The organism is Mesorhizobium waimense (genome assembly GCF_003601975.1).
Classification (GTDB): Bacteria; Pseudomonadota; Alphaproteobacteria; order Rhizobiales; family Rhizobiaceae; genus Mesorhizobium; species Mesorhizobium waimense.
The window spans coordinates 115,344-173,014 of sequence record NZ_QZWZ01000005.1 but is presented as its reverse complement, the minus strand read 5'-3'; the positions used below and the strand labels follow the sequence as shown (position 1 = coordinate 173,014).

At 62.4% G+C, this 57,671-nt stretch carries 46 protein-coding genes and 2 pseudogenes (2 of these 48 cut by a window edge); 21 read left to right on the top strand and 27 right to left on the bottom strand.

Going from position 1 to position 57,671, the window contains the following annotated elements; genetic code table 11:
• The 5 genes and pseudogenes from D3227_RS08870 to D3227_RS08855 form a co-directional block, all read right to left on the bottom strand.
• Positions 1 to 2,430, bottom strand: the 5' portion of a protein-coding gene (locus D3227_RS08870) for an acyl-[ACP]--phospholipid O-acyltransferase (RefSeq protein ID WP_120013827.1). Its footprint begins 975 nt before the window's first position; the window shows 2,430 of its 3,405 coding nt (coding positions 1-2,430); its start codon is at positions 2,428 to 2,430; its stop codon lies off the left edge, out of view.
• 91 nt (positions 2,431 to 2,521) lie between these two features.
• A complete protein-coding gene (locus D3227_RS41530) occupies positions 2,522 to 2,683 on the bottom strand; it encodes a hypothetical protein (protein WP_167480653.1) in 162 nt (53 codons plus the stop codon).
• Between the two features lie 381 nt (positions 2,684 to 3,064).
• Positions 3,065 to 3,775, bottom strand: coding sequence for a dipeptidase (locus D3227_RS08865; protein ID WP_120013744.1), 711 nt, complete (start codon positions 3,773 to 3,775; stop codon positions 3,065 to 3,067).
• Positions 3,772 to 6,747, bottom strand: a complete 2,976-nt coding sequence (locus D3227_RS08860) for an NAD(P)-dependent oxidoreductase (protein ID WP_120013826.1) — start codon at positions 6,745 to 6,747, stop codon at positions 3,772 to 3,774. The genes D3227_RS08865 and D3227_RS08860 overlap by 4 nt, the downstream gene beginning before the upstream one ends.
• A 274-nt stretch (positions 6,748 to 7,021) precedes the next feature.
• A pseudogene (locus D3227_RS08855) lies at positions 7,022 to 7,158 on the bottom strand (NADH-quinone oxidoreductase subunit D-related protein); the annotation flags it as partial.
• 349 nt (positions 7,159 to 7,507) lie between these two features.
• Here D3227_RS08855 and D3227_RS08850 point away from each other — a divergent pair.
• From D3227_RS08850 to D3227_RS08810, 9 genes are all read left to right on the top strand, one after another.
• On the top strand, positions 7,508 to 8,539 hold the full coding sequence (locus D3227_RS08850) for a substrate-binding domain-containing protein (RefSeq protein ID WP_120013825.1): 1,032 nt from the start codon (positions 7,508 to 7,510) through the stop codon (positions 8,537 to 8,539).
• An 81-nt stretch (positions 8,540 to 8,620) separates the two neighbouring features.
• The gene (locus D3227_RS08845) at positions 8,621 to 10,162 is read left to right on the top strand and encodes a sugar ABC transporter ATP-binding protein (protein WP_120013743.1); all 1,542 of its coding nucleotides are present in this window, start codon (positions 8,621 to 8,623) and stop codon (positions 10,160 to 10,162) included.
• 16 nt (positions 10,163 to 10,178) lie between these two features.
• Positions 10,179 to 11,165 (top strand): ABC transporter permease, encoded by a 987-nt coding sequence (locus D3227_RS08840; RefSeq protein WP_120013742.1) that lies wholly within the window; start codon positions 10,179 to 10,181, stop codon positions 11,163 to 11,165.
• A 21-nt stretch (positions 11,166 to 11,186) separates the two neighbouring features.
• Positions 11,187 to 12,167 (top strand): sugar-binding transcriptional regulator, encoded by a 981-nt coding sequence (locus D3227_RS08835; protein ID WP_120013741.1) that lies wholly within the window; start codon positions 11,187 to 11,189, stop codon positions 12,165 to 12,167.
• Positions 12,164 to 13,159 (top strand): aldo/keto reductase, encoded by a 996-nt coding sequence (locus tag D3227_RS08830; protein WP_120013740.1) that lies wholly within the window; start codon positions 12,164 to 12,166, stop codon positions 13,157 to 13,159. The genes D3227_RS08835 and D3227_RS08830 overlap by 4 nt, the downstream gene beginning before the upstream one ends.
• A gap of 20 nt (positions 13,160 to 13,179) precedes the next feature.
• Positions 13,180 to 14,898: a glycerol-3-phosphate dehydrogenase/oxidase gene (locus D3227_RS08825; RefSeq protein WP_120013739.1), complete on the top strand. Its 1,719-nt coding sequence runs from the start codon at positions 13,180 to 13,182 to the stop codon at positions 14,896 to 14,898.
• Entirely contained in the window at positions 14,889 to 15,731 is an 843-nt protein-coding gene (locus tag D3227_RS08820) for a class I fructose-bisphosphate aldolase (RefSeq protein ID WP_120013738.1), read from the top strand. The genes D3227_RS08825 and D3227_RS08820 overlap by 10 nt, the downstream gene beginning before the upstream one ends.
• Before the next feature lie 24 nt (positions 15,732 to 15,755).
• Complete coding sequence (locus D3227_RS08815; RefSeq protein ID WP_120013737.1) at positions 15,756 to 17,267, top strand: FGGY-family carbohydrate kinase; 1,512 nt, start codon at positions 15,756 to 15,758, stop codon at positions 17,265 to 17,267.
• On the top strand, positions 17,264 to 18,883 hold the full coding sequence (locus D3227_RS08810; protein ID WP_120013736.1) for a GMC family oxidoreductase: 1,620 nt from the start codon (positions 17,264 to 17,266) through the stop codon (positions 18,881 to 18,883). Before D3227_RS08815 ends, D3227_RS08810 begins: the two co-directional genes overlap by 4 nt.
• 22 nt (positions 18,884 to 18,905) lie before the next feature.
• On the opposite strand, the gene D3227_RS08805 is transcribed toward D3227_RS08810, so the two are convergent.
• The 15 genes and pseudogenes from D3227_RS08805 to D3227_RS08735 form a co-directional block, all read right to left on the bottom strand.
• Complete coding sequence (locus D3227_RS08805) at positions 18,906 to 19,895, bottom strand: GlxA family transcriptional regulator (RefSeq protein ID WP_120013735.1); 990 nt, start codon at positions 19,893 to 19,895, stop codon at positions 18,906 to 18,908.
• 243 nt (positions 19,896 to 20,138) lie between these two features.
• Positions 20,139 to 21,138: pseudogene (locus D3227_RS08800) on the bottom strand (4-hydroxyproline epimerase).
• A gap of 18 nt (positions 21,139 to 21,156) precedes the next feature.
• Positions 21,157 to 22,011, bottom strand: coding sequence for an ABC transporter permease (locus D3227_RS08795; protein ID WP_120013824.1), 855 nt, complete (start codon positions 22,009 to 22,011; stop codon positions 21,157 to 21,159).
• The gene (locus tag D3227_RS08790; protein WP_120013734.1) at positions 22,011 to 22,856 is read right to left on the bottom strand and encodes an ABC transporter permease; all 846 of its coding nucleotides are present in this window, start codon (positions 22,854 to 22,856) and stop codon (positions 22,011 to 22,013) included. Before D3227_RS08790 ends, D3227_RS08795 begins: the two co-directional genes overlap by 1 nt.
• A gap of 14 nt (positions 22,857 to 22,870) precedes the next feature.
• Positions 22,871 to 23,935: a quaternary amine ABC transporter ATP-binding protein gene (locus D3227_RS08785; RefSeq protein WP_425374488.1), complete on the bottom strand. Its 1,065-nt coding sequence runs from the start codon at positions 23,933 to 23,935 to the stop codon at positions 22,871 to 22,873.
• A 103-nt stretch (positions 23,936 to 24,038) separates the two neighbouring features.
• Positions 24,039 to 24,890, bottom strand: a complete 852-nt coding sequence (locus tag D3227_RS08780) for a glycine betaine ABC transporter substrate-binding protein (protein WP_120013732.1) — start codon at positions 24,888 to 24,890, stop codon at positions 24,039 to 24,041.
• An 81-nt stretch (positions 24,891 to 24,971) separates the two neighbouring features.
• A complete protein-coding gene (locus D3227_RS08775) occupies positions 24,972 to 26,318 on the bottom strand; it encodes an NAD(P)/FAD-dependent oxidoreductase (RefSeq protein WP_120013731.1) in 1,347 nt (448 codons plus the stop codon).
• On the bottom strand, positions 26,315 to 27,832 hold the full coding sequence (locus D3227_RS08770; protein ID WP_120013730.1) for an aldehyde dehydrogenase: 1,518 nt from the start codon (positions 27,830 to 27,832) through the stop codon (positions 26,315 to 26,317). The genes D3227_RS08775 and D3227_RS08770 overlap by 4 nt, the downstream gene beginning before the upstream one ends.
• Positions 27,825 to 28,736 carry a dihydrodipicolinate synthase family protein gene (locus D3227_RS08765; protein WP_120013729.1) on the bottom strand — a complete coding sequence of 304 codons (912 nt, stop codon included), beginning with the start codon at positions 28,734 to 28,736 and terminating at the stop codon, positions 27,825 to 27,827. Before D3227_RS08765 ends, D3227_RS08770 begins: the two co-directional genes overlap by 8 nt.
• Complete coding sequence (locus D3227_RS08760) at positions 28,733 to 29,389, bottom strand: GntR family transcriptional regulator (protein ID WP_245451711.1); 657 nt, start codon at positions 29,387 to 29,389, stop codon at positions 28,733 to 28,735. The genes D3227_RS08765 and D3227_RS08760 overlap by 4 nt, the downstream gene beginning before the upstream one ends.
• A gap of 402 nt (positions 29,390 to 29,791) precedes the next feature.
• Positions 29,792 to 31,414 (bottom strand): GNAT family N-acetyltransferase, encoded by a 1,623-nt coding sequence (locus tag D3227_RS08755; protein ID WP_120013727.1) that lies wholly within the window; start codon positions 31,412 to 31,414, stop codon positions 29,792 to 29,794.
• 33 nt (positions 31,415 to 31,447) lie between these two features.
• Positions 31,448 to 32,788 carry an HlyD family type I secretion periplasmic adaptor subunit gene (locus D3227_RS08750; RefSeq protein WP_120013726.1) on the bottom strand — a complete coding sequence of 447 codons (1,341 nt, stop codon included), beginning with the start codon at positions 32,786 to 32,788 and terminating at the stop codon, positions 31,448 to 31,450.
• A 14-nt stretch (positions 32,789 to 32,802) separates the two neighbouring features.
• Positions 32,803 to 35,190: a type I secretion system permease/ATPase gene (locus tag D3227_RS08745; protein ID WP_425374493.1), complete on the bottom strand. Its 2,388-nt coding sequence runs from the start codon at positions 35,188 to 35,190 to the stop codon at positions 32,803 to 32,805.
• Between the two features lie 522 nt (positions 35,191 to 35,712).
• Complete coding sequence (locus D3227_RS08740; RefSeq protein WP_147377589.1) at positions 35,713 to 37,758, bottom strand: type I secretion protein; 2,046 nt, start codon at positions 37,756 to 37,758, stop codon at positions 35,713 to 35,715.
• Positions 37,759 to 37,886: 128 nt separating this feature from the next.
• Entirely contained in the window at positions 37,887 to 39,734 is a 1,848-nt protein-coding gene (locus D3227_RS08735; RefSeq protein WP_120013723.1) for a hypothetical protein, read from the bottom strand.
• 604 nt (positions 39,735 to 40,338) lie between these two features.
• On the opposite strand from D3227_RS08735, the gene D3227_RS08730 reads away from it, so the two are divergent.
• A complete protein-coding gene (locus D3227_RS08730) occupies positions 40,339 to 41,121 on the top strand; it encodes a response regulator transcription factor (RefSeq protein ID WP_245451699.1) in 783 nt (260 codons plus the stop codon).
• A gap of 7 nt (positions 41,122 to 41,128) precedes the next feature.
• Entirely contained in the window at positions 41,129 to 41,611 is a 483-nt protein-coding gene (locus tag D3227_RS08725; protein ID WP_120013822.1) for a hypothetical protein, read from the top strand.
• 116 nt (positions 41,612 to 41,727) lie between these two features.
• Here the strand turns inward: D3227_RS08725 and D3227_RS08720 are convergent, their stop codons facing one another.
• Complete coding sequence (locus tag D3227_RS08720) at positions 41,728 to 43,350, bottom strand: GNAT family N-acetyltransferase (protein ID WP_120013722.1); 1,623 nt, start codon at positions 43,348 to 43,350, stop codon at positions 41,728 to 41,730.
• A 303-nt stretch (positions 43,351 to 43,653) separates the two neighbouring features.
• On the bottom strand, positions 43,654 to 44,178 hold the full coding sequence (locus D3227_RS08715; RefSeq protein ID WP_425374492.1) for a transglutaminase-like cysteine peptidase: 525 nt from the start codon (positions 44,176 to 44,178) through the stop codon (positions 43,654 to 43,656).
• 444 nt (positions 44,179 to 44,622) lie between these two features.
• Here D3227_RS08715 and D3227_RS08710 point away from each other — a divergent pair, with 444 nt between their 5' ends.
• Positions 44,623 to 45,132 carry a PE family protein gene (locus D3227_RS08710; protein ID WP_120013720.1) on the top strand — a complete coding sequence of 170 codons (510 nt, stop codon included), beginning with the start codon at positions 44,623 to 44,625 and terminating at the stop codon, positions 45,130 to 45,132.
• Positions 45,133 to 45,430: 298 nt separating this feature from the next.
• Positions 45,431 to 45,694: a hypothetical protein gene (locus D3227_RS08705; protein WP_147377588.1), complete on the top strand. Its 264-nt coding sequence runs from the start codon at positions 45,431 to 45,433 to the stop codon at positions 45,692 to 45,694.
• Here the strand turns inward: D3227_RS08705 and D3227_RS41065 are convergent, their stop codons facing one another.
• The 5 genes from D3227_RS41065 to D3227_RS08680 all read right to left on the bottom strand — a co-directional run bounded on the left by D3227_RS41065 (position 45,695) and on the right by D3227_RS08680 (position 50,964).
• A complete protein-coding gene (locus tag D3227_RS41065) occupies positions 45,695 to 45,976 on the bottom strand; it encodes a hypothetical protein (RefSeq protein ID WP_167480645.1) in 282 nt (93 codons plus the stop codon).
• A 341-nt stretch (positions 45,977 to 46,317) separates the two neighbouring features.
• The gene (locus D3227_RS08695) at positions 46,318 to 47,427 is read right to left on the bottom strand and encodes an alcohol dehydrogenase family protein (RefSeq protein WP_120013717.1); all 1,110 of its coding nucleotides are present in this window, start codon (positions 47,425 to 47,427) and stop codon (positions 46,318 to 46,320) included.
• An 8-nt stretch (positions 47,428 to 47,435) separates the two neighbouring features.
• Positions 47,436 to 48,815, bottom strand: coding sequence for an aspartate aminotransferase family protein (locus D3227_RS08690; RefSeq protein ID WP_120013716.1), 1,380 nt, complete (start codon positions 48,813 to 48,815; stop codon positions 47,436 to 47,438).
• A gap of 32 nt (positions 48,816 to 48,847) precedes the next feature.
• Positions 48,848 to 50,341 (bottom strand): NAD-dependent succinate-semialdehyde dehydrogenase, encoded by a 1,494-nt coding sequence (locus D3227_RS08685; RefSeq protein WP_120013715.1) that lies wholly within the window; start codon positions 50,339 to 50,341, stop codon positions 48,848 to 48,850.
• Positions 50,342 to 50,472: 131 nt separating this feature from the next.
• Entirely contained in the window at positions 50,473 to 50,964 is a 492-nt protein-coding gene (locus D3227_RS08680; protein WP_120013821.1) for an Lrp/AsnC family transcriptional regulator, read from the bottom strand.
• 83 nt (positions 50,965 to 51,047) lie between these two features.
• Here D3227_RS08680 and ehuR point away from each other — a divergent pair, with 83 nt between their 5' ends.
• The 8 genes from ehuR to eutC all read left to right on the top strand — a co-directional run.
• The gene (ehuR, locus tag D3227_RS08675; RefSeq protein WP_120013714.1) at positions 51,048 to 52,433 is read left to right on the top strand and encodes a MocR-like ectoine utilization transcription factor EhuR; all 1,386 of its coding nucleotides are present in this window, start codon (positions 51,048 to 51,050) and stop codon (positions 52,431 to 52,433) included.
• A 157-nt stretch (positions 52,434 to 52,590) separates the two neighbouring features.
• A complete protein-coding gene (gene ehuA, locus D3227_RS08670; protein WP_120013713.1) occupies positions 52,591 to 53,376 on the top strand; it encodes an ectoine/hydroxyectoine ABC transporter ATP-binding protein EhuA in 786 nt (261 codons plus the stop codon).
• A gap of 153 nt (positions 53,377 to 53,529) precedes the next feature.
• Entirely contained in the window at positions 53,530 to 54,381 is an 852-nt protein-coding gene (gene ehuB, locus D3227_RS08665) for an ectoine/hydroxyectoine ABC transporter substrate-binding protein EhuB (RefSeq protein ID WP_120013712.1), read from the top strand.
• Positions 54,382 to 54,548: 167 nt separating this feature from the next.
• A complete protein-coding gene (ehuC, locus tag D3227_RS08660; protein WP_120013711.1) occupies positions 54,549 to 55,208 on the top strand; it encodes an ectoine/hydroxyectoine ABC transporter permease subunit EhuC in 660 nt (219 codons plus the stop codon).
• 16 nt (positions 55,209 to 55,224) lie between these two features.
• Complete coding sequence (gene ehuD, locus D3227_RS08655; protein ID WP_120013710.1) at positions 55,225 to 55,884, top strand: ectoine/hydroxyectoine ABC transporter permease subunit EhuD; 660 nt, start codon at positions 55,225 to 55,227, stop codon at positions 55,882 to 55,884.
• A gap of 7 nt (positions 55,885 to 55,891) precedes the next feature.
• Complete coding sequence (gene eutA / locus D3227_RS08650) at positions 55,892 to 56,665, top strand: ectoine utilization protein EutA (RefSeq protein WP_120013709.1); 774 nt, start codon at positions 55,892 to 55,894, stop codon at positions 56,663 to 56,665.
• Between the two features lie 4 nt (positions 56,666 to 56,669).
• The gene (gene eutB / locus D3227_RS08645) at positions 56,670 to 57,662 is read left to right on the top strand and encodes a hydroxyectoine utilization dehydratase EutB (protein ID WP_120013708.1); all 993 of its coding nucleotides are present in this window, start codon (positions 56,670 to 56,672) and stop codon (positions 57,660 to 57,662) included.
• A protein-coding gene (gene eutC, locus D3227_RS08640; RefSeq protein ID WP_120013707.1) for an ectoine utilization protein EutC crosses the window boundary here: on the top strand, positions 57,659 to 57,671 show its 5' end (the start). It continues 980 nt past the right edge of the window; the window shows 13 of its 993 coding nt (coding positions 1-13); the start codon lies at positions 57,659 to 57,661; its stop codon lies off the right edge, out of view. Before eutB ends, eutC begins: the two co-directional genes overlap by 4 nt.

The following is a 57,671-nucleotide window of genomic DNA, read 5'->3' as shown; positions in this document are numbered from 1 at the left end:
GTTGCGGTGGGTGAGCACCACGCCCTTGGGCGTGCCTTCGGAACCGGAGGTGAACAGGATCACCGCCGCGTCGTCGGGCTTGCGAGCGACCCGCGGCGTGCTCTTGCGCAGCAGGCCTAGCAGCTTGTCCTTGAGGCCGATGGTGGCGCGCAGATCGTCAAGCCAGACGATATCGACCGCGCGGCCGAGTTCCTCGACGACCGCGCCGAGCTTTGCCTGTTCGACAAAGGCGCGCGAGGTGAGCACTGTCCGCACGTCGGCGGCCTTGCAGGCGGACAGGATGTTCGCGGCACCGGCGGTGAAGTTGATCATCGCCGGAACCTTGCCGGCCGACATGACGCCGAGCAGCGTTGCGCATGCGCCGTTGGCGTTGGGCAGCATGACGCCGAGTGTCTGCTGGCCGGCATAGAGGTGTTCGAACTTCTCGCCGAGCACCGCGGCACCCGTCAGCAGCTTGCCGTAGCTCAGTGAACCGGTGACCGGGTCCTCCACGGCAAGCTTTTTCATGCCGCGCTCGTTCGCCGTCTGGATGATCTTTTCCAGCACGGTCTTGTCAATGTCCTGGGTGCGGAAGACGAGGTCCGACATCACCTGATAGAGGGCGGCACCCGCCGCGGCGCGGCGCTTGCGGCCCTTCAGCTCCTGCGCAACTTCGAGCTTCACCGGCTCCAGAATGGTCACCTTGACCTTCGGGAACAGGCGGCGGCGCACATGCAGGGACGTCAGCCGCGAAAAATAGCTCTTCTCCAGCCCTTCGATGCGGACCGGTACCACCATCGAGCCGGTCTTGTCGGCGACCATCGCGGCGCCGTCATAGACCTTCATCAGGCCGCCGGTGACGGTGATGCGGCCTTCGGGGAAGATGACCAGCGGATCGCCGCCTTGCACGATCTTGATCAGTGTGCGGGTCGACATCGGCTTGGCCGGATTGAGCGGCAGAGCGCGGGCGAGCTTCAGGAATGGTTTCATCCACCAAGCCTGGGCGATGGTGTGGTCGATGGCGAAGACCGGCTCCTCATCGGTCAGCGTCAAGGCCAGCGGACCGTCGAGGAAGCTGACATGGTTGAGCGCCAGGATGGGTGCCGGACCAGCAGCCTTGAGGTTATCTAGCCCCTCCACCTCCAAATGATGGAAGGCGCGGAACAGGATGGAGACAAAATCGCGGAAAGGATTCGTCGGCAAATATTTCAGCATCAGCCATGCGGCGACGGCATTGATCACGGCGAGGCCGAACAGCACGCCTGCAATGGAGACACCGGCTGCCTGGATGGCGGCGACAAGACCGCCGCCTATGGTCATGAAGCCGGCGCTGACGACGTTGACCGCGGCGACGACACGGGCACGGCGATCCTCCGGCGCCCAAGCCTGCACCGCCGCAAAGGTCGGCACGACGAGGAAGGCGCCGGCAATCGCCAGGCCGGCCAGGTCGATGGCGACACGGATGGTGTTGTGGCCGGCAAAGAAGGCGCTGAGCGTCTGCGCCTGGTCAGAGGCCTGCAGGCCCCAGACACTCCAGCCGAGATCAAGTCCGAACACGGCCATCAGGGCCGTGCCGACCGGGGCGGGCAACAGCACCATGCGCCCTTGTGACATCCACGCGGCAATGGCCGAGCCGATGGCGACGGCGACCGCGAAGACGGCGAGATAGGCGGTTACGGCGATTTCGGTGCCGCCGAGCGAATCCTTGACCATTGGGGGCAGGATGGAAAGGATGATGGCCCCGACCAGCCAGAACCATGACGCCATCAGCGCCGCCCGCCAGATGCGCTGATTGGTGCGCAACTCGCTGACCAGCCGCCAGGTGGAGCGCAGGACGTTCTTGTCGATCACCAGGTTCGGTGCTGCCGATCCGGTCGCCGGGATGTAGCGGCTGACGAACCAGCAACCGATCGCCAGGATCATCATCATCGGACCGAACACGGCGACGCCGATGCCGTCGGCCGAGACAATGCCGCCGACGATCGTGCCGCCGAGGATGGCGGCGAAGGTGGCCGACTCGATCCAGGCATTGGCGCGGGGCAGTTCCTTGCGCTCGAGGTGATCCGGCAGGATGCCGTATTTGATCGGGCCAAACAGCGCCGAAATGACGCCGAACAGGAACAGCGCCGTCATCAGCACCGGGATCGACGACAGCGCGATGCCGATGACCGCCACCAGGGCGGCGCCGATCTCGACGAGCTTCAGCTTGCGCGCCACGGCAGCCTTGTCGAAGCGGTCGGCGATCTCACCGCCAAGTGCGGACAGAAGCAGGAAGGGGGCCATGAAAACAGCTCCCGCGAGCGTTACCAATGACGCCGCCTTGTCCGCCGCCAGCGTGAACAGGATGAGGAACACCAGCGTGTTCTTCAGGAAATTGTCATTGAAGGCCGAGAGGAATTGCGTCCAGAAGAGAGGTGCGAAGCGCCGTGACGTCATCAGATGGTTGTTCATGGCAATTTCCATTGGGCAAGGCTATCGAGCAATCCGAATGGATCGAGCGGTTGCTTGCGCGGTTTGAGCCTCGTTGTTAGCGGGAACCGGATTACACTTCGTTACTGCGGTTGATATCCATCCGCAGCTTTTCGGTCTTGGCGTCTTTCAACCTGCTGATGAACCGCCCCGCTTCCTCCGCGTCACGCAATGCCTTGGTGATGGCGACGGGCGTTTTCCAGGTGCTTGAATGGTTGGGAGCATAGCTTTGCATCGATATGATCCTTTCGTTTCAGGGTTAAGTTGGGTCGGCGCTGGCCTGTTTCAGGCCGGAAACAATCAGGCCGGCTTCGTCGTCTTCGCCAGCCGTCCGAGCACGGCGTCGGCACCGCTCCTGACCGGTACGCTTTAGCCGGCGGTCGCCTTCCTCCATGAACCTTGTTCATGAATGCAACATAGCACATTGTGAACGGCGTTCAAGGGAAAAATGAACGCTGTTCAAGAATTCAGATGGAGAATGCGAAGGACGATGAAGGGGAAGGGTTTAGGCCGCGCCGGCGAGACGCGCCGAAATCAGCAGCCCGCCTTGATCGCCGCCAGGCTTTGGCTAGCCTCGACAGTCTCGTCGACGTGCGAAACATGCAAGGGCGCTGTTTCAGCGCCAGATATGAGCGGCCAGCCTCAAAAAGTTTCCACCAAAGATTGCGTTGACGTCGCGATCGGACATTCCGCGTCCGATCAAGATCGATGCGACCTTCTTAAGATCGGAGGGATGCATCTGCGAACGATTGGGCTTCAGATATCCCTGTGACGCGAGCCAATATTGCGGAAATCTCTGGTACATCTCGTTGGCTTCCGGCACATCGACTGGGAACGAGTGATCCAGCGATATCCCGACATGTTTTGGCCCGATCAGGTCTGAGAGATAGCAGATATGATCGCTGAGGGTTTCCGGTGAGGCGTCGCCGAGGAAATTCTCGAGCCCGACGACCCCGACCAAGCCACCGGTCGCAGCACAGGCCCGGATCTGGTCATCAGTGATGTTGCGCTGATGGTTAACGAGCGCGCGCGGATTCGAGTGGGAGAAGATGACTGGCTGGGATGACCGCTGCATCACATCCATCGACGTTCGATAGGAGCAATGACTGACATCAACGAACATGCCTATCCGGTTCATCTCGTCCACGACCGCGGCTCCGAACGACGTGAGGCATACCGGGAGCGCAACCCTCCGAGATGGCGTTCGATCATGTAAGCCCGTCCGACGATTTGGCTCATCGCGGACCGGCTGAGCAAGCGCGGCGCCGGCCCCGCGCAGGCGTCTGAGCCTACAGCGCGACCCGGCAACAGCCTGCGACAAGCTCACCCCTCCGCTGGCCCGTAGAGCCCGAACTGATCGAGCAGCTCCCGTTGCCGGTCGGCACTTTCGACAAGCAGCCCGGTGTAGCGATCGATGATCCGATCGCGATGATCCGGATCGGAAACGGAGGAAAGTGCACCCAGGATCGCTGCGACCTTTTCCGAGGCCTGCCGCAGTTCGTCCAGGAGCTCCGCCTTGCCGCCGACTTCGGCAACCACCTGCTTCGTCACCTTGCCGATGCCGGCGGGCGTGCGGCTGCCGGCCGACACATAACCCTCCGGCAGATCTCCCTTGAGATTGGTGACCGACTTGAAACGGATGACGTCGAAGACCTGGTCGACTGCCTGCTTTGCACCGGTCACCCGGGAGGGATGGTCGGTGTCGGCGGCGGCGTGCGGCAGCAGCTCCAGCCTGCCCTTATGGCGCTCTTCGAGCGGCAGGTAAGGAAGCATGGGCCCGCTGAGTCCGCCGGTCGCGGCGTCTTTGAAGAGATCGGCGTCAATCGCCGCGTGCGCGATCTTGCCCGACGACAGCGCCTTGTCGAGCGCGGCCGCATCGACGACCTCGCCCCGGTCGTAATTGACCAGCACCGCGCCGTCGGTCATCGCGTCGAACACCTTCGCATCGACGGTTCCGGCGTTGGAATAGACGCCTCTCGCCGCATCCAGGCGGCCGAGACCGATATGGACGGAGAGCACGTCCGCGCCGGTTGCCGCGGCAACCGGACTTGCGGCATGTTCGAAGCCTTCCGCCTCGATCCAGCGCTTGTGATGCTCGCGGGCGTAGATCGCCACCTTCATGCCGAAGGCCTTGGCCAGCTTGGCGACTTCGCGGCCGATGTTGCCGTAGCCGAGAACCGCTATCTTGCGGCCCTCGAGCTTGGCGGTCGGAAAGTCCTTGAGCTGTCGGCCGGTGTCGAAGTCGCCGCCGGCGACCATCTGGTGCAGCCTGTCGACCGGCAGATCCGGAACAACTCTCAAAATCGCCTTCATCGCCATCTGGGCGGTCGCCCGGCTGTTGATGCCCGGCGTGTTCATCAATGGCGCTTCGCCGCCCTCGCCATTGCCGCCGCCCCAGGAGGCCGAGCCCATGTTGCCGGTGCCGGCGCCAATGCGGACGCCGCCGAGCGGGAATACGGAGGCCTTCGGGATGAAGGTCGCCGCCGCGATCAGCGCGTCGTACTGGCCCTTGTCGGTCTGTGGAAGGATCTCCGCCTCGGTACTCAAATTGGGCTGGTAGAAGAAATGGATGCGGCCCTTCTCAAGCGCCGACCGTTCGCCGAGCGGTCCGGGGTGGAAGACACCCCCCTTCTCCTCGATATAGGCCTTTATCTCGCTGTGATCCGGCTGGCCGTCGGCGCCGAAGCGCAGGCCGACCAGATCGGCGATCAGCACCGCATAGGCGCGCGCGGGGTCGTCCTTGCGGACGCCGTCGCCTGTATCGGCCTCGGCCTCGAAAGTGACGCCGTTCTTCGCCAGTTCCTCTTCGAGAACGACGATCTTGGCGCGCAGATAGGCGTATTGCAGGTTCTCCAGCAGCGCGACGATATCTTCGGGCTCGCGGATACCACCGACCCAGGCGCGATAGTCGCCTGGCGTTCCCGGGAAGGCATTGACATAGCGGGCCGCGTCGAGGCCGGGCTCATATTCGCCGTTCGGATGGGTGATGCCCTCATAGCCGAGCAGTTGTTTCGACCGGGCGATGATGCGGGCGTGGATGCCGGAGTCGGTGATGCCGTCGTCCTCGACCTTGAGGAGTGTTACCGCCGCGCCGCGCCGTTCGGCATCGGTGACTGTCACCGATAGTATCGGGTGCGACTTGACCCACTCGTCAATCACCTCGCGATTGGTGGCGGAACGGCGGTTGAGGTCGACGACAGAGCCGACCCGAGCCTCCGACTGCAAAAGGCCGAAGGTGGTCTCGGCAAAGGCAAGCGCGCTGTAGGTATTGATGACGCCGCCGAGCATGCGGTCTTCTGCGGCGTCGTAGAATGGCCCCGCATCTACGGAGCGCTTGGCCGAAAGCGGTAGCTTCGGGTCGATCGGCGGCGCGATCTTCAGCTGGCGCGGGATCGCCCAGGCGGGATTTTGCTGGTTCTTCTCGATCAGTGCCAGGGCGTGCGGGGTGAAGGAGGCGACAAAATAGCCGGACACCCCGCCGATCGCCTTCTGGAACGGCATGAACAGGCAGCACTTCGCCATCACGGCGTCGACGAGTTCGGGCTCCCACGGCATGGCACCGAGCATCGAGGTGGCATCGAACACCGCATGGCGGTTTGCCGGATCGCCGTCTATCCAGCTCAGCAGTTCGTTGATCTCGGCGCTGGTATAGGCATTTGCCCCCGTCGTCTCGTGGCCGACACCGACGAAGATCGAGACGCCGAGGGTGGAGAGCCCGGTCGCCGTCGGGATCACGCCTTCAGAGACGGCGAAATGAATACGGCTCTCGCAGCCTTTTTCGGCGAAACGCTGCATCTCGATCAGCTGGGTGGCCCAGGACTGGCGGAAGAAGCCGGCGGCCCTGGATAGATCGCTCTCTGGCTTCGGCGTATCGACATAGACGCGTTGGGAGGCGTCGTTGGCGTTCATCAGGTGCTGGACGCAGACAGTGAAGCCGCTGTGGCCACCGCCGAGTCCCACTGCCATGCGGTTCGTCTTCGGGAAGTGGAAATAGCGATGGATCGCCCGCATCATGTCGGTCAGGATTTTGTCCGCCGGATAGCCGCGGTGCATGCTGCGGGAAATCTCGGCGGTGGTGAAGCCACCGATGTCGTCACCCCTGTCGTCGAACTTGCGATAGGTCTTCTCGATCCAGGCGTCGAAGGCGATGCGCCGCAGGCGGCTGTCCACTTCGTCGGTAGTTGCATCGGTGATCGGGCCGACACCGAAGAACGGGTTCGACGGCAATTTTGGCGCGACCGATCTGGTCAGTTGGAGTGACTTCAGTCGCTGTTCCTGCATCTGCGCGATGTTCATGATGATCTGCCTATCTGTTTTCCAGGGCGGGGGGCGGATAGTGGATCGAACGCGAAAGAAAAAAGACGCTAACTGCGCCGAAGCGCACGCTGAATGCGTCATGGTCGCCCTGCAATGAGGAATTGCTGCCGCACGGGCGCTGGCAGCGCCTGGCTGCGACCGATGGTCCTTTGAGTTTCGCATGCGACGGAAATGGCCGCCGTCCGCATGCGGTGGTCATTCAATCAGAGCCACAAATTGGAGCGGCATGCCTGTTTCGCTGCGGCGCAGGCATCTAGCACCGATAGGGAACATTGCTCCCGTCCGAAACCAGATAGACGCCGAACTCCCTTTGGGCGCCTCGACGGCGGCGTAGACCTCGCCGGGCGGCACGCGATGTCCTTCAGTGTACAGTTTGAAATGGTGGATGGTCGCTCCAGCATACCAGCATACCAAATAGGCAAGCGGTTGCCCGTTTGCATTTTGTGGACGAGCGGCAGATCGGCGAATGGAGCAACGGAGGCACAAAGAGGACGCTTAAGGCACTCATATTCGCCTGGTCGTGCCGCTGCGTCTAAGGTGCGCATTGGGCTTCTGAACAGCGTCGCCAGCTACCATATTGAAATATATTTCATATAGTGAATTTTATTGACAGCGCTGGAAAAGCCGGTAATTGTCGGGGCGTCGGGTTTCTGGAGGATGTCCGGCGTCAATCAATCCAGACAGCGAGACGCTGCGGCGTTCGCGATTGTCATTGAGCATGGCTTCGGCCAAGGGAGGAATCTTGCGCAAATTTCTGAGCACGCTCGCCAAGGCAGCGGCTGCGTCGACCATCTTGGTCTCGACCCAGGCCCGCGCCGAAACCGCCAACCCGTTCAAATGCGAGCCGGGTGAAAAGTATGTCATGAACGTCATGGTCTCGGGCGTCGAATATTGGTTCCCGGTCTATGAAATGTTCAAGCAGGCCGGGCAGCAGTTCGGCTGTGAGACCGAATATACCGGCACGCCGGAATATGACGTGAACAAGCAGATCGCCACTTTCGACCAGGCATTGGCGCAGAAGCCGGCCGGCATCCTGGTGCATCCGATGAATTCCGATCCGTTCATCGAGCCGATCAACCGCGCCATCGACGGCGGCACCGCAGTGGTGACTTTCGCCGCCGACTCGCCCAACTCCAAGCGCGTCTCCTACGTCACCTCCGACAACGTCGCCGAAGGCACCTATACCGCCGATGCCGTCGCCGAGGCGATGGGTGGCAAGGGCGAATATGCCGTTCTCGAGAACCCCGGCCAGGACAATCACGACAAGCGCGTCTCGGCCTTCATCGCCCGCATGGAGGCCAAATGGCCTGACATGAAGCTGGCCGGCCGCGCCGCGTCCAACCAGGACCCGACCAAGGCCTATCAGGCGGTGCTCAGCCTCGCCCAGGCCCATCCCGATCTCGGCGCCGTCTTCATGCCGGAAGCCAATTCGGCGATCGGCGCAGCACAAGCGGCCAAGGAAGGCGGCGGCAAGATCAAGGTCATGCTGGCCGACGTCAATGCCAAGATCCTCGACATGATCAAGGCCGGCGAGATCTTCGGCTCGGTCAACCCCAATCAGGGCATGCAGGGCTATATGGGCTTCATGCTTCTGTGGCTGGCCAAGCATCCTGGGCTGATCGACCCGATGAACGACGCCAAGCGCGCCGGCGCCAACGCGATGAAGGTGCCGTTCGTCGACAATGGCTTCTCGATCGTGACCAAGGACAATGCCGACGATTTCTATTGGGACAAATATCTCAAGCGGCGTGGCACCAAGGGCATCGAGGAGTAGTCTCGAGCCGAGCCGACATCAGAGCCGGAAGGGGGGCTTCCCTTCCGGCCCCCTTCAGAACTCTTTTCGCAGGAGCATGGCGTGAGCGACGCGCCCGTCCTTCAGATCCGCAACCTTTCCAAGGCGTTCGGGTCGGTCCAGGCGCTGAGCGGCGTGCAGTTCGAGCTGCGCCGCGGCGAGGTCCATGCGCTGTGCGGAGAGAACGGCGCCGGCAAGTCGACGCTGATGAACATGATCGGCGGCATCCTGCAGCCGGACGAGGGCGACATACTGATCGACGGCAAGCCGGTGACGATCGCATCGCCCGCGGCGGCGCAGAAGATGGGCATCGCGCTGGTGCATCAGGAAATCGCGCTCTGCCAGGATGCGACGGTAGCCGAGAACATCTGCATGGCGGCGATCAACGCCCGGCGCGCGCCGCTGATGAATTTCCAGCAGGTCCATGCAGACGCCGAGAAGGCGATGAACCGGCTTGCGCCTATTGCGGTGCGCACCAAGGTCGCGGACCTTTCCATTTCCAGCCAGCAATTGGTCGAGATCGCCAAGGCACTGACGCTCGACTGCAAGGTGCTGATCCTCGACGAACCGACCGCGGCACTGACCGAAACCGAAGCGCAGCGCCTGTTCGCAATCGTGCGCGGGCTGAAGCAGCGCGGCATTTCCGTCATCTACATCAGCCATCGCATGGCCGAGATCTTTTCGCTGTGCGACCGAGTCACCGTCTTCCGCGACGGGCGCTATGTCGCGACCGAGGCCATCGAGGCGACGTCGCCCAACGACGTGGTCCGCAAGATGGTCGGCCGCGAGATCACTCAGCTCTATCCCGACAAGCTTCCTGCCAATGCAAGGCCTGGCCGCGCATTGCTCTCGGTGAGGGGCCTTTCGGATGGTACCCGTTTCGCCAATGTCGATCTCGAATTGCGGGCTGGTGAAATTCTCGGCATCGGCGGCCTCATCGGCGCTGGCCGCAGCGAGATCGCGCAGACGATCTGCGGGCTGAGGCCTGCGACCGCCGGCAACGTCGTACTCGACGGAAAAGACGTTGCGATCCGCAGCTATGCCGATGCCGTGCGCGCTGGCCTCGTCTATCTCTCCGAGGATCGCAAGGGTTCCGGCGTCTTCCTCGATCTGTCGATCGCGGCCAATGTATCGGCACTCGACCTCGGCAAGCTCACCGGCCGTTTCGGCCTGCTCGACCGCCACGCCGAAGCAGATCAGGCGACCAGCCTAGCCAAGCAGCTCGGCGTGCGCATGGCCGGCATCGATGCGGCCGTATCGACGCTTTCTGGCGGAAACCAGCAGAAGGTGGCGATTGCCAAGCAGCTTTCGGTTGCACCGAAGGTCATTATCATGGACGAGCCGACGCGCGGCATCGATGTCGGCGCCAAGGTCGAGATTCATCGCCTGCTGAGAGAACTCGCCAATCAGGGCGTCGGCATCATCATGATCTCATCGGAACTGCCCGAACTCATCGGTCTGTGCGACCGGGTGGCTGTGGTGCGCGAAGGCCGCATCGCCGGCGAGCTCGAAACGGGTCAACTCGACGAGGAAACGATCATCATGCTGGCTTCCGGCGTGCAACCGAACGCGGCGTATGAGGGGCAGGCCCAGAATGTCGCCTAGCGCGGGAGAAACCACGATGCTTGCCGAGATCAAGGCGGCGGATGCCAGCCGACGTGTCAGCTTCGCCCGGCTCGCCTCGATGCGTGAAGCCGGCCTGATCGCGATCATCCTGGCGCTCTGCATCGCCATGAGCTTCGCCTCGCCGCATTTCCTCACCTGGGGCAACTTCCGCGCCATGCTGATGAGCTTTTCGATCGAGGGCATCGTCGTCGTCGGCATGACCATCCTGCTGATCGTCGGCGGCATCGACCTGTCCGTGGGCTCGGTCGTCTGCTTCTCGATGGTGGTTTCGGGGGCGCTGTTCCTGGCCGGGCTGGATCCCTGGACTGCGAGCCTGATCGGCATTGCGGTGAGCGCGCTGATCGGCGCGGTGATGGGTTTCTTCGTGACGGTCGTGGGGCTAAACCATTTCATCACCTCGCTGGCGGCGATGGTGATCGTGCGTGGCCTGTGCCTGGTCATCACCAAGGGTACGCCACTGTCGTTGTTCACGCTGCCGCCGGAGTTCAAGGCGATCGGCCAGGGCAACTTCCAGGGCGTGCCCTATGTCATCATCATCTTCGTGGTCGTGGTGGCGATCTTCGATTTCCTGCTCCGGCGCGCCACCGCCTTCCGCAAGGTGTTCTATACCGGCTCGAACGAGAAGGCGGCGCAGTTCTCCGGCATCAAGACCAACCAGGTGAAGTTCTGGGTGACGGTGCTGTGCGCGACGCTCTCCGGCTTTGCGGGTGTGATCTACATGGCGCGTTTCGGCGCCGCCACGCCGACCTTCGGCGCTGGCATGGAACTCAACGTGATCGCGGCGGCCGTCATCGGCGGCGCCTCGCTCAAGGGCGGCTCGGGCACGATCTTCGGCGCCATCCTGGGCATGGCGCTGTTGTCGGTTGTCACCAGTTCGCTGATCCTGCTCGACATCTCAGTCTACTGGCAGGACATGATCAAAGGCTGCATCCTCCTGGCGGCGGTGTCGGCCGACCATTTCCTGCACCGTAAGAAGTCCTGAGTTCGAGACGATAGAGCAATCATGGCACCCCCAAACACACGCGACGACATCTCGACCGTCCGCCAGATGCATCAGGCGCTTGTCCTCCACTATATGGAGGGCAAGACGCAGGCCGAGATCGCCAGGGAACTCGGCATCTCGCACGCCACCGTCAACCGTCTGATCAAGCGCGGCCACCAGCTCGGCCTGGTCGAGATCAAGATCAAGTCGCCGATTGACCATCTGGTCGACCTCGAAGCGCGGCTGGTGGGGCTCGGCGGCATCGAGCGTGCGGTTGTGGTGCCGACAGTCTCGGGAAACCCGCAGACGGCACTGCTGCGGGTCGGCGAAGCGGCGGCCAACCTTCTGCTCGAAACGATCAAGGACGGCGACACCATTTCGATCACCGGAGGCAAGGGCGTCAGCGCGCTGGTCGCCGGGCTGAAGCCCGGCCGCAGCTATGATGTCGAAGTCATTCCGGCGACCGGGCTCGTGCAGGGCAAACACTACACCGACGTCAATCACGTCGCCTCGCTGATGGCCGACAGGCTGGGCGGCCGGGCCTACCAGATCCATGCGCCGCTGTTTGCCGACACGCCGGAACAGCGCGAGATGCTGATGGGCGTGCGCGCGGTGGCGGACGTGTTTCGCCGGGCGCGCGAGGCCGATGTCGCGGTGGTCGGCGTCGGTTCGATCCTGACCGACGATTCCAGCTATTACGACCTGCATCCCTCCTCCAGCGCCGACCGCCAGGCAATCCAACGCTCGGGCGCATCCGGCGAATTGCTGGCACACCTGATCGATCGAAACGGAAAGCTCAGCGACTACACGCTCAACCGCTCGCTGGTGTCGCTCACCCTTGACGAATTCGCCACCATTCCGCGCTCCATCGGCGTCGCCAGCGGGCCGAGCAAGATCGCGCCGATCCTCAGCGCCATGCGCGGCAATCATCTCGACATCATCGTAACCGACGAGGCCACCGGCCTTGGCATTCTCGACCTTGCCGAAAGAGAGGCAGCATGAGTTCAGAACAAATCCTGCGTGCGATCGGCGCGTCCGGTATCCAGGCATCCGCCGTTGGTCTCGGCACCTGGGCGATCGGCGGCTGGATGTGGGGCGGCACCGACGAGCAAGCCTCGATCCGCGCCATCGAAGCCTCCATCGACGCCGGCGTCAGCCTGATCGACACCGCGCCTGCCTATGGCCTCGGTCGCAGCGAAGAAATCGTCGGCAAGGCGATCAAGGGCATGCGCGACAAGGTGGTGGTCGCCACCAAATGCGGGCTGAACTGGCATTCCGGCAAGGGCAACCACTTCTTCGACCAGGATGACAAGCCGGTGCACCGCTATCTCGGCGCCGACGGCATCACCTATGAGGTGGAACAGAGCCTGAAGCGGCTCGGCACGGACTACATCGACCTCTACATCACCCACTGGCAGGACCCGACCACGCCGATTGCCGAGACGGTTGCGGCATTGGAGAAGCTGAAGGCGTCCGGCAAGATCAGGGCGATCGGCGCAAGCAATGTCAGCGCCCTTGACCTCGAGCACTATGTCGCCGCCGGGCAGCTCGACGCCATCCAGGAACGCTATTCGATGATCGACCGCGAGATCGAAGGCACGCTGTTGCCGATCACGCGCAGGCACGATGTGGCGACGCTGAGCTACTCCTCGCTGGCGCTCGGCCTGCTCACTGGTTCGGTCGATCCGGGACGCAGTTTCACCGGCGACGACCAGCGCAAGGACAATCCGCGGTTCTCGGCTGGGAACCGGCAGAAGGTGGCTGCGCTCAAGCAGGCCATCCGCCCGACCGCCGAACGGCACGAAGCCTCGATGGCGCAGATCGTGATTGCTTGGACCCTGGCGCAGCCAGGCATCACCTTTGCGCTATGCGGCGCCCGCAACGCCGATCAGGCGCTCGACAATGCGCGCGCCGGCGAGATCAGGCTCAGCCGCGATGAGTTGGCCGCCATCGACACAGCGATAGCCATGCATCTCTCCCAGATGGCTGCCTGAGCAAACGAGGCATTTCCGCAATGAAGCGCACCGAAACACTCGCCGCGCTGCGAGAGCGGCCCGACATTGCCGTGCTGATCATCGGCGGCGGCATCAACGGCATCAGCGTCTTTCGCGAGCTCGCCCTGCAAGGCGTCGACGTGCTGCTCGCCGAGAAGGGCGATTATTGCAGCGGCGCCAGCGCAGCGCTTTCGCGCATGGTGCATGGCGGCCTGCGCTATCTGGAGAATGGCGAGTTCAAGCTGGTCAAGGAATCGCTGCGGGAACGCGACCGGCTCTTGCGAAATGCGCCGCACTACGTCGCGCCGCTGCCGACGACGGTGCCGATCTTCGACACCTTCTCCGGCATCGCCAATGGCGCCGTTCGCTTCCTTGGCCTCACCCGGCGGCCGAGCCGGCGCGGCGCACTCGTCATCAAGGCCGGGCTGACGCTCTATGACGTCTTCACGGCATCGCGCCGGCTGATGCCGACCCATCGCTTCCGAGGGCGCAAGGAAACGCTGAAGACGTGGCCGGCCATCAATCCGGCGACCCGCAGTTCGGCGACCTACTACGACGCCTGGGTGAGTCGACCCGAGCGGCTTGGCCTTGAGATGCTGAACGACGCGATGGCGGCTTCACGCGCCGCGCGTGCGCTCAACTATGCGCGGATCGGCTCCGATGAAAACGGCCTCACGCTTAACGATACCGTTTCGGGGGAGACCCTGCCGCTGCGCCCCCGCCTCGTCATCAACGCCACCGGCGGCTGGATCGACCTGACGAACAAGGCGATCGGCGCGCTAGCACCGCGCATGATGGGCGGCACCAAAGGCTCGCACCTGATCGTCGACAACCAGGAGCTCCATGACGCGCTTGATGCGAACATGGTCTATTACGAGAACGAGGATGGACGCATCTGCATCCTGTTTCCCTATCTCGGCAAGGTCCTGATCGGCTCGACCGAAATCCGCGTCGACGATCCTGACACGGTGCGGTGCGAGGACGACGAACTCCAGTACATCCTGCAGTCGCTGGCCTTTGTCTTCCCATCGATCAAAATCGCCAAGCACGAGATCGTCTTCCGCTTCTCTGGCGTCAGGCCTTTGCCAGCCAGCAAGGACAGTTTCACGGGCCGCATCCCGCGCGACCATTTCTGCGAATTCATTGAGCCGGCTGGCAACCTGCCGGCAACGCTCTGTATGATCGGCGGCAAGTGGACGACGTTTCGCTCGTTTGGCGCGCTGGCAGCCGACATGGCGCTGGAGCGATCAGGACTGGTACGCACGCTCGGTACCGAGGATCTCGCCATCGGCGGTGGCCGCGATTTTCCTTCCGATCCCGCCGACTGGTGCGCCAGGCTGGCGGCGGAACACAGATTGACAATGCCCCGCGCACAAAATCTGCTGGAACGCTATGGCACGTCCGCGGCCGGAATCGCGGCGGCTATTTCGGCTGTTCCGGACCCGATGTTGCCTGGCACGGAATATTCCACCGGCGAAATCCGGCTGATCATCGAGCGTGAGCACGTCGAGTCGCTGGCTGACATTTTCCTGCGTCGCACCACCATTGCCATAGCAGGCGATCTGACATGCGAACTGGTCGATGCCGTGCTTTCAATCCTGGCCATCTGCAAAGGCTGGAGCGCGGCTCAGGCCGACACCGAACGCACCGCCTTTCTGTCGCTGCTGGAGCATCAGCACGGCGTCCCTCTGCCGAACCTTCCCGGCGAAAACAACAAAAGGAGCGCAATATGCGCGTGAACAACAAAGTCCGCATGAACCGGCTGTTCGGCAATGGCCGCTGCCTCGACGTTGCCATCGATCACGGCGTCTGCAACGAGCCGGGCTTCCTTGTTGGGCTGGAAGACATGGCCGGCGTGGTCGAAAAGCTGACGAAGGCCGGGCCGGACGCAATCCAGATGAATTACGGCCAGGCCGACCTGCTGCAGAACCTGCCCGGCAAGGACAAGCCAGCGCTGGTGATGCGCATTGACATGGGCAACCCGTACAACAAGGTACGCCACCGGGCGATGTGGGCGGTGCTGCAAAACGAGGTCGAACCGCTGATCGGCGCCATCGAGATGGATGCCGCCTGCGTGGTCGTGAACCTGTTCATGCTGCCTGACGAACCGGACCTCTTCCGCCAATGTGTTCAGAACATCTCCCGCGTGCGCGCCGACTGCGAAAAGTACGGCATGCCGCTGATGATCGAGCCCCTGGCCATGCTGCCGGTCGCCGAGCATGGCGGCTACATGGTCGACGGCGATGCCGGGAAGATCGTCACGCTGACGCGGCTGGCGCGCGAGATGGGCGCCGACATCATCAAGGCAGACCCGACGACCGACTCCAATGACTTCCACCGCGTGGTTGAGGCGGCGCGCTGCCCGGTGCTGGTACGCGGCGGCGGCAAGGAGGATCTGCACGCCGTGTTCGACAAGTCGGCGGCGCTGATGGCGCAAGGCGCACTGGGTATGGTCTATGGCCGCAACATCTATCAGCACGCCAATCCGAGTGCCGTCGTGCGGGGTCTGATGGCGATCATCCATGACGGCGCCGATGGCGCCACCGCCTGGGATCTGTACAACCAGGCGTAAGGCGGCCGACTGCGGGAGGAGCCAATGAGCGGTTACATTCTGGGCCTTGATGCGGGCAATACAGTCATCAAGGCGATCATCTTCGACATGACGGGACGCGAACGGGCGCTCGCGGCGCTCGACGGGCATTCGTCGATGCCGAAGCCCGGCCATGTCGAGCGCGATCTCGGCGAACTCTGGCGCAACGCCGTCACAGTGATCGGCCGCTGCATCGCGGAAGCCGGCATCGACGCCGGCGACATCGTCGCGATCGGCTGCGCCGGGCACGGCAACGGCCTTTATGCGCTCGACCGGGCGGGCGCGCCGCTGATCGGCATCCAGTCGCTCGACACCCGCGCCGTCGGCATAGTCGGCGAATGGGCGAAGAGTAATGTCGGCGACCGCACATACCGATTTTGCCTGCAAAAACCCTGGGCCGCGCAGACGCCGACCTTGCTCGCCTGGCTGAAGCGGTTCGAGCCTGAGCTGTTCGGCCGCATCGGCACGGCATTCTTGTGCAAGGATTTTATCGTCAACCGATTGACTGGCGCGCGGTCCACGGATGCCACCGATATGTCCGGTTGCGGTTTGTTGTCGATGCCGGGACGGCGCTACGAGCAGGATTTGCTCGAGGCCTATGGCCTTGGCGACTGCGCCGACCTGCTGCCGCCGGTCCTGGAATCGGCCGAGATTGCCGGGCATGTCACTACCGATGTCGCGTCGCTCACCGGCCTGCGCGCCGGCACGCCCGTCGTGGCCGGCCTGTTCGACGTCGTGGCCAGCGCCATCGGGTCCGGCGTCACCCGCACGGGTGCCGCTTCGATCATCGCCGGCACCTGGAGCATCAACCAGGTCATCACCGACGAGCCGATCCGCGAGCCGTCGATCTTCATGCTGTCGACCTTCGACCCGACGCGCTATCTGGCGATTGAATCCAGCGCTACTTCGGCCACCAATCTGGAATGGATCGTGCGCGAATTCCTCGACCATGTACCGGAAGGAAAGTCGCCGTTCGAACTGTGCAGCGATCTTGTCGCTTCCGTCGATCCGACCGGCGACATCCCGATCTACCACCCCTTCCTCTACGGTTCACAGAAGAACGGCCAGGCGCGCGCCGGCTTTTATGGCATGGCTGGCTGGCACACGCGGGCACATATGCTGCGTGCCCTGTTCGAAGGCGTTGTCTTCGAACACAAACGTCATATCGAAACGCTCTATGCAGCGGGCGCGCGGTTCGATGAAGCGGTGTTATCCGGCGGCGGCTCACGCAGCGACGTTTGGGCGCAAATTTTTGCCGACGTGCTTGTCGTGCCGGTCACCGTCGCGAAGAGCCGCGAAACCGGCGCGCTGGGGGCGGCGATTGCAGCGGGTACCGGCGTCGGCGTCTTCGCGGATTTCGCTGCCGGTGCCATGGCGATGACCTCGGCCGCGCGCCGCTATGCGCCGAATGTTGCTGTTGCCCCAGCCTATGCCGCGCGCTACCAGCTCTATGGCGAGATCAACCAGGCAATGGCCCCGATGTGGGAACGCATCGCCAGTCGACAGGCTCTCCAGTGACCGTCGTTCGTCCATCTGATTTCGGTGAGTTCGACTTTGTCGTCGTCGGCGCCGGTTCGGCGGGCTGCGTGCTCGCCAACCGGCTCTCCGCCGACCCTCGAAACAAAGTCCTGCTGCTCGAAGCCGGCGGCAGCGACCGCTACCATTGGATCGATATCCCGATCGGCTATCTTTATTGCATGGGCAACCCCCGCACCGACTGGCTGATGAAGACTGAGCCGGACCTGGGGTTGAACGGACGCAGTCTCAACTATCCACGCGGCAAGGTGCTTGGCGGCTGTTCCTCGATCAACGGCATGATCTATATGCGCGGCCAGGCCGCCGACTATGATGGCTGGCGGCAGGCCGGCAATGCCGGATGGGGCTGGGACGACGTGCTGCCCTATTTCCGCAAGTCGGAGGATTATCACGGTGGCGCCAGCGCGATGCATGGCGCCGGCGGCGAGTGGCGTGTCGAGCGGCAACGGCTGTCCTGGCCGATCCTCGACGCCTTTCGCGATGCTGCCGAAGAGCTCGCAATTGCGCGCACTGAAGACTTCAACCAGGGCACGAACGAAGGCTCGGGCTATTTCGAGGTCAATCAGAGGAAGGGTGTACGCTGGAACGCTTCCAAGGCCTTCCTGCGTGGCATAAAGGGCCGCACCAATCTTCGTATCCTGACCGGCGCCGAAACAGAACGGCTGGAGTTCGACGGCGGCCGCGTCACAGGCGTCGTCTTCCGTCAAGGCGGCGCTCCGCATTTCGCCGGCGCCCACGAAACCATTCTGGCCGCCGGCGCCATCAATTCGCCGAGGCTCCTGGAACTCTCCGGCGTCGGACAAGCAGAACTCCTGTCGCAGCTTGGCATCCAGGTCCGGCATGCCTTGCCGGGTGTCGGCGAAAATCTGCAGGACCATCTGCAGATACGCATGGTGTTCAAGGTCAAGAACGCCGTTACCCTCAACCAGCGCTACCACAATCTCTTCAGCCGCGCGGCGATGGGGGCCGAATATGCCCTGTGGCGGAGCGGGCCGCTGTCCATGGCGCCAAGCCAACTCGGCATCTTCGCCCGTTCCGATCCGCGGCTCTCAACACCCGACCTCGAATATCACGTGCAGCCGCTCAGCACCGACCGACTGGGCGAGCCGTTGCATCGTTTCCCGGCCGTGACGGTCTCGATCTGCAATTTACGCCCCGAGAGCAGGGGCACCGTGCATATGGCCACGCACGACCCGCGCCAGCCCGCGAAGATCCGTCCGAACTATCTTTCGACGAAGGGCGACCGCAGCATTGCAGTGGCCTCGATCGAGCATGCGCGGCGGCTGATGAAAGCGAAGGCCATTGCTCGCTTCTCGCCGGAAGAGATGTTGCCAGGCCCGCAATTCTCAAGCCACGATGATCTGGTGCGCAAGGCGGGCGACATCGCCACGACCATCTTTCACCCGGTCGGCACGTGCAAGATGGGGGCGGACAGGATGGCCGTGGTCGACGACCGCTTACGTGTCCATGGCCTTGCCGGCCTGCGCATCGCCGACGCCTCGATCATGCCTACCATCGTTTCCGGCAACACCAATTCGCCGGTCATCATGATTGCCGAGAAGGCGGCGGAGATGATCTTGCAAGACGCGTTGCGGTAGCCTGGATTTTCGCCACGGCAACTCAGTTTGAAATCTCTGACCTGAACTTGCTTGGCGGTTGGCCGAACGTCTTGTGGAAGACCTTCGAGAAATGCGAGGCGTTTTCAAATCCGACCTCGATGGCAATCTCGATCATCGGAGCCTTGGTCTGCATCAAGAGGCGTTTCGCCCGCTCAAGACGCACTCTTAGGTAAACAAGTGCCGGAGAGTTCTTTGTTTCTTCCCTGAAGAGGCGCTCGAGCTGCCTCCGGGACAATCCGACAGATGCCGCCAACTTGGGTATGGAGAGCTTGTTGTCGACATGGTTCTCCATGATGATGAGCGCCGCCTTGAGCCGGGGATTTTTGCACTCTATGAAAGGGGGCCTGCGCGGCTGGATGTCCGAGGGCGAGCGCGCCTTCTCGATCTGCAATACTTCGAGGGCGTTTCTCTCAGCCTTATTGCTGATGTGAAGCCTGACGATTGATGCGGCCATGTCAGCCGCGCTGCTGCCTCCGGCACAAGAACCTCTGGCCTGGTCAAGATTAAACAAGCGGTCCGCCCTGACGTCATGATCCGGGAAGCGCTGGCGGAAAGCCTGATAGTGGAGCCAGCTGACGCAGGTCCGATGGTATTTCATCAGGCCGGCCTCAGCCAGGATGAACGTTCCCGTGCAAACCCCGATCAAGGGAACCTTGCAGGCGGCCGCTCTCTTCAGGTAGCTGACTGTCTCGCTGTCGACCGGGAACTCATTGTTGAGCAGACCGCCGACGACAACGATGTAGTTCAACTCCCTGGGATCCACGAAATCCGATGTCGGAGCGACCTGCACACCACAACTCGACGTGATCAGGTGCCTGGTGCTTGCCAGCACCTGCCAATCAGCCAAAACCCTACCAGACCTGTCGATCTCGTCGCTCGCCAGTCTGAGAGTGTCGACGAACAATGCGAACGCGGAAAGTGTGAAGGAACGAGCGAGGATAAAGCCGATCTTCAATCGGCCACCCCCCGGAGCTTCATTGGCTGCTTTCATGGCCTAACCCTCCGCCTATCTGGCCGCCGGCACCAGTGCCGTCTGAAACGCTGCTTCCAGACCAGCTTCGATCGCAGTGTCGAACCCGTTTTCCCGCATCGCAATGATGCCAGCCACTGTCGTCCCGTTGTGGTCCACGAACGACTCGACCGTCGTAGAACAGTGCCGTCGATCGCCACTCCTTGCCATCCAACTCCGCCGATCACACCCCCGCGCCCAATGTCTCCAAACGCTCGACTTCGCCTACTTGATCTGGAAGCCGTGGGCCAACGGATCGCGATCGTCGACGAAGATAGTATTATGGCCGATGATCCGCGCCCAGCCGCCGACACTGGGTTTGATGCCCTTGAAAGGACCTATGTCGGCCTCCGCCTCGACGCGGCCCTCGAACACCGTGCCGATCAGGCTTTCCTGGCGGAAGGTGTCGCCGACCTTCAGTCGTCCCTTGCCATGGAGTTGCGCCATGCGGGCCGACGTTCCCGTGCCGCCGGGCGAACGGTCGATCGCCTTGTCACCATAGAACACCGCGCCGCGGCCGTCGGCATTGCTGCTTAAGGGCGCGTCGCACCATATGGCATGGTGCACGCCGCGTATTTTTTCGTCCTCGGGATGGGCTGGATCGCAGACGTGCTCGAGTGCTTCGCGGAGAGCGCGGCTGAGGTCCACGATGTCGCTCGCCGATAGGCCGTCCAGGCCCTGCCATGACTCCTGCGGCTCGACGACGGCGTAGTAGTTGCCGCCATAGGCGATGTCGACGACGAGCCGGCCGAGACCAGGGACATCTACAGCGACGTCCGCGGCATGCAGATAGCTGGCAACATTGAACATCCGGACGGAGTCCACGAACTCGCCCGGTTTCTCGTACTGGATATCGACCCTTCCGGCCGGAGTCTCGATTGACAGCCTGCCCGGAGCCCGGGGCGTTACGAGGCCTTCTTCGATGGCCGCCGTCACCAGGCCGATCGTGCCGGCGCCGCACATCGGCAGGCATCCGCTGACTTCGATAAAGATCACGGCGAAATCACAGTCCTGACGGTACGCGGGATAGATGATCGCGCCCGACATGATGTCGTGCCCGCGTGGTTCGAACATCAATGCCTGACGGATCCAATCATGGTCGCGTACGAACAAGGTCGCGCCGCTCGGCGATCGGGATATGGGGCAGCAAGGGGCCGCCTCCCGCGACCAGCCGGACCGGATTGCCGCAGGTGTGGGCATCGATGCAGAAGAAGCTGCGGCGCATGGTATTTCCCTTTTGCGGTCAGGCGGCCTTGCCTGGTCTCTGGCGGCGCTGCAGCACGCCCCTGGAGACCCTGTCGAGGAGGATGGCGACGGCAACGATCGACAGTCCGGCCCGCAGGCCCAAACCCATTTCCATCCGCGTCAATCCCCGCGTCACCTCGGCTCCGAGACCGCCTGCTCCGACGAGGCCGGCCAGCACGACCATCGCCAGCGACAGGAGGATGCACTGGTTGAGACCGACCAGGAGTGTCGGTGTGGCCGAGGGGATTTCGATCTTGAACAGGATCGACCGCGGCGAAGTTCCGGTCGCATGGCCGAGTTCCAGAAGATCCTTCGGCACCTGGTTGAAGGCCAGGGTGGTCAGGCGCAGCATCGGAGGTATGCCGTAGACGATCGTCGCGATGATCGCCGGAACACGGCCGAGACTGAAGATCATGACGGCGGGGATGAGATAGACCCACGGCGGCACGGTCTGCATGATGTCCAGCACGGGCCGGATCCCGGCCTCGAATTTCTTGTACCGTGATGCCAAGATGCCGAGCGGGAAGGCGATCGACACGGAAATGATCACCGCCACCGTCACCAGCGCCAGCGTCTGCATCGAGGCGGTCCAAAACCCCGCCAGCAAGCAGAACACGAGTGAAATGGCTGTCACCACCGAGACCCGAACGCTGACGAAGAAAGCGGCGAGGAGGGCTGCCACGGCGATCGTCGCGTAGGGCGGCGGATAGAGGAGAACGGCTTCGATGCCCCCCAGCACCGCCTCGATCAGCTTGGTGACCGCATCGAAGAACGGATGGAAGTTCTTATTCAGCCAATCCACGGCAGGGGCGAGGTAGGCGCCCGGCGAAAACTGGAGCAGATCAGGGTCCATCATGCGCCTCCCTTGGCGCGGCGCGCCGCGCTCTGCGTGAGCCTGTCGAGCACCATGGTCAGGATGACGATTGCGATCGCGGCGTTGATTGAAGTGGCGATGTCGAGCGTGCGCACGGCCGAATAGATCGTCTCTCCGAGACCTCCCGAACCGACGATGCCGGCGATGACGACCATGCCGAAAGCCATCATCAGGCTCTGGTTGATCCCCGCCATGACGCTTGGGATGGCGAAGGGAAGCCTGATCTTGATGAACATTTGCCAGGGTGTCAGACCACTTGCCTGGCCGAGCTCGACGAATTCGAGCGGTGTCATGCGGATGCCAAGGGAGGTGAGCCGGATAGCGGGCGGCATCGCGACGATAAAGGTGGCGATGAGCGCGGTCGCGGGCCCGTAGCCGAGCAGCGCGATTGCAGGAAGCAGATAGATGTAAGGCGGCAGGGTCTGGATCAGATCGAGCACCGGCTCGAGAAACCGGTCGAACGATCTGACAAAGCCCGCCACGATGCCGATGGGAATGCCGACGAAAAGGGCCAGAATCGTAGCGGTGATCACCAGGGCCAATGTGCTCATGGTTTCCGTCCAGAGGCCCATCACCGCGCAAAAAACCATGGCAAGCCCCGCGAGGACGCCGGACAGAGCGTTGATCAATCGCCATCCAAGCAGGGCTGCGATGATGGCGATCACATAAAACGGTGCCAACTGCAGAAGCCACAGGACGCCGTCATAGGTTCCTTCAAGCACGCTCCGGACAAACTCGAACAACCATTCGCCATTGTCGCTGATCCAACCGAGCGCAGCATCCGTCCAGGCATCGAACGTGTCTGTAATGACTGAAATGTCCATTTGCTCCTCCCGAACTACCCTGCAGGCTTGCCGGCGACACCGCGGAGCAGACCACGGATGGTGACGACACCGACGACGGTGCCGTCCTCGACAACCGCGACCGCGTCGCGATCCGACTGCATGGTCAGATCGATGAGTTCGCCAATGTCGGCCTCCGGCGACGTTCGTAGCAGCGCGTTCACGTCGTTATGCGGCTGCGCGCTCTTGAACTCGGCAACGGGCCGCATCACGGAGTGCGCTTTGACCAGATGGATCCTGGATATGCCCGCCACGAAATCGGAGACGTAGTCGTCGGCGGGTTTGGTTACGATCTCCTCGGCCGTTCCGACCTGGACGATGACGCCGTCCTTCATGATGGCGATCCGGTCGCCGATGCGGATGGCTTCCTCGAGGTCGTGGGTGATGAAGACGGCGGACTTGCCGAGCGACTTCGTCAGTTGTCGGAATTCGTCCTGCAATTGGCGGCGGATCAGCGGGTCGAGGGCGCTGAACGGCTCGTCCATGAGGATGATTTCGGGATCTGCCGCTATGGCCCGTGCGAGGCCAACGCGCTGCTGCATGCCGCCGGACAGTTCGTTGGGATAGCGCGACGTCCAGTCGGCAAGGCCAACTTTTTCGAGGGCTGCGCGGGCAGTCCTGTTGCGCTCGTCTTTCGCAACGCCCCGCGCCTCGAGACCGAAAGCGGCATTCTCGAGAACCGTCCGGTGGGGGAGAAGCGCCACGCTCTGAAACACCATGCCGATGTTGCGGGCGCGCATATCGCGCAGCTCCGCTGCATTCAGCCTGGCGATCTCCTTGCCTTTCACCGTGATCTTGCCGAGGCTCGGTTCAATCAGGCGGTTAAGGAGGCGGATCAGCGTCGACTTGCCGCTCCCGGAGAGGCCCATGATGCAGAATATCTCGCCGCGGCGGACCTGGAGACTGGCGTCGGAGACACCCACCACGCAGTCGAATTCCTGCAGCACCTGCTTCTTGGATAGCCCACGTTCGGATATGGCCTTGACGGCAGCCTGAGCGCGACCACCGAAAATCTTCCATACGGACTGGCAGTCGACCAGCACTTCGCTTGGTTCATTCATTGCAGCGTTCATAGCGTTCCCCATGGGCCGGCTTGGCGGTGGCCTTCATGTTTTGTGGTTCCGGGGCGGGCCGCCAAGCTTGGGCGGCCCGCCGTTTCGACAATTATTCGGCCTTGATGTTCTCCCAGCGCTTCAGGAGGTCGGCATGGCTGTCGGTCCAGTCCTTGATGGCCTCGTCCATGGTCTTGCCCTCGTTGACGACGGAGTTGATCGCAGTGATGTCGGCAAGCGGGACGTAGACGCTGGCGATGACTTCGCGTGCGTGCGGATTGTCGGCGGAAAAGCCCTTCTTGCCGATCCAGTAGTAGCTCTGCGGCGGAGGGAAGACCGCCTTCGGATCCTTGAGGAACTTCACATCATACTTCTGCATCATCCAGGAGGGTTCCCAGATCGTGACGGCGATCCATTCCTTACGGTCGACGGCCGACTTGAGCGCTGCGGTCATGGCCGCGGTGCTGCCCTCCACGAGTTGCAGTTTCAGATCGTATGTCTTCACGGAGTTTGCGGTATCGCGCATCAGACCGGATCCCGGCTCGATGCCGACGATCTTGCCACCGAACTTGTCGGCGTTGTCGTTCAGCTGGTCCATGGAGTCGATCGTCACGTATTTCGGCACCGCCACGCCCTGGAACAGGCCATGCGAAACCGGAGAGATCTTCTCGAGGCGGTTCTTGTTCTTGTCCCAATAGTCCTGGGCAACGTAGTCGGTCTGCGAGGCGAGGATCTGGACGTCGCCCTTGCTCAGCGCGGCGTAGGCGATGCCCCATTCGGAGAAGGACACCACCTTTACGGTGTAGCCGGAGTCTTCGAGCACCTTTTTGGTGATGCCGGTGATGGGGGTGAGGTCCTCCCAGGACATCGTGCCCACGGTAATGGACTTCTCTTCCGCGTGAGCGGACAGCATGGTCATACCGACCATCGCGGCAGCGCAGAGCGCTTTCCACAACGTCTTCATTTTACTCACTCCTTATTTTTGTTCCCATTTTCACTTGAAGACTTCGCGGTTGGCTCCGCCTTCATATTGCGCGGCGAGGGCTCATCCCTCGCGGCCTGCACGCAATTCCTGTAATCGGATCACCGCGTTGATGCCGAGCCATGCGAGTGGTTCAGGCGGAAGCCGGGACGGCTCAGGGTGATCCATGTATTGTTCCAGATGTCGAGACGTCGTCTCTGTCGCCAACTCGGCCGCCATCATGCCGGCAAGCGTGCTCTTCACTGTGCCGAGACCGTTCTCACAACAGGCGGAAAAGAGCCCTTCTTCAATCTCGCCAAATGCGGGCACATGATTGAGGCTGAGACAAAGACGCCCGGCCCAGCTATGCTCAAAGCGGATTCCTGCAAGCTCCGGAAATCTGGCGTCGAGAGAGCGTCGGTGCTCTTCTGCCATTTTCGCCATCCGCCGGTCACTCAAAGTGATTGCCGTGTCGTAGGTGTACTTCGTTCGGATAGCGATGCGCGATTGACCGGCAGAAGTGATTTTGCGGACGGTGGCACCCATGGCGTCGGCAGGCAGCAGCGCCCATCGGTCCTGCCCGGAAACCTTCCGGCCGAAATCATCTGCAGGGAAGGGCGCTGTCATCGACGCATATGCGAAGATGTGCATCAGCCGCCTTGTGTAGTAGCCGAAATCATCGATATGGCCGTTGACTCCGACGATCACTTTTGGAGCTGTTACCGTGCCTCGCGGTGAAACTGCCTTCCAGGTTCCGGTTTCGCGTTTCAGAGACGTGACGGGGGAGCGTTCGAAGACATCAATCTGGTGCGACAATCCAGCGGCGAACCCGCGGATGTAATCAGCAGGCTGAATCAATACAGCGCCGGGCGTGTACAACCCGCCAAGATAATATCCGGATCCCGTGATCTCACGCATTTGAGCGGCATCCAGGAAGGTATGCGTCTCTCCTGCTGCTTTTAGCGACTCGCCAAAGCTCAGGTTCAGCTTCATCCCGCGTGCCGTCGCCGCGGCGTTAACCTTGCCTGCAGGATCGAAGGTCTCGCGCGACATTCCGTAGTCCGCGGCCACCTGAATGGCGAACGCGATTGCGGAGCGGTTCTGCGCCATCTCCAATCGACTGGCGTCAGCGTCTCCGCTGGAGTATTCGCTTGAGGAGAGATTGTGCGGGACATCGATCATATACCCGGAGTTCCGGCCCGATGTCCCTTTCCCCACCTCGCTTGCTTCGAGCACGACGATCTTGTCGCCAGGCCGTAATTGAGACAGCCGCCGCGCAGCGGAGAGCCCTGCGAAGCCCGCACCGATGATCAGCCAGTCGGCCGAAACGGTGCCGTCGAGCGTCCGGACGGGGAAGCTGCGTCTGCTGATCGCCTCCCAACCCGAGGTTCCGGTTTCTACCGGAAGACGCTTGACGACGACGTTGTTCACCGGATGGTCTCGTCGACCGAACGATCCGAGACGTCGATCCAGACCGTCTTCAATTCGCAGTAGTTGTCATGCGCGAAGACCGACTTGTCGCGCCCGCCGAAACCGGATTCCTTGTAGCCGCCGAACGGCGTCGTCGCGTCGCCTTCGCCGAAGCAGTTGACGGTCACCACGCCCGCGCGGATTTCGCGCGAAAGCTTGATCGCCTTGCGCAGGCTTCCGGTGTAGACGGACGCGGTCAACCCGTAGTTGGTGTCGTTGGCGAGAGCCACGGCCTCGGCAAGGGAGTTGAACGTCGTGACCGAAAGGATCGGTCCGAAAATCTCCTCCTGAAAGAGACGGCTCGAAGGCGTGACACCGTCGACGACTGTCGGCTCGATGTAGATACCCTTGTGCGTGCCGCCGCCATGGACGACGGAGAGCTTTTCGGTCTTCACGTCGCCGAGGAAGGATTTCACCTTCTCGAAATGGCTCTTGCTGACGAGCGCGCCGATGCGATTTTCCGGGTCGAGCGGATCGCCCGTCTTCCACTCCCGCATATAGGCGCCGATGCGCTGCAGCAGCTCGTCCTTGATCTTGGCGTGGACGATGAGTCGCGACGTGGCCGAGCAGTTCTCGCCCATGTTCCAGAACGCGCCGTTGACCACCTGTTCGGCGACGAGGTCGAGGTCTTCGGCATCCTCCAGGACCACCGCCGGGTTCTTGCCGCCGCATTCGAGGACGACGCGCTTGAGGTTGGAGTCCGCTGCGTAGTGCAGGAAGCGCCGACCCGTCGGCGTCGATCCGGTGAACGCCACCATGTCGACGCCCATATGCATACCGATCGGTTCGCCGACTTCCTTGCCGCCGCCGGTAACAACGTTGAAGACGCCCGCCGGGATACCGGCCTCATGCGCCAGCTCGGCGGCGCGAAGCGTGGTCAGCGTCGTTTCCTGGGCTGGCTTCACGATCACCGAGCATCCGGCGGCGAGCGCCGGGCCGATTTTCCAGGCCAGCATCAGCAGCGGAAAGTTCCACGGCAGGACGCAGCCGACGACGCCGACCGGTTCGCGCACGACCATGGTCAGCGCGTTGGAGCCCACGGGAGCCGTGTTGTCATAGAGCTTGTCGATCAATTCGGCATGCCAACGGATCGTGTGGATCGTATCCGGGACATCCACGGTCTGGCATTCGCGCACCGGCTTGCCGCTGTCGAGGCTCTCCATGACCGCAAGTTCGTGGCGGTTGCGCTCCAAGAGCTTCGCGAATTTGAGCAGCACTGCCTTGCGCTCGCCAGGCGAGCGGAGATGCCAGCGACCGTCGTCGAAGGCTTGCCTGGCCTTGGCCACGACGAAATCGACGTCGGAAGCGTCGCACGCCGCGATCTCGGCAAGTGTGTCGCCCGTCGCCGGATTGGTCGTCTTGAATGTCTTGCCAGAATTCGCCGGACGGAACGCCCCGTCGATGAAGGCATTGGTCGGCAATTGAATGTTCGCGGCGATCGCCTTGTATTCGGCAGCGGTCAAAGGTTCATGCATGGTTTGCTCCCGACGCGATCTGGGCGACCGTGCGCTTCAAAGTGGCGACGACAGTCTGGAGAGTTCGCTTTTCTTCCGAATTGAGGGGACGCAGCGGCGCCCGCACCGGGCCTGCGTTCAGGCCGATCAGCTCACAGCCGTGTTTGATCGACTGGACGAACTTCCCGCATTCGAGGAAATCCATGAGCGGCAGCATCGCGGTCATGATGGCGCGGCCCTTGTCGAAGTTCCTTTCGAGCACGCAGGCTTCGTAGAGCGCGACATGCTCGCGCGGGAGAAAATTGGAGCCGGCGCAGACCCAGCTCCTGGCGCCCCATGCAAAGAATTCGAGCGCCTGGTCGTCCCAGCCGCAAGAGAGCGAGATGTGGGGGAACTTCCGCGCCAGCAAATGGAGATTGCTCATCTCGCCGGAGCTCTCCTTGATGGCCACGACGTTCCGGGATTTGCCGACGCGGGAGAAATAGTCCTCTCTCATCGTCACCCCCATGCGGGCCGGGTAGTTGTAGAGCATGATCGGAAGGTTCGCCGCGCGGTCGACCGTAAGCGCATGAATCGCGTTCTCACGCTCCGTCGGCAAGGCGTATGGAGGCGACGACACGAGGATGGCGTCGGCGCCGATCTCTTTCGCCGCCTTGGCGTATTCGACCGAGTCTTCGGTCCTGGTGGCGCCCGTCCCAATGATGAGCGGAAGCCGAGTGCCAATCACCTCCTTGGCATAGGCGGCGAGATCGAAGCGCTCCTGGGCGCTCTGGGCGTAGTATTCACCCGTCGATCCGCCAACGATGATGCCGTGCACGCCGGCTTCGATGAGCGACTCGAGCACCGCCGCGAAGCCGTCACGATCTATCTGCCCGTCTGGGCCGAGAGGTGTGATGGCCGGGGTGTAGATGCCTTCGAACTTCAAGACGATTTCTCCATCGATCCGGCAGGCGTTTCGACAAGCGCGTCTGCCTTCATTCCTTGCGGTGCGATGAACATTTCCATGTTCTCCCGCGACAGTTCCCAGTGTTCGAAAACAAGGTCGACGACCGTGTCCTCATCGTGCGAGCCGATTGCAGCGATGAAGCCATCATGGTGGTCCACGGCGAGCAGCAGACGCCGGCGCATGTCTTCGTTGCGGGGCCGGAAGAAGGTGTGGCCGATCCGGGCGTGGTCGATCAGGAGGCGTCCGAGGCTCGGCTGCAGGTAGGCGTTGCCCGACATCTCGCCGATGATCTCGTGGAAGCGATTGTTCTCGAGGACCATGGAGAGTGCGTCGCCGGTGACGCTTGCGGTGCGGAACCGTTCCTGCGTGTCCGTGAGGTCTGCAAGCTGCTTGGGCTTGAAGTTTTGCACCGCAAGGCGGCCGATCGCGGCATAGATCATCGGCGCGACCAGGAAGAAGTGCCTGAGCGTCTGATGGTTCATGGGGACGACGCGCGCGCCGCGATTGGCGCGGATATCGATGTAGCCTTCACCCTCGAGCCGACGAAAAATCTCCCGAACAGGCGTTCTAGAGAGGCCGTAGCGCTCGCTCAGGCTCACCTCGTCCAGATCCTGATCGGGGTCGAGTTCCATCGTCAGAATCTGACGCTTCAGATCGTCGTACAGACCGTTCTTCCCGCTTTTCACCGAGACCTCCTGCCTGAAATTCCCGTGACCACCGGTCCATCGACCGCGTCGACGGCAGGAGATTTGCACGGTCAGGGGAGCGAAGTCAACAAATTGTATAATGTTTGTACACAGGAATTATACAGGATGAGTACAATGGGATGAGACCGACCGGGAACCGCCATTGGTTGGCGGTCGGCCAATTCGAAGGCGTCAAATGGGATTTCCATCTGCGCCATGGCGAGCAACTGCCCACCCGATGATGCAGAGCGGAGCTACGCAGATGCTATGGAGCGCATCCTGCGTCTTCGCATTGCGGGCGGGTGGGCGCTCAACGAGGGAGAACGCTGATTTAGACCAACGGAGCAGTCAGGCGTCAGCCTTCTCAAGGAGGGGCAAACTTGCCTTCACGGGTTCGAGCCTGATGTAGCAAGGGTTCAAATCCTGCTTGAGCTTGTTCAACTGCATGCGTGCCTTGGCACGAAGCAGAGGGTCGATGGGCTTGTCGGACCGATCCTGTACCGCGCTCAAGACCTTCGCCGCTTCGTCAATCTGCCGGAGTTCCGCCAGGCAGCGGCCAAGGCCGTACTGCGCTCCGGGAAGCTCCGGATTGAGCTCAAGCACCTTGCGGAAGGCGTCCGCGGCCTCGGAGTGGCGACTTAGCGCCTGCAGTTCAATGGCAAGCCGAGACCACGCCTTGACCGAATTCGGCGCGATCTCCACGAGCGAGCCAAAGGTATCGGCGGCTGACCAGTGATCCGCCTTGGCCGCGAGCAATTGACCCAATCCGTACAGGGTACGAGCGTGGCGAGGGGCGACCTCGAGAATTTGGCGATAGGCGCTTTCGGCATTGGCCAGCTTGCCCGCCTCGTGGAATTTGGTCGCCTGCTCAAGCACGCTTGCCACGGATCTGGCGTCAAGCCGGTCACCGAGATTTCGGCCCGTCCTCGTTTTGACCAGAACACAATGAATTTTGGTCTCCTCGACACCGAATGAATATTTGTAGGACTCGTTGCCGCGCAGGAAATCGTAGCTGCGGAAGCCCTGCTCGATCGCACGGCGAATGCAATAGGCATGCAGCACAAGCCCCGGCGGGATTTCGTTGGCGGTCTCGTCGCGTCCGGCGAGGTGGAAGAGCATCGCCTTCTTGACCGGGTCGACCAAGAACGCCAGGCCAGCGAGCGGTTTGTCTTGGTGCCAGAGAATGGGCAGGAACAGGGTTCCGCTCTCGAAGGCATCCTTGAACAGTATGCGGTTGGACCTCAAAAGGCCGGGCAGAAGGTTGCCCTTCCGCGGCGCCCATTTGATGCGCCACATTTCGAGGATGATGCCGATGTCGCGGTCGATCGTCGAGGCGTCGGCATGGGTGATGCGAAATTCGTCCGACCCGTCCAGTTTGCGCAGGAAGCGCCTGATCTTCTGGCGCGTGTTTGAACTGATCTTCTGCTCGAGATAAGTGTCCCAATCCCCCGGCAGGCTGGCGGCCGGGCAGATGCAGTTGTCGACATTGTCGGTCTTGTTGACGCGCTGCATCCTTTGAGCGGTCAGGCGCTTGTCGGCAAGGTTGTCGAGCAGCAGGCGCCGCCGCTTCTCCGACATGCGCAGATTTTCGAGATGCAGCTTGGCCCAGTTCATCTTCATGAGATGTTTGGCAAGCGCCGGGATCGCGCGGTCGGCAAAACCTGGTGCGCAAACGATGCCCGTGTAGTCGGCCGCGTAGTTTGCGCCCATGTTGATTTCGTTGTGGCAAAAGCCGGTCTTCTTGTTCAGCCTGGTGCGGAGCCGCAACGGCAGCAGGGCGACATAGGGAGACCCTTGCGGTCCCGACCGGGCCGCCAGGATGGACCAGGCGCCTTCAAACCGGCGAAGATAGGACGACAGGAACGTCCAGGACAGAAAGAACTGGGCCTCGGGGTCCTTCTCGTAAAGATCGTCCCAGTTCTGCCTGAGCCCGTTGAGGCCCTCCCGTGTCGTGATGACATCGATATGCATGGTTCCCCCGAATTTGTCCCTTGTTTGCGAAGCTCACTGTTCCATGAATGCCCTGGCCATGCTGTCGGCGATCGGCTTCGTCAGATAGCTGAAGAACGTCCGCGACTCGGTTTGCACCAGTATTTCGGCAGGCATGCCCGGCGTCGGCGTAAAGCCGTGCGCCTTCGCCAGCTCGCTTGCCGGCAAGCGTACGCGGGCCAGATAGACCTCCTTGGGCGTGGGGCCGCTCATCTCAGGCAACGCGTCGGCCGAGACGTAGTAAACCTCGCCTTCCAGAACCGGCGTGGTGCGCCGGTTGAGCGCGATCAGCCGGATCGAGGCCTGCTGCCCGACCTTGACGTTGTCGATGTCGGTGCGAGGGACTTGCGCCTCGATGACCAAGGGCACGTCTGAAGGCAGGATCTCGAGGATGGCCTTGCCGCTCTCGATGACGCCGCCGGCGGTGTGGTAATGCATGCGTATGATCGTGCCGGGCACGGGCGCATTGATGGTGACACGGCGAAGCACATTCTGCGCCTCGCGTGACTGCTCGCGTACCGCGTCCAGTTCGGCTTCCAGGCTTTGCAATTCCTGGAGCGCTGCCTGGCGATAGGCGTCCTTCGTCTGGGTGATCTGCTGCTCGAACCTGACGATCTGTTCGCGGTTCTCGGAAACCTCCGCCACCATCTTGCCGATCTGGCCGTCCGCGTCCGCCATTGCCCGCTGGATCGCCTTCACCTCGGTTCCGCGGATCAAACCCTGGTCGAGAAGCTTTTTCTTGCCCCCATATTCTTCCTTGAGGAATTGCAATTGCCGCCGAACCGACGAGATCTGCTCCTCGATGCCTTCGTTGCGGAATTGCATGGCTTTTATGTTCTGATCGAACAGCCCTATTTCACTGCTGCGTTTGCTGATCGCGGCGGCGAAGTTGAGTTGCTGGCTTTCCATGATCGGCGCAATTTCCGGGTCGTACTGATTGTCGGTCACGATCTTGGGAAACTGGATCTTGTCGCTGTCTTGCACCTCGGCATTCAAGCGGGCCGCGATCGCCTCGAGCCTGGCCTTTCGCAGAAACAATTGCCGTTCGTTGGTCTGGGCGGCGGTTTCGTCGAGCCTGACCAGCGGCTGATCGAGGCTGACATGGTCGCCTTCGCTGACCAGGATTTCCTTGATGATGCCGCCTTCGAGATGCTGAATGACCTTGTTTTGCCCGGTGGCAACGAAACTGCCTTGAGCAACGATGGCGGATGCCAGCGGCGCCGTGAAAGCCCATGTGCCGAAGCCGCCGAAGGCCACCGAGATGAGCAGGATGCCAACCACGGTCTGTTTCCGGATCGAGCGTGGCACCTCAGAGTACCACTGCATGTCGTGAACTTTTGCGATCTCGGTTGTCATTTTTGATTGCCCGGCTATTGGATCTGATGACCAAACGCCCCGCCTTCGATGCTCAGTCCGCGGGTTGCCAATGCCTGCAGCACATCCTGGCGCATGCCGAACAGGGCGACGGTGCCGTTGACGAGCAGGAGGATCTTGTCGACGCTCTTGAGCAAGGATGGGCGCTGGGTGATGGTGATGACCGTGATCTTGTGCTCCTTGGCGTGCTGAAGCGCGCGCTCCAGCGCCGCGTCACCCGCCGAGTCCAGGTTCGAGTTCGGCTCGTCGAGCACGACCAGGCGAGGATTGCCGAAAAAGGCGCGGGCGAGGGCGACACGCTGCTTCTGTCCGCCGGAAAGCGGCGCTCCGTCGGCGGCCACGAAAGTCTCGTAGCCGTGTGGCAGAGTGGAGATCATTTCATGGACGTCTGCCAGTGCGGCGGCCTGATAGATTTCGGCATCGGTCGCGTCGTCGCGCATGCGGGCGATGTTGGCCTTGATGGAGGCCGGAAACAGCTGAACGTCCTGTGGCAGATAGCCAATGTTCTCGCCAAACTGGCGCGGATCCCAGTTGCGCAGATCCATCAGGTCCAGCCGGACGTTGCCTGATGTGGGCAGGATCGAGCCGACCAGCATCTTGCCCAGGGTCGTCTTGCCGGCGCCCGAATTGCCGATGATCGCCAAGGAGTCGCCCGGCGAAAGCGCGAACGAGATGCCGTTGAGCACGACGCGCTTGGTTCCCTGGGGCACGAAGAGAAGGCGTTCGACGTCGAGACGACCCTCGGGGCGGGGCAGGTTCAATCGTTCGAAATTGAGCGGGGACGACTGCAGAAGCGAAGCAATCCGGCCGTAGGCGGCGCGGGAATGCACGACCTGGTTCCAGCCCTCGATGGCGCCTTCGATCGGACCCAAAGCCCGTCCGGCGATGATCGATGCGGCAATGACCATGCCGCCGGTGAGATGGCCCTCGATCGACAGATGAGCGCCCCAGCCAAGCATCGTCACCTGGGTCAGAAGCCGCACCGCCTTCGATATCGAAGCAAAGACGATGTTGCGATCCTGTGCGATCACCTGTGCGCGAAGGGAGTTTGCCGTGTCCTTGCCCCAGATCCGCACCGCCTCGGGAATCATCGCCAGCGCATTGATGATCTGGGAATTGCGCGACATCGAATCGAGATGGATGTTGGCCTTGCTCTGATGCGTGTTCGCCTCGCCGAAGGCGGCCGCCGTCGCGCGCTGGTTGAGAAGTGTGATCAGCAGGAGCAGCAACGCCGAGGCCATGACGATGAAGCCCTGGTGCGGGTGGATGAGAAACACCGCCAGCATCATGAAGGGAGCCATGGGCGCGTCGAGGAACGACAGCAGCGTGCCGGATGTCAGGAATGTCCTCAGCTGCTGCAGGTCACCCAGGACCTGATACTCTTTGCCGTTGCTGTTAAGGGAGGCTCTGGCCGCAGCGCTGAGGATCGGTGCGCCCAACTGGGCCGCGACCTCGACCGCCGTGCGCATCAGGATGAAGCGGCGAAGCGCATCGAACACCGCCTGCAAGACCACCGCGCCGACAATCACCACCGTCAGCATGATCAAAGTGTCGGCGGAACGGCTGGTAAGAACGCGATCCGAGATCTGGAACAGATAGATCGGGATCGCCAGGACCAACACATTGCAGGCGACCGTGAACAGCATGACGATGAGCAGGTTTTTCTTGACCGCTCGCAACCCGGCTTTGAGAGAAGCGCCGAAATCGACCGGGCCGAGCCGCTTGTGAAAGACGCCGCCGCCACCACCGCCTCCGCCGCCGCGCCGGCCGCTGTCGTCGTCGCTGGGAGGCGAGCCGCCGCCCTGGTGCGGTTCCTTGGCCTTTATCGGACCGGTGTCGCCTTCAATGACGATCATGCCCGGTGTTTTGGGGACGTCCTTCATCTCGGATGTTTTGGATGTCCCGGGTGCAGCAGGTGTTCCGGGAGCACCAGGTGTCCCGGGAGCGCCAGGTGCTGCCTTGGCCAGCGGTTCAGCAGGCCGCTGCAGCATTGACTCCGGTTTGGCTGCTGACGCGGCCGAGGCGCCTTGGTTCTGCGCCGTCGAAGCCGACCTTGGCGATTGCTCTGGCTTTGGCGCTGGCCGCGGGAACCTGCTCTCTCGTTGTGGCACGGGCTCGGGCGAGGCCGCGGCATTGATCTCCCCGGCGCCGGTCGTGATGCTCTGGCTTGGTTGCCGGGCTGGCTCCGAGCGGGTTGGCTCGGGGCGGGTCGGCTGCCCGGGGGATGCAGCCGCTACCTTGTCGGTGGCGGGCGCCGGCTTCGGAGTTGGCACGGTGGCAGGTGCTGGCGTGCCATCGGGACGCGCCTGTTCGGACGGGGCGCTTGAACGCGCGGCCGTCTGTCCGACTGAAATCGTTTTGTCCTCGGGCCGCCTCTCTTGCATGGCAGGGGCAGGCGCGGCAGGATCGGTCGCCGGCTTTTTCGCCACCGTTGCCGGCAGGGCCGGGGCTGGAGTCGCCGCCACGGCGGCTGGCTTGATTTCGCCACCGCTTGGCGCAGGCGCACGCTGCGGTGTGATGGCAGGCACTGATGTTCCGGCGGCTGGCGCCATCCTGGCCTGGGATGCGGCGGCGGGCGGTGTGGCCTGCTCTGGTGCGGGAGTGCGGTGGGCGGTCTCGGCTGCCTGGTTGCGGGATTGGGGCAGAGCCCGATCCTGCTCGACCTTCGCCTGCGGGCGGGCTGCTACGTCTTGCAGTTGGTCGACGATGTTGTCGATTGCCTTGATGGTCCGGTCAATGGCCCGCTCATGCTGCAGCAAGGCACTCGAGAGTGTCGTGCGGGGCGCCGAGGAGTTCGGGTTCTGCGGTGCCTGGTCGCCTTCTTGCAAGGCTGCTTCCAGACCCTCGGCAAAGGTTTCCCAAGACAGGTCGCGATCGTCGCTCATGATATCCCCCCGGATCCCAGATCAAGCCAAAATTGTCTGCATGCCGTCCGCCTGGACGTGGTCCGGCGTCGGCACGATCGGATGATCTATCTGCGCATCGTCGTCGGAGGCGTCGTCGACAAGGAAGGCGACCGCTTCGTTCACCAGCGCGTCCGGATTCTGCCCGCCGAGTTCTGGATCGCACGAGATGATGTCTGCCTGGATCAGGATCTCTTGCGAATAGTGCTCGCCGCCAACATAGGTCTTGTCGGTGCCGTCGACGTCGACGATGCCGGCGAAATTGGCCACCTGGTTGCCGCCGGTGGTGACTGTCCATTCCGCTTCGGGGTGGGCGACGAATTGATTCATCGCCAAAGCGACCTGGTCGCTGTCGCCCAGCACATTCGTCTGAGAGACGTATTGCACATTGAGCAGGTCGCCCGAAATGTAGAGGACCCGCAAGGTGCCGATACCGGCGAAGGCTTCGTCGTTGAGGATGTCGCCAGGGTTGCCGCCCTTGCCGGCCGCCATATCCTGGGCAGCCTGCAGATAGGAGGTTGGCAATGCCTCGAAATGGTTCTGCCCGCCGACATTGATGATCGTGGCGTCGTTCCAGAGCAGGTTCCCGGCGGTCGAGTAGGATCCCCCTCCGGACGTCTCGAAGCCGTCCACCGCGCCGATGAGATCGTTGTCGATCAGGACGTTGAGCTGATGGATGATGTTGGCGTCATAGATGTTTCCGCCGATGATGATCAGGTCGTAGTACTGGCCCAGCTCATTGATCGATATATCGTTTATCTGAGTGTTGTCGCCGGTGCTCACCATGGTCCTGACGCCGGACGAAGACAGGATCGAGGTGTCGTTGTCCGTCATGAAGCTGTATTGCTCGAGCCAGTTCATGATGATCAGGTCGCCGGTGACCTGCGTCACCACCCAGGCGGCAGGGAATCCGTCCGCCGCGGTTGGCGCCTCGCTGCCGGCCGACGGATCGATGTGCTTGAACATCGCGATGTTGAAGCTCTCGTCGGGGGCGTTGCCCAAGGCCCAGCCGTTCAGGCTGGAACTGACAGAGTCGGTGTCGCAGTGCGCGTTGATTTGAATGATGGCGTTGATTTCGTAGCTGTTTCCGACAACGGCGACGACAGACGTCGTTGTCCAGTTGTTCGTCATGACGGCCGAGTTGATCAGCGTGTTGCCGCCGGCGTCCAATTCGACACCAGGGTTCAGCAAGCCGTTGCCCCAGCCCGACATGAAGTCGGAGGAGTCCGGAGGCGTGTTGTAATCGTCCTTGTCGGCGCCTTCCTCGGTTCCGTCGGAGTCGTCGTTCTGTTCCTTGAGGATGTTGAGGTGGTCCTCCGCCTTCGGCGCGTCGGCCTCGTCAACCAGCTGTCCGTTGACGAAGGTTCCTTGGATCGGCCCCGAAGCCGCGTCCGGGTGCACCACGAAAACGTTCGCTTCGCCATCATAGCTGTCGGAGTAGGCCACGAGACGCTCGCTTGCGGTGATGACGGTGGTGGCGATGTCCTCGGCGGAGCCTGGCCTTGCCAGATCATCCAGCGGCGACAATTCCGCCGCGGTGTTCATCAGGGACACCATCTGGCTGCCATCGTCGAGCGTCGGGGTGAATATCAGGCCGTGTCCACCAGCGCCGACATAGTCGTTGTCGGACAGGCGGATCTCCTGATTGATGTGAATGGCGACCTCGCCGGGAGGTTCGATGTGCGGCAGGATCATGTGGCCGCCGAACCCCGGCAGATGCGGGATGTGAAACAGGTGATGGCCGGGGCTCAGATGGCCGGCATCTGGAATTTCGGGAGGCGTGTACCAGAAACTCGTGCTGACGGTGTACGGCACCAGTTCCGGCTTGAGCCCCATATAGGGAACGTGCGGATCGAAATCGTCCAGCGTGTAAGGCGCCTTGACGTTTATATCCGTGTTGGGAAGGTCGGGGGTCTCTTCCTTGACGGCTTCGGCAATCTTGAAGTCGTCATAGGTCTTTAGCTGCCGTGCTTCCTCGACCGAAATTTCGAGCATTCCGATGAAATGCGAGATTGCCTCGGTGATCTTATCCAGCTGCATGGAATACACGGTAGCCTCCCTATCTTGAGATCATTCGCGCTCGATCGGGCGGCATGTCTCCCGGATGGAAGGACTGCGCGGAAAACTCCGCGCAGTCCAAGCTGTCTGATTTCCTGGGAAATCAGTCGTGCAACCAATTACGCACCAGTGTTGTCGCCGGCGTCTTCGCCAGTCAGCGTGTTGGTGAAGTTGCCGCCAACCACGGTCTGATCGACGAGGTTTTCCTGCAGGTTGGCGCCCATCACGATCTGCTGGTTGAAGGCACTAACGTCGATCAGGCCGTCGGCCGAGGCATGGCTGGTGCCGGTTACGAAGCCGTCATCGCCATTGCTCGAGCCCCAGGTCCCGCCGTCGCCGCCGGCGCCACCGTCACCATTGTAGGCGTAGCCGCCGGCACCACCGGCACCACCGTCACCAGCGAGGGTGAACCCACCCTTGGCATCGCCGCCGTAGCCATCGGCCCAGGCGCCGCTCAGCGCATTACCGCCGTCGCCGCCAAACGCCCCTGCGAAGCCGCCGAGGCTGTCGCCACCGGTCGCGTCGCCACTGGTGGCCGTGCCACCGGTTCCGTCGCCGCCCGTGCCGCCAGCACCACCGGTGCCTGCGCCCACGCCTGCGCCATAGCCAGCGCCATAGCCTGCTCCGAGGGCATCGCCGCCATAGGATTCGGAATTGCCGCCATCGGCATCGGCGTTGCCGCCGTCGGACTTGGCGTTGCCGCCGTCAGCGTCGGCACCACCGCCGCCGCCGCCACCACCGCCACCGCCGCCACCGCCGGTGGCATCGCCAGCTTCGCTCTTGGCGTCGCCGCCTTCACCGAGTGTCAAGATCGGCACGATCGGCACGAACTGGTCGACACCGTCTCCGGCATCCGCCTTCGCGTCGCCGCCGCTGACGTCGCCGCCGTCGCCGCCATTGCCACCATCGCCGCCATCGGCCTTGGCATCGCCGCCATCGGCCTTGGAGTCACCGGCTTCCGCCTTGGCGTCGCCGCCGTCTTCCGACTTGGCATCGCCAGCTTCGGCCGCGCCGACACCGAGCCCGAGGCCGAGCCCGAGGCCGAGCCCGAGGCCATCGCCGCCGTTGGCGTTGCCGCCATCGCCGGTGCCGCCCTTGGCGTCGCCGCTATCGCCGTCGCCCGCCTTGGAGTCGCCGCCGTCGGCCTTGTTGTCGCTCTTGGAGTCGCCACCGAAGGCCGCACTGAGCGCCAGGCCACCCTTGCCGTCGCCGGCTTCGATGTCGCCGCTCTTGGCGTCGCCGCCACCGCCGCCTTCGCCGCCATTGGCCTTGGCGTCATCGCCGCCGTCGCCGCCGCCGCCGCCGGCCGAGATGCCGTCACCTGCCTGGGACTCGCCACCCTTGGCGTTCAGATCAAGCTTGAAATCGGCGTCGTTCTTGACGGTCGCGTTATCGAGCTTGTCGTTGTCGTACATGTTCAGGGTCTGGTTGATGATCGACGCGGTGTTGGTTCCGGCGCCGGTCATCGAATTGTTCAGGATGTCCTTGAAGGTGACGTCGTCGCCAGGATCATAAGAGACGTTGCCGTCCTTGTTGTTGATCATGGTGTCGATTTTCATGTCGCCGCTAGCATAGATATCGGCGAAGTCGTCATCGGAGTTTCCGAGCTCACCCTCGAGCTTGACGCCAACGTCGACGTCGACGTCAACCTTGGTCTCGTTGACGTTCTTGTTCTCGTTCGAGTTTTCGTTCTTGGACTCGTTCGAGTTGGCGTTCTCGTTCTCGGACTTGTTCTCGTTCTCGTTCGAGGCCTTGTTCTCGTTCGAGTTTTCGTTCTCGCTCTTGTTCTCGTTTTCGTTCGACGCCTTGTTGTCGTTCGAGTTTTCGTTCTCGTTCTTGGCGTCGTTGGTGTTTTGGTTCTTGTTTTCGTTCTCGTTTTCGCCGTCGCTGCCGCCGATATCGAATTCGCTATCGACGATCTGCAAGCCGAATGCGTTGATGTTGTTCTTGTCGAGGTCGAGAGACATGATCGTGTCCTCAGTTGAGGCCGCGACTGCCGGACCGCATTCTTCTCTTACGCGGTCTTGAGCTGTTCGCGGACGTTGCGTTTAATGCGGTGAATGGATTGTCGGACCGAGGGGACTGAGGTCCGAAATCCGACTTTCATCATAAGTTTGCTTGGGTACCTCCCGTTGACTGGGGAGGGGCAGCTCGATCAGGCAATGCTCGACCATCGCGCCGGACCTCAAAGACCCGGTCGCTCAGCTACGGCAAAGCCTGGGAGCTCCCCGCTCCTGTAGTGAACACGGGAAGTTTGTGGCCACGGGGGGTGAATTGTAAGCTGACTGTTCGGGCTAGCCCGTTCAATGGAATGGGCGAAGGGTACTGCAGCCCTCAAATGAACCTGAATTCCGCAACGATTTGCGGTCGCTGTCGTGCCGTTGGACGCCGCTCGCCTTCGAAGCGACGTGGCAAATCTGCAATAGCTCCTCCGAACTATATCAGGCAGGGCTAACTTAGTGTATAAGTCGTTAAGGCTAGCTGTTTTGCGGGGTAGAGGCCCGCGATATCGAAGAAGGAAAAAAACGAGACCAGACAGTGGTCTAAAGTGGTCTAGGTGGGGTGGCAACCATGTCAAACGTCAATATGCGCGGCACCGTTGGTAGCGGTGCGGGAGAGAGTTGGGCTCGCAGAATTCTACTGACTGTTTCCTCGGCCGACAGCTTTCCGGAATGTCTTGTATACGCAATCGAGAGGGAATTTCCCTCTATAGCGGTGGAGCAGGCTACAAGCCTGGAAGCCGCCTGCGCCACGTTCAAGCATCCCGTTTGCTTGATACTTGTGGACACTGAATTCCTGGACAGGATCGGCGACCATGCCGCCGATCTCATGCGGTTTCATTCGGCAGCACCTGTCGTACTGGTGCAACACGACAGCCGCGCTCCCGTTTCCGTCCAGGAGGTCTTCGATTCTAAAATCGTGCGCAGTGTCCTGCCGATGGATCTGAAACTTGATGTCTGGCTTTCCGTCATCAGGCTCGTGCTTCGCGGCGGAGAGTACTTTCCGCTGGCCATGTTTCAGTCCCATGCGAAGGGCTCTTCCGACAAAGTTCCGGATGCCGGGCGGGCTCTTCAAGCCACGAGCAGCGATGCCGGTTTTGAAGAGATGGGCGAGCTGACCGAACGGGAATTTCAGATTCTCGAGATGGTCGCCCGGGGATTGCAGAACAAGATCATCGCCGCGACGCTCCGTCTTTCCGAACATACGGTCAAGATCCATCTGCACAATATCATCACCAAACTCGGCGCCCACAACAGGACCGAGGCGGCTGCGATATTCCATAATCGAAAGGGTACGTTTCTCAGCGACATGGAACGAGCAAGGCCGCCGCGCTTTTCTCAATCTTCGCTCTGAGTTGGCGATGTCCCGCTTTCAGGAGGTCCTGCTCCTCGTTGGCCAGTTGAATTACACCTGGACCAACACTGAAAGCCTGCTGATTTATCTGATTGCCGGCCTGGCGAAGGTCGACAAGGAAACGGCAATCATCATTTTCCTGACGCTCAACACAACTCGGGCGCGGATCGAGTTGGTCGAGCGACTGGCGAAGATGCCGAAAACGTCGGCGCCATGCCGCCAGGCAGTCCTGACTGTTACCGACAAACTTACACGTCAAGCGAAGTTGCGAAATAAATACAGCCATTGCATTTATTCGTTCGACGAAACCGGGAATCATGCAAGCACGCAACTGATGCGCATCGTGGATGGGAAGGACGAGGTAAGGTACGGCAAGATTGAAGAGATAGACGAAAAGGAAATAAATAAAATACACGAATCTATCGATCGCATAAGAGAGATAAACAAAGATATATGGTCCATTGTTGAAGAGAATTCGTTCCCGAAGTGAGGCGTACGTATCTTCTGCGGCCACCTAAGCCCTCAGGGGCAGAAGCTCAATATAATCCCATGTGGCCTCGCTGCCGGCGATCCGGCAGGCCGTCGCGCTTTTCGTCCCGGCCGCATCTACTCCGCGGCGCTCGCGACATGCTGAAAGGTTTTCAACACAGTGTCGCGGAGGGCGAGAGCTTGGGCGTGACCCGGCTCCAGACCGATACAGTCATCCAGACTTGCGAGCCCTTCCTCGATGCGGTCGAGCTTCACCAGTGCGAGGCCGCGATTGTAGTGCGCCGCGGGCACATCGGGCCTGATGACTGTCGCCTGGCTGATCTGCCGTTCCGCATCCTCATATTTCCGCTGCTGAAGGCAAACCACGCCAAGGAGATAGCGGACATCAAAATGCCCAGGCTCGATATCCAGGATCTCGCGATACATCTTTTCCGCCTCAGCGAGGTTTCCGGCCTGGTGCAGGCGAGCGGCGGTGCTGAGATCTTGCGGCAAACGAGACCGGCGCGCGGTATCCAGCTGCTGAAGCAGCTGAAGTGCCCCGGCATAGTCCGGATCGGCATCCAGGATTTGCCGGCAGGCGCGCGCGGCGCCTTCTAGGTCGCCGGCCTGATGGAGCGCTTTTGCTCGCGCGAGCACGACGGGCAGGCTCCGGCCCTCCAGACTGTCGCGAAGATTGCGGCGTGTCGCGGTGCTCACGAGGAGGCATTCGACCCTTCGCTCGAGACCGCCGAAATCATATTTGTAAGAAAAGTCACCGGTCTGCAGATCATAGACGGCAAAGCCGTTCTGAATGGCCCAGCGTATGCTGTAGAGATGAAGCGCAAAGCCGGGCGCCGGTTTTTTGATCTCGAGATCACGCCCATTGAGCATGCCGATCAGCGTCCGGTTCTTCCGATCGATCAAGGTGGCCTGCGCGCCGATCGGGCTATCACCCTGCCAAAGAACGGGAAGATAGAGGGCATCATCCTCGAAAGCGCACCGCAGCATGTTGCGGAAATTGTTCATCATGGCCTGCGGCAGGCCCGGGTGATACCGCGCCGCCAGCTTGGCGCCCCACTGGTTCTCCCAGAACCGAAGAAGCGCCTGCAGGTCACGTTCCAGCGTCGCGGCGGTGACATCGGTGACCCGATACTCTGCCGCATGGTCGATTGCCCTCAGCGTGCGCCTCGCGGTCTTGCGCGTCGCGGCCCCCAGCCTTTCGTTGAGGAATTCCTCCCAGTCGCCGGGCAGATTCACATAAACATAGATGTCATGATCGATGTTATCGCCGTCGTCCGGCCGCCTTACCTTGCCGGTCTGGAACTCGGGGGCGGCAAACTCCCCCAGAAACACGTCCAGCCGCCGCTGCGACGCAAAGATGTTCTCGAGGTGCAGCTTGGCCCAGTTCAGCTGCTTGGTGTGTTCGGCGAAGGCGCGGATGACGGCATTCTGAACGTCCGGATCGCAGATGAAGCCGGCGTAACCGGCGAAGTAGCCGCCACCGGTCCTCAATTCGTTGTGCAACGCGCCGTCCCTGGCCCTCTCGGTGCGAAGCTGCAGGGGGAAGAAGCCGACATAGTCGGGTGAATCGTCTGATCTTGCGGCCAGAATGAGCCATTGGTAGCGAAGCCGCTTGAACCAACCCGCCATCCATGTCCAGGACATGAAATACTGAGCTTCGGGATCCGCCTCATAGACCGCATCCCAATTGCCTCTCAGCTGAACGAGAGTATCGAAGCTATCGATGACATCCACACGCATGGCGTTGACCTGTGCTCAAAGAGCGTCGGCAAGAGGCGCTGGTCGCGGTACTGAGCTATTTCCCCCGAACCCTTGGCGAGCCCTTCATGGTCCCATGGCGGGATTGGCCTTGCAAGACGATCAAAGGATTGAGGGATCGCGAGACGGCCAGGCACGAAATCCTGCCGTCGGACCGTCAGGCAATAAAGGATTGGCTCTGGCAGCCGACCGGAGCAGTTCGGCTTTCGAAGCGCTAAATCGCTATAAATGTTCGTTTTTTACGCAATTCCGGACGAACCGCTGCGCACTTTTCCTGAAATTGCCTTAGGAGTCGATCTGCGTCCACTTGCCGTTTTCCGACTGGGATTGCCGGGCAAAGTAGTGATAGGAGGTCTGCGACCAATTCCTGACGGCGCCGCTGCGATTGTCGAGGATCAGGTCGCCCTTGTCGGTGCGAACGGTAAGCACCGTGTGTCCCTGACCGCCAAGCGTCACCACCGTCAGCAGAAGGGCTGAGGCAGGCCAGCCGCGCTTCATGAGTTCGCTCTTCTTCAGGATCGCGAAATCCTCGCAATCGCCTTCTTTCGTCGGGATGCGCCAATCGTCGGCGCTGCCGGCGGAAGGGTCGCTCCGCTCTTTGATCCTGGCGTTGACGGAACTGTTCACGGCCTGCAGTTCGGCCCGGCGCGCCGGTGTGAGCTTAACCTGCTTTACCTGCCCACCGGTGCTGCAGAGCCGTGGCTGCCGGGCGCAGAAGGGACGAAAGGCGGGCGGTGCAAAGGCATAGCCTTTGGTGACCATCATGGCCGCGCTGCCGGAGGTTTGCATGGTTTCGCTGCAGCCGGCCATGGCCAAGGCTGCGGCAATGAGCGCCGCCAAACGAATCACGTTCCGTCCCCTCGAGTTCGTGGTCGGAGATCATGTTCGAGGAATATGGTAAATCAACGCCCGCCAATAGCGTTTGCACAGGTTCTAAAACAATGTATACTTAACAATATGTTTCCGATGGTCGGAAACTTTGATATAGCGCCCAGTTTGGGGACGGGAGCGCCTTTTTTCCCTTAGGAGGAAGAAATGCACCTGTTCTCAACCTGCGCGAGCAGGGTTGGCACAACCTTGCTTGTTTCAACCGCCCTCGTGGCGGTGACTTCTGTACTCCCAGCAGCAGCAGCACAGAATGGCCCCAGGCCGCGGATGACGGTTGCGCAATGTCAGCCGCTGACGGAATCCAACTACACACTTTGCTGCATCGCGAGCAATCGCAACAGTATTCTGAGCCGTGCACAAATCGCAATGTGCCCACCGATCACGACGGCTCTCATCGCAGCCGCTCTCAGCGATGGTGAAGGCGGCGGGTCCGGTGGTTCAGGCGGCTCCGGTGGCGGTGGAAATGGTGGCGGCGGCGACGGCGGCGGAGATGGTGGCGGCAACGACGGCGGCGGAGATGGTGGCGGCAACGGCGGCGGCGGAGATGGTGGCGGCAACGGCGGCGGCGGAGATGGTGGCGGCAACGGCGGCGGCGGTGGCTCCGGTGGTGGTTCGGGCGGCTCCGGTGGCAGCGGCGGTTCAGGTGGCTCGGGCGGCGACGGCGGTTCTGGCGGCTCGGGCGGCGACGGCGGTTCTGGCGGCAGTGGCGGCGGCAGCGGTGGTTCGGGCGGCGACGGCGGTTCGGGTGGCTCGGGCAGCGGCAGTGGTGGCTCCGGCGGCTCCGGTGGCTCGGGCGGCAGCTCTGGTGGTAGCGGCGGCTCCGGCGGCGGCGGTGGTTCAGGCGGCAGCGGCGGCTCGGGCGGTAGCGGCGGCTGAGCCCGCCAGCGCACCGCAATCCAATTCGGGTGGGCGCCTGCATAGGCACCCACCTTGTCGTTTGGGTCCTTCGCCGCAGCGCGTGACGAACAAATCCTTTGGGCTCAACCGCCGGCAACCGATGGCTGTGATTCCAGCTCTAGCGGTGTCGGCATTTTGGCTAATGCAGGCGCAGGCCTTTCAGACACCCGGCTAACCTTGGGGAATTGGGGATTCCGCGGAAACGGGGCTTTTCATTTCCGATCAGTCGTGATTGATTTTGGTCGTTCGTGTTGCGCAGAACAGCCGGAGGGGCTTTGTGCGACTGATCTCGATCATGGTTGAACTAGGTGTGATTGTTGGCGGCCTCGGCCTTGAGACCGAGGCGCAGTGCCGCAATCTGGCGGTGATGGCCATCACTTCAATCCCTGACCCGGCTGAAGCCTTGCGTCTTCAGGAGGAACTGGCGACCCAGTTTTCCTTGCTTTCCTACGGCTGCGGCCTTGGAGGCGAACTCTCACCGCATTGGGACGAAATGCTCGATCTGGTCGAACTGGTCCGCTCCGCCTCCAGCTTGAACTGATCAAACCGAGCTGTCGTGCCTGGCGTAACTGGGACCGAGGGGGCCTTGGAACCTCGGCAGTTGGATCGGTTTGACCAACAAGGTTACTGGATCAGGACCAACCCTGACACTGCGCTGCCGTCTCGCCATCGCCAACCCCTTCTCCAGGGCATCCTGAAGACTTGTCGTGTAGTGCGCGGTGTCTTCGAGGCCGAAGAAGAAGTTTATGCGATGGGTTTCGCCCCTCTTGCTCATGACAATCCCCGCCGCCCGGAGCGCTTCCTGAACTGTCTTGTACGTCATAGCCACGGTTAACTCCCTGCCGAGTACGTTAAGGTCGCTCCTTTCTGTAACGAAACGGTGACGTCGACTATGAAACAGGCAACATAGTCGGCCTTTGGCCGGACTATGCGCTTCCGCTACCCTGACCCTGGCCGCCTGCAAACCAGGCGTAACCAACGACTTGAGCCGCGGACGATACAAACCCGTTGGGCCGGTGCTGTGCGCGCAGAACGCCGCCATGAGCGGCAGAAACCGCTACCGGTCCACGACCGACGGCCTGGCACGGGTTGCTGCCAACCTTCAGCAAGCGCCGGCTCCTGCCGCGCTTCATTAAGAGTCGCGCGGTCGGCCAGAAGCCGACCTCAGAGACAGGTCTTCCCGTTCCACATCGCGTCCGGCACCACCACCAGCTTGCCGACGAAATCCTTGGCGATAAAATCCGCCTGAGCCTGGTGGAAATCGGAGAGCCTGTAGACGCCGCCGACGAGCGGCCGGATCTTGCTTTCCTCAATGTAGCGCACGATGCGGCGGAAGTCGCCGCGCGTGCCCTGGCTCGAGCCGTGGAGCTGTAGCTGCTTGAGATACATGGTGCGAAGATCGAGCTGCACCACCGGACCAGCAATCGCGCCCGCCGTCGTGTAGCGGCCTTCAGGTCGCAAAACACGCAGCAGATCGTTGAAGATCGCGCCGCCGACCAGGTCGGCAACGACGTCGATCGGTTGGCCGCCGGTTGCCTCGTTCACCGCGGCCGGCAGATCGGCGACACCACGGGTGATCACCGCCTCGGCGCCGATATCGAGCACCGCCTGTTCCTTGCCTTTGCCGACGATGGCATAGGGGATGGCGCCGCGTGCCCGCGCCAGCTGCACGATGCCCGAACCGACGCCACCCGACGCGCCGGTGACCAGCACGCGCTCGCCGGTCCTCAGTGCGGCGCGCTCCAGCATCTGCTCGCCGGTGAGATAGGCGCAGCAGAAGGTGGCGAGCTCGATGTCGCTGAAGTCGGTATTGACGACATGGGCGTTCTCGGCCGGCACCGCCTGGTACTCGGCATAGCCTCCGTCACGTCCATGGCCCATATAGTCGATGTCGGCGAGTGAATCGTCGTCGCGATTGTAGATGGAGAAATCGACCATCACCCGCTCGCCGATGCGGTCAGGCGAGACGCCGTCGCCGACGGCGGCGATGGTGCCCACCGTGTCGGTGCCCTGGATGCGCGGGAAGGTCAGCGTGTTGCCCTGCCGCCGCCAGGTCGACACCGCCGCCGCGTCCTCCTCCGTGCCATAGGCGCCCTGGCGTACCCAGACATCGGTGTTGTTCATGCCGCAGGCACTGACTTTCACCAGCACCTCGCCTGGAGCAGGCGAGGGCACTTTCACGTCGGTGCGGTAGACGAGCTTTTCCATGCCGCCATGCCCGGTGAGCTGCACGGCGGCCATGGTGACGGGGAGGGTTCTGGTCATGGCGTTCATATCAGTTTTCAGATGTTGGCAAATACGCGCTTCACCGCATCCGCTGTCTTCGCCACGACGATGTCGGCCTCTTCGCGGGTCAGGCAAAGCGGCGGCGCGAAGCCGAGGATATCGCCTTGCGGCATGGCGCGGCCAATGACGCCGCGCTCGGCGAGCGCTCCAGCAATCTGCGGTCCGATCTTGAGCGAAGGATCGAAGAAGACGCGGTCGTCGCGGTCCTTGACGAACTCGATCGCCGCCAGCATGCCGTCACCGCGCACCTCGCCGACATGTTTGTGACCGCCGACGGCCCTGGTCAGTTCGGCACGGAAATAAGCGCCGGTCTCGCCGGCATTCCTGACCAGGTCCATCTCGTCGATCAGTTCGAGATTGGCCACGCCCGCGGCAACGCAGATCGGATGCGCCGAATAGGTCCAGCCGTGACCGAGTGAACCGAGCTTGTCGGAACCCTGCACCAGCACCTGCCACATCTTGTCGGCGACGATGACGCCCGACAACGGCGCATAGGCCGAGGTCAGGCCCTTGGCGATGGTGATGAGATCCGGCTTGATGCCGTAGTGGTCGGAGCCGAACATCGTGCCCAGCCGGCCGAAGCCGGTCACCACCTCATCGGCGACCAGCAGCACGTCGTACTTCTTCAGCACGGCCTGGATTTTTTCCCAGTAGCCGGTCGGCGGTGGCACGATGCCGCCGGTTCCGAGGATAGGCTCGCCGATGAAGGCGGCGACCGTGTCCGGACCTTCGGCCAGGATCATCTCCTCGAGCTTGTCGGCGCAGTGCTGCGAGAATTGCTCCTCACTCTGTGAGCGGTCGGCGCGGCGGAAGTAGTAGGGCGCTTCGGTATGCAGGATCGGCGCCCGCGGCAGATCGAAAGCGTTGTGGAACAGATCGAGCCCGGTCAGCGACCCGGTCATGACGCCGGAGCCGTGATAGCCGCGCCAGCGCGAGATGATCTTCTTCTTCTCGGGCCGGCCCAGCACATTGTTGTAGTACCAGATCAGCTTGATGTTGGTTTCGTTGGCGTCGGACCCTGACAGGCCGAAATAGACCCTGGACATGCCTTGTGGCGCGCGGTCGATGATCATCTTGGCGAGCGTGATCGATGCCTCGGTGCCGTGACCGACATAGGCGTGGTAATAGGCAAGGTTCTTGGCCTGGGCGGCGATGGCATCCGATATTTTCTGGCGGCCATAGCCGACATTGACGCAATAGAGGCCGGCGAAGGCATCGATGCTCTTCTTGCCGTTGTTATCCCAGACGGTGACGCCTTCGCCGCCGGCCATCACGCGCGCCGGCGATTCACCCCGCGCATGCATGCCCATATGGGTCGAGGGATGGAAGAAGTGGTCGCGGTCCCAGGCGGCGAGTTCGTTGGACTGTTCGAGCATCTTTTTACTCCTGAAAGGAAGATCGGCGCAGCCTAGGCTACATCGAGACAAAGGTATTTGAGATCGGTGAAGGCTTCGAGGCCGTGACGCGAACCTTCGCGGCCGATGCCGGACTGCTTGATGCCGCCGAACGGGATCGGCGCGCCGGTGATCTTCACCCGGTTGATGGCGACCATGCCGTAGTCGAGCGCGCGGCCCAGGCGCTGCTGCCGGGCGCCGTTTTCGGTCATGACATAGGCGACGAGGCCGTATTCGGTGGCATTGGCGCGGGCGACGACCTCTTCCTCGCTGTCGAACGGCGTCACTGCTGCGACCGGGCCAAAAGTTTCCTCGCGCATGATCAGCGCTTCATCGGGCACGTCGGCAAGCAAGGTGGGCTGATAGAACAGCGGCCCCGCCGCATGGCGCTTGCCGCCGGCGAGGCAACGTGCGCCGCGGGCAAGCGCATCGGCGACCTGCTCTTCGACCTTGCAGACGGCGCGCTCGTGCATCAGCGGGCCGATGTCGGTCTGATCGGCAAGGCCATTGCCGGTTCGCAACGCTTCGATGCGGCGGGCGAAGGCGGCGCAGAACCGATCGTAGATCGGACGCTGCACATAGATGCGGTTGGCGGCGAGGCAATCCTGGCCGGAGGTGGCGAATTTGGCATCGAGCGCGATCGTCACCGCCTTGTCGAGATCGGCGTCGTCGAACACGATCAGCGGCGCATGGCCGCCAAGCTCCATGACCAGCCGCTTCATCGTCGGCGCGCACTGCGCCGCGATCAGCCGGCCGACTTCGGTCGAGCCGGTGAAGCTCATGGCCCGAACCCGGGCATCAGCGCACATCGCGCCGACAATGGTCCGCGCATTGCCGGTGACGACGTTGAAGACGCCGGCGGGCAGACCGGCGCGCTCGCCAAGCTCGGCCAGCGCCAGCGCCGACAGCGGCGTTTCCGAGGACGGGTGCGCGACGATGGTGCAGCCGGCTGCAAGCGCTGCCGCAGCCTTGCGCGTCAGCATCGCCGACGGAAAGTTCCACGGCGTGACGACGCCGACGACGCCGAGCGGCTCACGTCGCACCATCATCTCGGCACCAGGCAAATGGCTGGTGACGCTCTCGGCGTTGAGGCGTTTTGCCTCTTCCGCATACCACTCGACGAAGGAAGCGGCGTAGTCGATCTCGCCCAGCGACTCCTTCAGCGGCTTGCCCTGTTCCAGCGTCATCAGCAGCGCCAGATCCTCCTTGGCGGCGAGGATCAGATCGAACCATTTTCGCAAGATTCTGGAGCGTTCCTGCGGCAGCAGCGCCTGCCAAGCCGGGAAGGCGCGCGAAGCGGCATCGATCGCCTTCGTCGTCTGCCCGGCATCGAGCGCGGCGACAAAGGCGACGGTGGCGCCGCTCGCCGGATCGGTGACCTCGAAGCTCTCCGCCGCTTCGCTCGCCGTCCAGTGGCCGTCGACATAGGCGAGCGCGCGCAGCAGCCGGCGGTCGGCGAGGCGGTCGAGCGCTTCATGGTGGTTCGTGCGGGCAAAATGCGCGGACATCGATCAAGTCTCCCGGTGCCGAAGGCGATGTTGAAAGACTATGCGTGCGGCGCAGACAGAGGGACTGTTTCAAAGCCGGCGCGTAGAGAGATTGTCTCTATTCGTCCCGCGAAGCAGACGATCTCTCCGCTTCACGCTTGCAGCGGCAGCAGATCGGCCACCGGCAACACCGTCTCGTCCTTCACAGTCTTGGTGACGATGTAGGTGAAGTAGCGGTCGATGCCGATCTCGCGCTCGAGCAAGGCGTCGACCAGCCGCTGGTAGGCGTCGATGTCGCGCGCCATCACCTTCAGCACATAGTCGACACCACCGCCAACCGACCAGCAGGCGACGATCTCTGGAATGTCGCGGATGACCCGCTCGAAGCGGTCGAAATCGGCCTGGCGGTGGCTGGCCAAAGTCACCTCCATCAGCACGGTGGCGACCGGGGCGACGGCGCGCATAGCTATCGAGGCATGATAGCCCGAGACGATGCCGGCCTTTTCCAGCTTGCGCAGCCGCATCCAGCACGGCGTCGGCGACAGGCCGACCTTGTCGGCCAGCGCCAGCTTGGTGATGCGCCCGTCGCGCTGGATGGCGTCGAGTATTTTGAGATCAATCGGGTCGAGTTTCGCTGCGGCCATGGGTGTCCACTTTTTGCTGCCCGCCACCATGGGGGCGCATGATTTCGATTGTCAATTGCACTGATTTCGATCTCTAATAAGTCATGACATTGTGGCAGCCAGATCCCGCGCTCATTCGCCGCCCGGCCTACCAGTCGCTCGCCGACCAGTTCGCCCGCGCCATTCATGACGGGCGGCTGGCCAACGGCGTCCGGCTGCCGACGCATCGTCGGCTGGCCGAAGACCTGCAGCTGTCGGTGCAGACGGTGAGCCGCGCCTATGAGGAATTGATCCGCCGCGGTCTGATATCAGGCGAGATCGGTCGCGGCAGCTTTGTCCAGACGCAGCGCCGCGAGCCGGAGCCGCCCTATCTGCCGGAGCGGTTGGGCGAAGTGATCGACCTCTCGATCCTGAAGCCGGTCTGCGAGCCGATGCATCTGGAACGCCTGAAGCAGGCGCTGGGTTGGCTCGCCGAGAACCTGCCGTCGAGCTCGGCGCTTTCGTTCCGGCCGAACATGGTGTTCCCGCGCCATCGCGCGGTGGCGGTCGAATGGCTGAAGCTCTGCGGCCTAGATGCCTCGCCGCAGAACATCAGCCTGACCAACGGCGCCACCGCCGGCATGACGGTGGCGCTGATGAGCGTGGCGCCACCCGGCTCGACCGTCGCCACCGAAGCCATCGGCCACCACACGCTGGTGCCGCTCGCTCGTTACCTCGGCTTCAACCTCGAAGGCCTGCCGATCGACGACAACGGTCTCATCCCGGAAGCGCTCGACGAAGCCTGCCGGCTCTCCGATATCCGCGCCGTGTTCGTGCAGCCCTCGGTGATCAACCCGACGGCAACGCTGATGGACGCCGTGCGGCGGGAGCAGATTGCAGCGGTCGCGCGCAAGCACGATATAGCCATCATCGAGAACGATGTGCTGGGGCCGCTGGTCGAGGACCGGCCGCCGCCGGTCGCCGCCTTCGCGCCCGAGCGCACGCTCTACGTCACCTCCTTCACCAAGATCACCGTGCCTGGCCTGCGCATCGGCTATCTCGCCGCGCCCGACCGCTATGTCGCCGCCGTCGCCAACCGCCACCTCGTCTCCAACTGGATGGCGACTCCGCTGGTGGCCGAGATCGCCACGAAATGGGTGACCGACGGCACGGCGATGGAGTTGGTGCGCTGGCAGCGATCGGCGCTCAGGCGGCGCCAGGATATCGCCGCGGAAGTGCTGTCCGGCGTCGACTATCGCGTCCATCGCGACGGTCTGCATCTGTGGCTCGAGCTTTCCGGCGACCGTGCCGAAGAGAGCTTTGTCTCGCAGGCCCGCCTGCAAGGGGTGGCGATCGCGCCGGGAACATCCTTCCGCATTGCCGACGCGCCCTGGCACCCTGCCGTGCGTATCTCACTCGGCTCGACCACCGAGGGGGAACTGCGCGCCGGCTTGAGCGTTGTCGCCAAGCTTCTGCTAGGCGACCCGGAACATCTCCTGCTCGCCATCTGAAAGGATGCCGCTCAAAATCGCAGCTCACTTTTGGGCACAAATTGCCCTGAAATTGGGCGACGCCCGAAATATTGTCATGATATTATTTTCCTAATTGACATGATTTCGTGCGTTCCCCATCGTTAGGGCATAGGCTTCTCCAGAACGGGGAAATTGATTGCTCGCACCCATCATCAAGGTTGACGCCATTTCGAAGAGCTTCGGCGCCTTCAAGGTGCTCGACGGCCTGTCGATGCAGGTCATGCCCGGCGAGAAGCTGGCGCTGATCGGTCCTTCCGGCTCCGGCAAGACGACGATCCTGCGCATCCTGATGACGCTGGAGAAGATCGACGGCGGCCATATCCAGATCGACGGGGAGCAACTCTACCACATGGAGCGCAACGGCCAGCTGCTGGCCGCCGACGAACGACACCTGGCGAAGATGCGGCAGAAGATCGGCATGGTCTTCCAGCTGTTCAACCTGTTCCCGCACAAATGCGTCATGGACAACGTCACGCTCGCGCCGATGCTGACCAAGGGTATGGCGCGCGGTGCCGCCGAGAAGCGGGCGATGGAATTGCTCGACATGGTCGGCATGGCCGACAAGGCGAAGGCGATGCCGGCGCAGCTTTCCGGCGGCCAGAAGCAGCGCGTCGCGATTGCCCGCGCACTGGCGCTGTCGCCGAAGATCATGCTGTTCGACGAAGTCACTTCGGCACTCGATCCTGAGCTGGTCGAGGAGGTGTTGAACGTAATGCGCAAGCTCGCCGCCGAGACCGACATGACGATGCTTTTGGTCACCCACGAGATGGGCTTCGCCCACGACTTCGCCGACCGGGTGCTGTTCTTCGATCGCGGCAGGATCGTCGAGGAAGGCAAGCCCGACGAGATTTTCCGCCACCCCAAGCAGGAGCGCACGCAGGGCTTCCTGAAAAAGATCATCGCGGCCGGACACCGTGTCTGACCGCCTATGCAACGGGCGGCGAACGCCGTCCCGAGGCGACAAAGTCGTCCTTAGGGCGACGAAGTCGTCCCTCAAAAGGCGGCAACGCCGTCCTCTAGGCGGCGCAAGCCGTCGCAAAGCAAACCAAGAAGACAGAACAAGGAGTTGGGAACAATGAAGAAACTTGGCATTCTGGCCGGCGTTGCCGGTCTCGCACTGGCGGCGGTGCTCACCGCCCCGACCGCCGGTTCGGCCGACGACAGCAAGCTCGAGCAGCTGAAGGCGCAGGGCTTTGCCCGTGTCGCCATCGCCAACGAGCCGCCCTATACGGCGGTCGCCGCCGACGGCAAGGTCTCGGGTGCGGCGCCCGACGTGGCGCGCGAGATCTTCAAGCGCCTCGGCGTCGGCGACATCGTCGCCTCGATCTCCGAATATGGCGCGATGATCCCGGGCTTGCAGGCCGGCCGCTTCGACGTTGTCACAGCTGGCTTGTTCATGAAGCCGGAGCGCTGTGCGGCGGTTGCCTATTCCGAACCGGTGCTGTGCGACGCCGAGGCGATGTTGGTCAAGAAGGGCAATCCGAAGGGCTTCAAGAGCTATGAGGATGTCGCCAAGGACACCAGCGCCACCATCGGCGCGCCGGGCGGCGGCACCGAGGAGAAGCTGGCGCTCAATGCCGGCGTGCCGCGCGAGCGTGTCATCGTCGTGCCGGACGGCCAGAGCGGCCTGAAGATGCTCCAGGACGGCCGCATCGACGCCTATTCGCTGCCGGTTCTGTCGATCAACGACCTGGTCAAGAAGGCCAACGATCCGAACCTCGAAGTCATCGCCCCGGTGCAGGGCGCGCCGGTCTATTGCGACGGCGCCGCCTTCAAGAAAGGCGACGAGGCATTGCGAGATGCCTACGATGTCGAACTTGCCAAGCTGAAGAAGTCGGGCGAGTTCGCCAAGATCATCGAGCCCTACGGCTTCTCGGCGGCGGCGGCGATGTCGACGACGCGCGACAAGCTCTGCGCCGCGAAGTAGGGCGCCATCTTCCTTCTCCCCGTTCACGGGGAGAAGGTGTCATGAAGTGACGGATGAGGGGCGGCGCCATACTTCGGTTGGTTCGCGCTGCCCCTCATCTGCCTGCCGGCATCTTCTCCCCCGTGAACCGGGAGAAGGACCCAAGAACCGCCAACGTTGGAACCTAGATGACCCAGTGGTCCGGCTATCTCGGCCTGATATTGCAGGGAGCGCTTGTCACCATCGAGCTGACGCTGATGGGGTCGGTGCTTGCCCTGATCATGGCCTTTCTGGCCGGCATAGGGCGACTGTCGCGCTTCTTCGTGCTGCGGGCGCTCGCCACCGCCTATATCGAGTTCTTCCGCGGCACCTCGATCTTCGTGCAGCTGTTCTGGGTCTATTTCGTGCTGCCCCTTGCCGGCATATCGCTGACACCGCTGCAGGCCGGCGTGCTGGCGCTGGGCTTGAATGTCGGCGCCTATGCCGCCGAAGTGGTGCGCGGCGCCATCCAGTCGATCGGCCGCGAGCAATATGAGGCTTGCATCGCGCTCAATCTTGGCCGCTGGCAAGGCATGCGCCATGTCATCCTGCCGCAGGCGCTGCTGGTCATGCTGCCGACCTTCGGCAACAACGCCATTGAGTTGCTCAAGGCGACCTCCGTCGTCTCGCTGATCTCGCTCGCCGACCTCACCTTCCAGGCGCAGGTAGTGCGCTCGCAGACCGGCAACACGCTGATGCCGTTCACCACCATTCTCGTCATCTATTTCGTGCTGGCGCTGATCATCTCGTGGGGCGTGCGCTCGCTGGAACGCCGCATGGCGCGCGGCCTCGACGGAGTGCGCGTCTGATGGATTGGGCCTTGTAATGGATTGGGATTGGAATTTCGTCAGGGAGATCCTGCCGACGCTGATCCAGGGGGTGAAGATCACCATCCTGGCGACGCTGCTCGGCTCGGTTCTGGCGGCGATCGTCGGCCTTGCCATCGCGCTGGCGCGGCGCTCGCCGAACCGGGCCGTATCGCGCAGCGTCGGCTTCCTTGCCGAATTCATCCGCGGCACGCCGCTCCTGGTGCAGCTCTATTTCATCTTCTACGTGCTGCCGGATTTCGGTATCCTGTTGCCGCCGCTGGTTGCCGGCGTCATCGGGCTCGGGCTGCATTATGGCACCTACACCGCGGAAGTCTATCGCGCCGGCATCGACAATGTGCCGCGCGGCCAGTGGGAAGCGGCCAAGGCCTGCAATCTCAGCGCCGGCCAGACCTGGACCCACATCATCATCCCGCAGGCGATCCCGCCGATGATCCCGGCTTTGGCCAACTATTTCATCGCCATGTTCAAGGAGACGCCCCTGCTTTCGGCGATCACCGTGCTGGAGCTGATGAACCAGGCCAAGAGCGTCGCCAACACCTACTACCGCTACATCGAGCCAATGACCCTGGTCGGTGCCTTCTTCCTCGTCATCAGCCTTTTCTCGGTCGTACTGCTGCGCTGGCTGGAACATCGCTACGGCAAGATCGAAAGGTAGTTTTTTCATGAAACCGCTGCCCGAGATCACAATGATGCCGACCAGGCCGGCGCTCGACACGCGTCCGCTGGAGAAGCGCGTCGGCCTGATCATCCTTGCCACCGACCACACCAGCGAACCGGATTTCCGCCGCATGGTCGCGAGCGACAGGATCGGCGTCTATATCGCCCGCATTCCCTATGCCAATCCGACGACGCCGGAGAATTTGCGCAAGATGCAGCCGGAGTTGACGGCCGGTGCGGCACTCATCCTGCCGGACGAGCCGCTCGATGCCATCTGCTATTCCTGCACCTCGGCCTCGGTGGTCATCGGCGATGCCGAGATCGAGGCGGCGGTGCAGGCCGCCAAGCCGGGTGTGCCGGTCGTCACGCCGCCGATGGCCGGCGTGCGCGGGCTGAAGGCGCTGGGCGCGAAAAGGATCAGCATCCTCACGCCTTACACGGTCGAGACCAGCCGGCCGATGGCGGCCTATTTTGCCGAGCGCGGCTTCGACATAATGAGCTTCATCTGCCTTGGCTTCGAGGATGACCGAGAGATGGCGCGCATTCCGCCGGCTTCGCTGGTCGAACTGGCCCGGGAAGCAACGCACGCAGAGGCTGATGCCTTGTTTGTCTCTTGCACGGCGCTGCGAGCGGCCTTTGCAGTGCCCGGCATGGAACAGGCGATCGGTCTCCCCGTTGTCACCAGCAACCAGGCGAGTGCCTGGAACTGCCTGCGGCTTTGTGGCGACGACAAGCCGCGTCCCGATTTCGGCCGGCTGATGACGCTGCCGCTTGGTTGATAAGATGACAGAGGTCACGCTTCAGCATATTCGCGCAGCGCGCGACCGCATTGCCGGCAAGGTCGAGCAAACGGCGACCGCACTTTCCCTGAGTCTTTCCGAGCACTTGGGCGCGCCGGTTTACCTCAAGCTCGAACACCGCCAGACCACTGGCGCCTTCAAATTGCGTGGCGCATCGAACGCCATCGCCTCGCTAGGCCCTGAGGACAGGGCGCGCGGTGTCGTCGCGGCCTCGACCGGCAATCACGGCCGCGCGTTGGCTCATGCGGCGAAGCTCGAAGGCATGCGTGCGGTGATCTGCATGTCGCGGCTGGTGCCCCAAAACAAGCTCGACGAGATTCGCCGCCTCGATGCCGAGATCCGCATTGTCGGCAACAGCCAGGACGACGCGCAGCAGGAGGTCGACCGGCTGGTCGCGGAGGAAGGCCTGGTGATGCTGCCGCCTTTCGATCATCCTGACATCATCGCCGGGCAGGGGACGCTCGGACTGGAGATCATCGAGCAGGTTCCGGACGCCGCCGCTGTGCTGGTGCCGCTGTCCGGCGGTGGGCTGGCCTCGGGCGTTGCGGCGGCCGTCAAGGGCGTCAGCCCGAGGACAAAGGTCATCGGCGTTTCGATGGCGCGGGGGGCGGCGATGAAGGCGAGCCTTGATGCCGCCCGCCCGGTGCTGGTCGAGGAATTGTCGACACTGGCGGATTCGCTCGGCGGCGGCATCGGTCTCGACAACCGGCTGACCTTTGCCATGTGCCGCGACCTGCTCGACGATGTCGTGCTGCTCAGCGAGGATGAGATCGCCGCCGGCATCCGGCACGCCTATGAGCAGGAACGCGAGATTGTCGAGGGCGCCGGTTCGGTCGGCATAGCGGCGCTTCTGGCGGGGAAGGTCAGGGTAGACGGACCAACGGTGGCCATCCTCTCCGGCCGTAACATCGACATGACGCTGCACCGGAGGATCGTCTGCGGTAAGGCGCCATCAACAGTGGAGCGCGCCGCATGAGCCGTATGA

Coding starts and splice junctions, on each gene's coding strand:
- D3227_RS41530 (WP_167480653.1), bottom strand. CDS start 2,683: ATGCAAAGCTATGCTCCCAACCATTCAAGCACCTGGAAAACGCCCGTC.
- D3227_RS08840 (WP_120013742.1), top strand. CDS start 10,179: ATGCTTGCCGAGATCAAGGCGGCGGATGCCAGCCGACGTGTCAGCTTC.
- D3227_RS08835 (WP_120013741.1), top strand. CDS start 11,187: ATGGCACCCCCAAACACACGCGACGACATCTCGACCGTCCGCCAGATG.
- D3227_RS08830 (WP_120013740.1), top strand. CDS start 12,164: ATGAGTTCAGAACAAATCCTGCGTGCGATCGGCGCGTCCGGTATCCAG.
- D3227_RS08825 (WP_120013739.1), top strand. CDS start 13,180: ATGAAGCGCACCGAAACACTCGCCGCGCTGCGAGAGCGGCCCGACATT.
- D3227_RS08820 (WP_120013738.1), top strand. CDS start 14,889: ATGCGCGTGAACAACAAAGTCCGCATGAACCGGCTGTTCGGCAATGGC.
- D3227_RS08815 (WP_120013737.1), top strand. CDS start 15,756: ATGAGCGGTTACATTCTGGGCCTTGATGCGGGCAATACAGTCATCAAG.
- D3227_RS08805 (WP_120013735.1), bottom strand. CDS start 19,895: ATGAAAGCAGCCAATGAAGCTCCGGGGGGTGGCCGATTGAAGATCGGC.
- D3227_RS08795 (WP_120013824.1), bottom strand. CDS start 22,011: ATGGACCCTGATCTGCTCCAGTTTTCGCCGGGCGCCTACCTCGCCCCT.
- D3227_RS08790 (WP_120013734.1), bottom strand. CDS start 22,856: ATGGACATTTCAGTCATTACAGACACGTTCGATGCCTGGACGGATGCT.
- D3227_RS08785 (WP_425374488.1), bottom strand. CDS start 23,935: ATGAATGAACCAAGCGAAGTGCTGGTCGACTGCCAGTCCGTATGGAAG.
- D3227_RS08780 (WP_120013732.1), bottom strand. CDS start 24,890: ATGAAGACGTTGTGGAAAGCGCTCTGCGCTGCCGCGATGGTCGGTATG.
- D3227_RS08770 (WP_120013730.1), bottom strand. CDS start 27,832: ATGCATGAACCTTTGACCGCTGCCGAATACAAGGCGATCGCCGCGAAC.
- D3227_RS08760 (WP_245451711.1), bottom strand. CDS start 29,389: ATGGAACTCGACCCCGATCAGGATCTGGACGAGGTGAGCCTGAGCGAG.
- D3227_RS08755 (WP_120013727.1), bottom strand. CDS start 31,414: ATGCATATCGATGTCATCACGACACGGGAGGGCCTCAACGGGCTCAGG.
- D3227_RS08750 (WP_120013726.1), bottom strand. CDS start 32,788: ATGACAACCGAGATCGCAAAAGTTCACGACATGCAGTGGTACTCTGAG.
- D3227_RS08745 (WP_425374493.1), bottom strand. CDS start 35,190: ATGCAAGAGAGGCGGCCCGAGGACAAAACGATTTCAGTCGGACAGACG.
- D3227_RS08735 (WP_120013723.1), bottom strand. CDS start 39,734: ATGTCTCTCGACCTCGACAAGAACAACATCAACGCATTCGGCTTGCAG.
- D3227_RS08730 (WP_245451699.1), top strand. CDS start 40,339: ATGTCAAACGTCAATATGCGCGGCACCGTTGGTAGCGGTGCGGGAGAG.
- D3227_RS08725 (WP_120013822.1), top strand. CDS start 41,129: ATGTCCCGCTTTCAGGAGGTCCTGCTCCTCGTTGGCCAGTTGAATTAC.
- D3227_RS08720 (WP_120013722.1), bottom strand. CDS start 43,350: ATGCGTGTGGATGTCATCGATAGCTTCGATACTCTCGTTCAGCTGAGA.
- D3227_RS08715 (WP_425374492.1), bottom strand. CDS start 44,178: ATGGCCGGCTGCAGCGAAACCATGCAAACCTCCGGCAGCGCGGCCATG.
- D3227_RS08710 (WP_120013720.1), top strand. CDS start 44,623: ATGTGCCCACCGATCACGACGGCTCTCATCGCAGCCGCTCTCAGCGAT.
- D3227_RS41065 (WP_167480645.1), bottom strand. CDS start 45,976: ATGACGTACAAGACAGTTCAGGAAGCGCTCCGGGCGGCGGGGATTGTC.
- D3227_RS08695 (WP_120013717.1), bottom strand. CDS start 47,427: ATGAACGCCATGACCAGAACCCTCCCCGTCACCATGGCCGCCGTGCAG.
- D3227_RS08690 (WP_120013716.1), bottom strand. CDS start 48,815: ATGCTCGAACAGTCCAACGAACTCGCCGCCTGGGACCGCGACCACTTC.
- D3227_RS08685 (WP_120013715.1), bottom strand. CDS start 50,341: ATGTCCGCGCATTTTGCCCGCACGAACCACCATGAAGCGCTCGACCGC.
- D3227_RS08680 (WP_120013821.1), bottom strand. CDS start 50,964: ATGGCCGCAGCGAAACTCGACCCGATTGATCTCAAAATACTCGACGCC.
- ehuR (WP_120013714.1), top strand. CDS start 51,048: ATGACATTGTGGCAGCCAGATCCCGCGCTCATTCGCCGCCCGGCCTAC.
- ehuB (WP_120013712.1), top strand. CDS start 53,530: ATGAAGAAACTTGGCATTCTGGCCGGCGTTGCCGGTCTCGCACTGGCG.
- ehuC (WP_120013711.1), top strand. CDS start 54,549: ATGACCCAGTGGTCCGGCTATCTCGGCCTGATATTGCAGGGAGCGCTT.
- ehuD (WP_120013710.1), top strand. CDS start 55,225: ATGGATTGGGATTGGAATTTCGTCAGGGAGATCCTGCCGACGCTGATC.
- eutA (WP_120013709.1), top strand. CDS start 55,892: ATGAAACCGCTGCCCGAGATCACAATGATGCCGACCAGGCCGGCGCTC.
- eutB (WP_120013708.1), top strand. CDS start 56,670: ATGACAGAGGTCACGCTTCAGCATATTCGCGCAGCGCGCGACCGCATT.